Annotated in this window: 37 protein-coding genes and 1 pseudogene (1 of these 38 running past the window's edge); 25 read left to right on the top strand and 13 right to left on the bottom strand. The window is 73.4% G+C overall.

Features of this window, described 5'->3' with window-relative positions:
• Together ACF09K_RS27345 and ACF09K_RS27340 are read left to right on the top strand one after the other, a co-directional pair.
• A protein-coding gene (locus tag ACF09K_RS27345) for a type I polyketide synthase (protein ID WP_392247625.1) crosses the window boundary here: on the top strand, positions 1–798 show its 3' portion. It extends 5,841 nt beyond the left edge of the window; 798 of the gene's 6,639 nt are visible here — the last part of the coding sequence; its start codon lies off the left edge, out of view; it ends in the stop codon at positions 796–798.
• 93 nt (positions 799–891) lie between these two features.
• Complete coding sequence (locus ACF09K_RS27340) at positions 892–1,665, top strand: thioesterase II family protein (RefSeq protein ID WP_392247623.1); 774 nt, start codon at positions 892–894, stop codon at positions 1,663–1,665.
• A gap of 69 nt (positions 1,666–1,734) precedes the next feature.
• On the opposite strand, the gene ACF09K_RS27335 is transcribed toward ACF09K_RS27340, so the two are convergent.
• The 5 genes from ACF09K_RS27335 to ACF09K_RS27315 all read right to left on the bottom strand — a co-directional run bounded on the left by ACF09K_RS27335 (position 1,735) and on the right by ACF09K_RS27315 (position 6,133).
• Entirely contained in the window at positions 1,735–1,926 is a 192-nt protein-coding gene (locus ACF09K_RS27335) for a DUF397 domain-containing protein (RefSeq protein ID WP_392247621.1), read from the bottom strand.
• Positions 1,923–2,801, bottom strand: coding sequence for a helix-turn-helix domain-containing protein (locus tag ACF09K_RS27330; RefSeq protein WP_392247619.1), 879 nt, complete (start codon positions 2,799–2,801; stop codon positions 1,923–1,925). Before ACF09K_RS27330 ends, ACF09K_RS27335 begins: the two co-directional genes overlap by 4 nt.
• Before the next feature lie 294 nt (positions 2,802–3,095).
• Positions 3,096–4,613, bottom strand: coding sequence for a carboxylesterase/lipase family protein (locus ACF09K_RS27325; RefSeq protein ID WP_392247617.1), 1,518 nt, complete (start codon positions 4,611–4,613; stop codon positions 3,096–3,098).
• Positions 4,614–4,628: 15 nt separating this feature from the next.
• The gene (locus ACF09K_RS27320) at positions 4,629–5,543 is read right to left on the bottom strand and encodes an MBL fold metallo-hydrolase (protein WP_392247615.1); all 915 of its coding nucleotides are present in this window, start codon (positions 5,541–5,543) and stop codon (positions 4,629–4,631) included.
• Between the two features lie 74 nt (positions 5,544–5,617).
• A complete protein-coding gene (locus tag ACF09K_RS27315) occupies positions 5,618–6,133 on the bottom strand; it encodes an SRPBCC family protein (protein WP_392247613.1) in 516 nt (171 codons plus the stop codon).
• Positions 6,134–6,349: 216 nt separating this feature from the next.
• On the opposite strand from ACF09K_RS27315, the gene ACF09K_RS27310 reads away from it, so the two are divergent.
• A complete protein-coding gene (locus ACF09K_RS27310; protein WP_392247611.1) occupies positions 6,350–7,258 on the top strand; it encodes a helix-turn-helix domain-containing protein in 909 nt (302 codons plus the stop codon).
• A 39-nt stretch (positions 7,259–7,297) separates the two neighbouring features.
• On the opposite strand, the gene ACF09K_RS27305 is transcribed toward ACF09K_RS27310, so the two are convergent.
• Positions 7,298–8,098: a class I SAM-dependent methyltransferase gene (locus ACF09K_RS27305; protein WP_392247609.1), complete on the bottom strand. Its 801-nt coding sequence runs from the start codon at positions 8,096–8,098 to the stop codon at positions 7,298–7,300.
• A gap of 206 nt (positions 8,099–8,304) precedes the next feature.
• Positions 8,305–8,856 carry an NIPSNAP family protein gene (locus ACF09K_RS27300; protein WP_392247607.1) on the bottom strand — a complete coding sequence of 184 codons (552 nt, stop codon included), beginning with the start codon at positions 8,854–8,856 and terminating at the stop codon, positions 8,305–8,307.
• A 117-nt stretch (positions 8,857–8,973) separates the two neighbouring features.
• Here ACF09K_RS27300 and ACF09K_RS27295 point away from each other — a divergent pair, with 117 nt between their 5' ends.
• Positions 8,974–9,972, top strand: coding sequence for a helix-turn-helix transcriptional regulator (locus ACF09K_RS27295; protein WP_392247605.1), 999 nt, complete (start codon positions 8,974–8,976; stop codon positions 9,970–9,972).
• A 137-nt stretch (positions 9,973–10,109) separates the two neighbouring features.
• On the opposite strand, the gene ACF09K_RS27290 is transcribed toward ACF09K_RS27295, so the two are convergent.
• The 6 genes and pseudogenes from ACF09K_RS27290 to ACF09K_RS27265 all read right to left on the bottom strand — a co-directional run bounded on the left by ACF09K_RS27290 (position 10,110) and on the right by ACF09K_RS27265 (position 27,305).
• Complete coding sequence (locus ACF09K_RS27290; RefSeq protein WP_392247603.1) at positions 10,110–14,354, bottom strand: trypsin-like peptidase domain-containing protein; 4,245 nt, start codon at positions 14,352–14,354, stop codon at positions 10,110–10,112.
• A gap of 47 nt (positions 14,355–14,401) precedes the next feature.
• Positions 14,402–14,773: a CU044_2847 family protein gene (locus tag ACF09K_RS27285; protein WP_392247601.1), complete on the bottom strand. Its 372-nt coding sequence runs from the start codon at positions 14,771–14,773 to the stop codon at positions 14,402–14,404.
• A gap of 314 nt (positions 14,774–15,087) precedes the next feature.
• On the bottom strand, positions 15,088–15,555 hold the full coding sequence (locus ACF09K_RS27280) for a hypothetical protein (protein WP_392247600.1): 468 nt from the start codon (positions 15,553–15,555) through the stop codon (positions 15,088–15,090).
• The gene (locus ACF09K_RS27275) at positions 15,549–22,415 is read right to left on the bottom strand and encodes a polymorphic toxin-type HINT domain-containing protein (protein ID WP_392247598.1); all 6,867 of its coding nucleotides are present in this window, start codon (positions 22,413–22,415) and stop codon (positions 15,549–15,551) included. Before ACF09K_RS27275 ends, ACF09K_RS27280 begins: the two co-directional genes overlap by 7 nt.
• Positions 22,416–22,577: 162 nt before the next feature.
• Positions 22,578–26,903 carry a LamG-like jellyroll fold domain-containing protein gene (locus ACF09K_RS27270; protein ID WP_392247597.1) on the bottom strand — a complete coding sequence of 1,442 codons (4,326 nt, stop codon included), beginning with the start codon at positions 26,901–26,903 and terminating at the stop codon, positions 22,578–22,580.
• A gap of 208 nt (positions 26,904–27,111) precedes the next feature.
• Positions 27,112–27,305: pseudogene (locus ACF09K_RS27265) on the bottom strand (hypothetical protein).
• A 1,795-nt stretch (positions 27,306–29,100) separates the two neighbouring features.
• On the opposite strand from ACF09K_RS27265, the gene ACF09K_RS27260 reads away from it, so the two are divergent.
• The 21 genes from ACF09K_RS27260 to ACF09K_RS27160 all read left to right on the top strand — a co-directional run.
• Positions 29,101–29,889 (top strand): LuxR family transcriptional regulator, encoded by a 789-nt coding sequence (locus tag ACF09K_RS27260; protein WP_392247596.1) that lies wholly within the window; start codon positions 29,101–29,103, stop codon positions 29,887–29,889.
• The gene (locus ACF09K_RS27255) at positions 29,882–30,925 is read left to right on the top strand and encodes a transcriptional regulator (protein ID WP_392247594.1); all 1,044 of its coding nucleotides are present in this window, start codon (positions 29,882–29,884) and stop codon (positions 30,923–30,925) included. The genes ACF09K_RS27260 and ACF09K_RS27255 overlap by 8 nt, the downstream gene beginning before the upstream one ends.
• A 324-nt stretch (positions 30,926–31,249) precedes the next feature.
• Entirely contained in the window at positions 31,250–32,128 is an 879-nt protein-coding gene (locus ACF09K_RS27250; RefSeq protein ID WP_392247593.1) for an ACP S-malonyltransferase, read from the top strand.
• A gap of 220 nt (positions 32,129–32,348) precedes the next feature.
• Entirely contained in the window at positions 32,349–33,116 is a 768-nt protein-coding gene (locus ACF09K_RS27245) for a thioesterase II family protein (RefSeq protein ID WP_392247591.1), read from the top strand.
• A gap of 288 nt (positions 33,117–33,404) precedes the next feature.
• Positions 33,405–33,659 (top strand): acyl carrier protein, encoded by a 255-nt coding sequence (locus tag ACF09K_RS27240; protein WP_392247589.1) that lies wholly within the window; start codon positions 33,405–33,407, stop codon positions 33,657–33,659.
• A gap of 60 nt (positions 33,660–33,719) precedes the next feature.
• Entirely contained in the window at positions 33,720–34,991 is a 1,272-nt protein-coding gene (locus ACF09K_RS27235) for a beta-ketoacyl-[acyl-carrier-protein] synthase family protein (RefSeq protein ID WP_392247587.1), read from the top strand.
• Positions 34,985–36,130, top strand: coding sequence for a beta-ketoacyl synthase N-terminal-like domain-containing protein (locus ACF09K_RS27230; protein ID WP_392247586.1), 1,146 nt, complete (start codon positions 34,985–34,987; stop codon positions 36,128–36,130). Before ACF09K_RS27235 ends, ACF09K_RS27230 begins: the two co-directional genes overlap by 7 nt.
• Complete coding sequence (locus ACF09K_RS27225) at positions 36,127–37,080, top strand: beta-ketoacyl synthase N-terminal-like domain-containing protein (RefSeq protein WP_392247584.1); 954 nt, start codon at positions 36,127–36,129, stop codon at positions 37,078–37,080. The genes ACF09K_RS27230 and ACF09K_RS27225 overlap by 4 nt, the downstream gene beginning before the upstream one ends.
• The gene (locus tag ACF09K_RS27220; RefSeq protein WP_392247583.1) at positions 37,080–37,955 is read left to right on the top strand and encodes an alpha/beta fold hydrolase; all 876 of its coding nucleotides are present in this window, start codon (positions 37,080–37,082) and stop codon (positions 37,953–37,955) included. The genes ACF09K_RS27225 and ACF09K_RS27220 overlap by 1 nt, the downstream gene beginning before the upstream one ends.
• Entirely contained in the window at positions 37,952–38,926 is a 975-nt protein-coding gene (locus tag ACF09K_RS27215; RefSeq protein WP_392247581.1) for a hypothetical protein, read from the top strand. The genes ACF09K_RS27220 and ACF09K_RS27215 overlap by 4 nt, the downstream gene beginning before the upstream one ends.
• Positions 38,923–39,279, top strand: a complete 357-nt coding sequence (locus ACF09K_RS27210; protein ID WP_392247580.1) for a hypothetical protein — start codon at positions 38,923–38,925, stop codon at positions 39,277–39,279. Before ACF09K_RS27215 ends, ACF09K_RS27210 begins: the two co-directional genes overlap by 4 nt.
• A 1-nt stretch (position 39,280) precedes the next feature.
• Positions 39,281–39,688, top strand: a complete 408-nt coding sequence (locus ACF09K_RS27205; protein WP_392247578.1) for a hypothetical protein — start codon at positions 39,281–39,283, stop codon at positions 39,686–39,688.
• Positions 39,685–40,107, top strand: coding sequence for a hypothetical protein (locus ACF09K_RS27200; protein ID WP_392247577.1), 423 nt, complete (start codon positions 39,685–39,687; stop codon positions 40,105–40,107). Before ACF09K_RS27205 ends, ACF09K_RS27200 begins: the two co-directional genes overlap by 4 nt.
• Positions 40,108–40,129: 22 nt before the next feature.
• Positions 40,130–41,230, top strand: coding sequence for a beta-ketoacyl synthase N-terminal-like domain-containing protein (locus ACF09K_RS27195; protein ID WP_392247576.1), 1,101 nt, complete (start codon positions 40,130–40,132; stop codon positions 41,228–41,230).
• Between the two features lie 128 nt (positions 41,231–41,358).
• A complete protein-coding gene (locus ACF09K_RS27190) occupies positions 41,359–41,598 on the top strand; it encodes an acyl carrier protein (protein WP_392247807.1) in 240 nt (79 codons plus the stop codon).
• Positions 41,598–42,044 carry a 3-hydroxyacyl-ACP dehydratase FabZ family protein gene (locus ACF09K_RS27185; protein WP_392247575.1) on the top strand — a complete coding sequence of 149 codons (447 nt, stop codon included), beginning with the start codon at positions 41,598–41,600 and terminating at the stop codon, positions 42,042–42,044. Before ACF09K_RS27190 ends, ACF09K_RS27185 begins: the two co-directional genes overlap by 1 nt.
• Positions 42,041–42,520 (top strand): 3-hydroxyacyl-ACP dehydratase FabZ family protein, encoded by a 480-nt coding sequence (locus ACF09K_RS27180; protein ID WP_392247573.1) that lies wholly within the window; start codon positions 42,041–42,043, stop codon positions 42,518–42,520. The genes ACF09K_RS27185 and ACF09K_RS27180 overlap by 4 nt, the downstream gene beginning before the upstream one ends.
• A gap of 9 nt (positions 42,521–42,529) precedes the next feature.
• Positions 42,530–43,276 carry a 3-oxoacyl-[acyl-carrier-protein] reductase gene (gene fabG, locus ACF09K_RS27175; RefSeq protein ID WP_392247571.1) on the top strand — a complete coding sequence of 249 codons (747 nt, stop codon included), beginning with the start codon at positions 42,530–42,532 and terminating at the stop codon, positions 43,274–43,276.
• A 147-nt stretch (positions 43,277–43,423) separates the two neighbouring features.
• Positions 43,424–44,044 (top strand): 2-hydroxychromene-2-carboxylate isomerase, encoded by a 621-nt coding sequence (locus ACF09K_RS27170; protein ID WP_392247569.1) that lies wholly within the window; start codon positions 43,424–43,426, stop codon positions 44,042–44,044.
• Positions 44,045–44,126: 82 nt separating this feature from the next.
• The gene (locus ACF09K_RS27165) at positions 44,127–44,339 is read left to right on the top strand and encodes an MbtH family protein (RefSeq protein ID WP_392247568.1); all 213 of its coding nucleotides are present in this window, start codon (positions 44,127–44,129) and stop codon (positions 44,337–44,339) included.
• 411 nt (positions 44,340–44,750) lie between these two features.
• A partial coding sequence (locus ACF09K_RS27160; RefSeq protein ID WP_392247566.1) for an amino acid adenylation domain-containing protein occupies positions 44,751–57,671 on the top strand: 12,921 nt, incomplete at its 3' end.

Raw genomic sequence — 57,671 nt, 5'->3', positions numbered from 1 at the left:
CTGAAGGCGGCCAACGTGGGCGGCACGCGGGAGGTCCTGCGGCTCGCGGCGCGGCACCGCACCGTCCCGGTCCACTACCTGTCCACCACCGGGGTCTTCGCGGGCCAGGAGACGGGGGGCCGTCCGCTGCGGGTGGACGACCCCACCGGGCCCGCCGAGGCGCTGCCCAGCGGCTACCTGCGCAGCAAGTGGGTCGCCGAGCAGGTCCTCGGCATCGCCCGCGACCGGGGTCTGCCGGTCTCCGTCTACCGCGTGGACGTCGTCTCGGGCGACCAGGTCAACGGCGCCTGCCAGACCCGCGACTTCGTCTGGCTGAGCCTGCGCGGGCTGATCCAGGCGGGCGCCGTCCCGGCCGGCCTGGACGTCGCGGTCCCGCTCACGCCCGTGGACTACGTCAGCTCCGCGATGGTCGCCCTGTCGCTGTCGGAGCGGGTCCGTCCGGGCACCTTCCACCTCTACAACCAGAGTCACATGACCTTCGCCGAGTTCGTCACCGAACTGAGGGCGCGGGGCCACCGCCTGGAGGAACTCGACCCGGCCTCCTGGAGCGCCCTGGTGCGGTCCGACCCCGACAACGTGATGCTCCCGCTGCTGGAGGCCTTCGAGATGATGGCGAGGGGCGACGGGACCTTCTACCCGCCGGTCGACACGAGCGTGGCCGAACGCGCGCTGGCGGACACCGGGATCGAGTGCCCGAAGATGACGGTCGACCTGTTCCGGCGGTACGTCGACTTCTTCACGGAGGCCGGTTTCCTCCCGCCGGCGGACGCGGCCGCGCACCTCTCCGCCCGCACCTGACCACTTCCCCCAGCCGTTCGCGACGACAAGCGGCCGCCGCGCCCCGCACCGCACCGCCGGGCGGGGCGCGGCGGCCGCTGGATTGGATCCGACATGTCCGTAGTGGAGAGCCGCTGGCTGCGCCGGTTCGCAGGCGCCGAGGGCGACGGGGACGGCGAGAGCGGCCGGCTCCAGCTCGTCTGTTTCCCGCACGCGGGCGGCGCGGCCAGCGCCTACCTGGGCCTGACCCGGGCCCTGGCGCCCGACATCGACGTGGTGGCCGTCCAGTACCCGGGACGCCAGGAGCGCCGCCGGGAGCCCGCGCTGACCTCCCTGACCCACCTGGCGCGGGCCGTCGCCGAGGAACTGGCCCGCGCCCCGCGGCGCCCGTACGCGTTCTTCGGGCACAGCATGGGCGCGGTCGTCGCCTACGAGACGGCCCGCGTGCTCGCCGAGTTCGACCTGGCCACCCCGCGGCGGCTGATCCTCTCCGGGCGCGGCGCGCCGAGCCTGGAGCCCCGGGCGAGCGACCGGCTGGAGGGCGACGCCGCCCTGATCGCCGAGATCCGCCGCCTGGGCGGCACGGGCGGCCGGGTCCTGGACGACCCCGAACTGCTGGAGATGGTGCTGCCCACCCTCCGCGCCGACTACGCGGCCCTCAGCCGCTACCGCTGGCTGCCGGGACCGCCCCTCGACGTCCCGCTGACCGTCATGGTCGGCACCGACGACCCGGTCGTCCCGGTCGACGACGCCCGCGGCTGGCTCGCCCACTCCACGCGTCCGGGCGAACTCCTCACCTTCGAGGGCGGCCACTTCTACCTCGACACCCGCCTCCCGGCGGTGGCGGAGGCGGTCCGCACGCTCCTGGGACAGCCCACGACCGTGTGAACGGCCCGCCCCGGCACGGGTCCGCCCCCGGCGAGCCGCCGGGGGCGGACCCGTTGCCCGCCGAGCCGCCTACCGGACGGCGAAGCCGAGGAACGCGGTCCATGCGGCGGCGGTGACGGGGACGGCCGGCCGGCCGACGTCCTTGGAGTCCCTCACACGGACGAGGTGAGGCAGCGCGGCCACCTCCACGCACTGGCCGCCCTCACCGCTGCTGTAGCTGCTCTTGCGCCACGTGACAACTTCCTCGACGTCGATGTTCATGTCTCTCCCAGCAGTTCCTCGATGAGGGTCAACGACTCGCGGGGCGTGAGGGCTTGTGCCCGCAGCAGACCGTACTGCTCTTCGAGCTCACGGACGGTGCCCCGGTCCGTGTAGAGGCGGCTGTCCTTGTACGCCTCCACGTACGCGATCCTCCGCGCATTCTGCGACTCGATCAAGGTGAAGGGTCCGGCCAGACCGGCATGCTCGTCACGCGCGTTCGGCATGACCTGGATCTCGACGTTGCGCCGTCGGCCGTGCAGCAGAAGCTGCTCCAGCTGTCCGCGCATCACACGGTCGCCGCCCAACGGCCGGGTCAGCACGGACTGCTCGATGACGAAGCTGAGGGTCGGCATCGGCAGGCGGTCGAAGAGTTTCCGCCTCGCAAGACGTGCGGTGACCCGCTCCTCGATCGTCTCCTCGCTGAGCAGCGGCCGCCGCATCATGAACACCGCCCGCGCGTACTCCTCCGTCTGCAGGAGCCCGTTGACGATGTGGGTGTCGTAGACGTGCAGCTCGACCGCTCCCGCCTCCAACTTGGCCGCGTCGCGGAAGAACGCCGGGTACTGGGCCCGGGCCACCTCCTCCTTCATCTCCTGGAGGACCCCGCCCGCGTCCAGCACCTGGTCCGCCTGGTCGATGAACCTCGGCGGCGGAACCCGGCGCCCCAGCTCGTACGAGGCGATGGTCGACGCCGAGTACCCCGTCCGCGCGCCCAACTCGGGCCGCTCGACGCCCGCCCGCACCCGGAACCGTTTCAACTGGCGCCCGAAGACGCGCAGGACACCGGAGCCGGGGTCCGTCCCGGCCTGCCCCTCGCCGCCACCGTCACCGCCGTTCCCGGACACCTCGTCCGCCGGCCCCGTCGGTCCACTCATCCCCGTACCACCTCACCCGGCCGACGCGGCCCCGCGCCGGCCGTCACGTTCCGTACCGCCCACACCCGCACGTCGGACACGTACGGCGACCTCACGCGCACGGGGCGTGTCCGGCCACGCTAGGGCGGCACCGGCGGTCCGGGCCACCTGAACAGCGGAATCCCCACCCCACGGGTGCACCGCCCCGGCGCGAGGCTGCATCGGGGTCGCCGGAAGCGCCCCGTTCCGTGACGCCGCCGCGGCGACCGCTCCCGTCCGCCACGAGCCCCGCCACGAGCCCTCGGCGGGCCGGCCTCACCCCCGCGTTCCGGGAGGGCGCTCCCACGCCCGCAGTTCCTCGCCGCGGGGGTCGTCGACCTGGGTCCAGTCGGCGTCGACACGCAGGGTGGCCCGGCGCACGGGGTCGTACGGGTCCCAGCCGGGGTCGCCGGTCGCGGCGAACCGGATCCACGCCCCGTGCACGCGGCGGGCGAGGTCGGCGGGCGGCCGGTCGGGGCCGAGCAGGGCGCGGGGTCCGTGCAGCCGGGGCAGCCGCGTGCGGTCGAAGACGAAGGGCAGCTCCACCGCGTGGGCGGCGCCGAGTTCTCCGTCCAGGGCGCGGGAGCGCCAGGCGAACTCGTAGCCGAACGTGGCGGCCCCGGACCGGCCGGCGTGCGCGTCGGCCAGGGCCCGGCTGCCCGCGCCGAACAGGGCGTCGCCCATGACGGCGGACCGCAGCTCGCCGGGGGCCGCCCCCGGACGGCTCCGGCGGTACGCGTCGACGAGCCGGGCCGGATCGGGGTGCGCCCGTGCGGCGAGGGCCTCGACGTCCGCGCCGGTCGAGCCGGCGTACCCGCCCACCGGGACCAGGTAGAGGTTCCCCTCCTGCGTGTTGGTGCCGACGAGCAGGTCGACGTCGGTACCACGGCCCGCGGCGACGGACGCGGCGGGCTGGGTGTCGAGGACCAGGCCGAAGGGGCTGAGCCCGAGCAGGGGGTCGTGGTGCGTCGCCGTCCGCAGGTCGGTGCCGGCCAGGGCGGCGGCCGCCTCGACCAGGCGGTCGTCCGGGATCTCCGCGAAGGCGTCGGCGTGCGGCTCGACACCCAGGAACCGGGCCGCCGCCCCGGTGACGCGGGCGGCCTGCTCGGTCGTGAACGCGCCCAGGCCGTTGCCGCTCTGGACGATCGCCCGGTGGAACAGACCCGCCGCACCGGGGTCGGCCAGGACGCCGCCGACGACGGTCGCGCCCGCCGACTGGCCGAAGAGCGTGACGTTGTGCGGGGCTCCTCCGAACGCGGCGATGTTGTCCCGCACCCAGCGCAGCGCGGCCACGACGTCGAGCAGGCCGCGGTTGGCGGGCGCTCCGGGAAGGTCGAGGAACCCCCCGATGCCGAGACGGTAGTTGAGGGTGACGAGGACGACGCCGTCGCGGGCGAAGGCGGAGCCGTCGTACAGCGCGGCCCGCGTCGACCCCGCGACGAATCCGCCGCCGTGGACGAACACCATGACGGGCAGGCCGCCGTCCGTGCCGGCGGGCGTCCAGACGTTGACCGTGAGGTGGTCCTCCCCGCGGCTCCAACCGGTTCCGAAGTAGGGGGACATGTCCAGGCTGCCGAGTGTGCGCGGGGACTGCGGGGCGGTGGGCCCCGGCGTCGTGGCGTCCCGTACGCCGTCCCACGGCGCGTGGGGTCGGGGCGGCGCGAACCGGGCGGCGCCGCGGGGCGGGGCGGCGTAGGGGATGTTCAGGAAAGCGGTGGTGGGGCCTTGGCGCAGACCGCGGACGGGTCCCTGCGCGGTGGTCACGACGGGGTCGGTGCGGGGGTTCACGGGCATGCCTCTCCGCAGGGCTCAGCCCTGCTCGGTGTACGGGGTGAAGGGGGCCCAGGCCTTGACGGCGAACCTGCTGCCGTCGCGCACCACCTGCGCGGCGCCGTGGCCGCCCAGGTGCGCGGGAACGACGAGGGCGTTGTCGTCCGCCGCCCGGCCCAGCACCTCGCGGCGGGTGGCGCGCGCCTGCGCGGGGTCCTCGCAGAAGCAGCTGTTGCAGTCCGGTTCGAAGAACTGCACCGGGCTGTGCAGCAGGTCGCCGACGAAGACCGCGCGGTCCGTCCCGGAGGCGAGGGTCAGGACGGACGAGCCGGGGGTGTGCCCCGGGGCGGCTTCCAGCCGTAGGGCACCGTCGATCCGGTGGGCGCCCTCCCACAGCAGGGCCTGACCGGCCCGGTGCACCGGGGCGACGCTGTCCTCGAACACGTTCTGGTTGCCGCGGCCGAGCACGCTGCGGTGGCCGTTCTCCGGGTTCCAGAACGTGAAGTCGTCCTTCGGCATCAGGTAAGTGGCGTTGGGGAAGGTGGGGACCCAGGTGCGCCCGTCGAGACGCGTGTTCCAGCCGACGTGGTCGATGTGCAGGTGGGTGTTGATCACGAGGTCCACGTCCTCGGGGCGGACTCCGGCGCGGGCGAGGCCGTCGAGGAACCCGGTGTCCATCCGGCTCCACACGGGGACGTACGGGCGTTCCTTGTGGTTGCCCACGCCGGTGTCGACGAGGATGGTCCGGCCCTCGCTGCGCAATACCCAGCTCTGGACGGCCGAGTTGACGGTCCGGGTGTCGTCGGCGAGGAAGTCCGGGACCAGCATGGTGCGGTGTTCCTCCCACGCCTTCGCGGGGCTGTCCGGGAAGAACGTCTCGGGAGTCATGTCCACGGGCCCGAAGTACTCCCGGACGCGGGTGATCGTGATGTCGCCCAGGGTGATGGTGTCCACGGCGGTTCCCTCCTGTGTTCTCTCGTCGGGTCCGTCCGGAGGGACGGCCACGGCTGTCAGTGGTGGGGCCGGCATCAGGTGCCGGCGGTGCCGGCGGTGCCGCCCCGCTCGGCGATCCAGCGGGCCAGGGCGAGGAGGGTGTCCTCGACGTCGGCGGCCATGTGGTCGCGCAGCGCGTCGATCTCCTGGCGCGTGCCGCCGAGCACCGGGTCCAGGCGCAGGAGCTGCCAGGACTGCTCCACGACGGTTCCGGTGCCGTCGGCGCGGAGGGTCCAGCGCCACCGGACGACGACGTCGACGACGAAGGCGAAGACGCTGCCGGGCAGGCTCTCGACGACCCGAGAGCGGCTGCCCCACTCGCGTTCGCCCCTGCGGTTGCGTCCCCGGAAGCGGGCACCCGGCCAGGGCCCGTCGCCGTCGTCGTAGGTGACGTCGTGGGCGCCGGGGCTCCAGGTGCTGATCATCGAGACGTCACTGATCAGGTCGAACAGGGCCGCCGGGGCGGCGGGGACCCAGGTACGGCGGGTGAACGCGTACGCGGCCGCGTCGGGCGGGGCCGTGAGGTCGGCGGGGCCGAGTGCGTGGGGCAAGGGGGACTCCAGAACGGGACGGCGGGGCCGGGCGCCTCGGTCGTGCGGTCGTTCGTCCTCACGGGAGGCGCGCGGCGACGGGACGTGTCCCCCGCCGCGGCGGGGGAACGGTGCGGGACCCATGTCACCGGCGTCGCGGCGGCCGAGCCAGACCGGGCCGTGCCTATCCCCGGCCGGGTCAGGTTCCCGGCGTGCGGGGCCCGGATACTGGGGCCCGTGAGCGGACAGCGAGAACTCGGGAACTTCCTGCAGACCCGGCGGGCCCAGCTGCGTCCGCAGGACGTCGGGCTGCCGGACTACGGGGACCGGCGCCGGGTGCCCGGCCTGCGACGCGAGGAACTGGCGCTGCTGGCCGGCGTGAGTTCCTCGTACTACACGCGTCTGGAGCAGGGCCAGTCGCTGGGCGCCTCACCGGAGGTCCTCGACGCCATCGCGCGGGCTCTGCACCTGGACGAGGCCGAGCGGCGTCACCTCCACGACCTGGCGGACAGCTCGAAGCGGCGCACGGTCGTCCACCGTCCGCCGACCGAGCACGTCGACGCGTCGCTCCTCGGCCTGCTGGAGGCCCTCGGTGAGGTTCCCGCCCTCGTCAGCGGGCGGCGCGGTGACGTACTGGCCTGGAACCGGATGGGTCACGCGCTGTTCGCCTCCCACATCGATCCGGCCGGCCCGGCGGACCCCGCCCGCCGTCCCAACCTCACCCGGCTGGTCTTCCTCGACCCGCACGTCCGCGCGCTCTACGCCGACTGGCCGGCCAAGGCGAGGGCCGTCGTGGAGAACCTCCGCATGACGGCCGGCCGGCACCCCGACGACGCGCTGCTCGTCTCACTCGTCGGTGAACTGGCCGTGCGGAGCGAGGAGTTCGCCGCCATGTGGGCCGACCACGGGGTCAGCCCGTGCGACTCCGCGGTGTACGAGATGCGCCACCCGCTGGTCGGCTCCCTCACCGTGCGGCAGCAGAGCCTGCGTCCCCCGCAGGACGAGGAACGGCACGTCGTGCTCGCCGTCGCCGAACCCGGCTCCCCCTCGCAGGCCGCCCTCGGCCTGCTCGCCCGGGCGACCGCCCCGCCGACCCGGGCGACCTGGCCGCCGGCCCGCCGGGAGCGCCCCGCGGACCACGCCTGACGCCGCGGGCGGACGTCGGCCGTCCCGGCCGATGGAGGGTCAGTGACCGGCGCCGGCCTTGACCGCCTTCGTGGCGAAGTAGCCGGAGAGCCAGCCGGCGGTGGCCTCCGAGTGGTGCGGCGCCTCGGCGAAACCGGTGATGGCGAAGCCCGCCGCGATCTGCCCGCCGATCTGGTCGGTGAGCGTGTGGCTGTACTCCACCGGCGCGTCGAGGCCCCACAGCCGTTCCCGCTCGGCGGGCTCCAGGTGGGTGAGGTCGCTGTAGGGCAGACGGTGACGCACCGTCAGCTCGCCGCGCGCCTCCAAGGACTCGGCGTCGAAGAGGTAGACGTCCGGGTTGAGGAAGCCGGACAGCAGCGTCCCGCCGGGGCGCAGCACGCGGTGGCACTCGCGCCAGACCGGCGCCAGGTCCGGGATGAACAGGTTGGAGACCGGGTGGACGACAAGGTCGAACGAAGCGTCCGGGAACGGACTCAGGTCGCGCGCGTCGCCGAGCACGGTGCGCAGGTGGAGCCCCTCCCGCGCCGCGACCGCCTCGTCCTGCGCCAGCTGGCGGGGCGAGTTGTCGAAGACGGTCACCCGCGCGCCCGCCGCGGCCAGCACCGGGCCCTGCTGCCCGCCGCCGGAGGCGAGGCAGAGCACGTCGCGGCCGGCGATCTCCGGCGGGAACCAGGCCGGGTCGACCGGCTCGTACCCGATCAGGACGATGGACCACTGGCCGGCCCGCGCCTTCGCGATCACCTCGGGGCCGACCGGGCGTGACCACTCGCTGCCCTTCTCCACCTCGCGGTCCCAGGCGAGGCGGTTGTGCGCGACGGGGTCGACGGGAGTCCGGCTCATGCGCCGCACTCTAGTAGGGCTTGGCCGGCTTCACTCGTGGATGGCGTGCCTGCTTGCTCGTCGGTGCCGTCGGGCCGGTGTGACACCTGCGGAGACGGCCGCTCCGGGATGCCCCTGGCCACGTTCGTGCGCCTGGCCGAACTCCGCCGGCGCCTGCCCCACCCGCCACCGCGGCATACCCGCATCCCTATCGACCTGACCAAGCCCTACCAGGGCCTCACGGGTTCCAGCCGCAGCCGCCGGGCCGGCCAGGGTGGCGGCTCGGCCGGGCCGAACCAGACGCGGACGTCCTCCCCGGTGCGGACGGGCAGGCGGGGGAAGTCGTTCTCGGCGTGCTCGGTGCGGTGCAGTGCGTGGCCCGGGCCCAGGTGCCGGGCCGCGTACGCGTCGAAGCCGGCCGCGTCGGCCGGGTGGCAGACGGTCGCACGCACCTCACGCGTGTCCGGCTCCGGTGTGAAGCCCGGGCCGCGCAGCAGCAGGACGTCGTCGCTGTCGATCATGGTGGCGTTGGCCGCGTCGCGGTGCTCCCGCCAGACCGGGCCGGTGTAGAACGCCTCCAGCGCGCGCCGGCGGTGCGCCATGTCGGGGAACGCGCGCAGCCAGACGAAGCGGTCCGGGTCGTCCAGGTCGCGGAACCGGCCGCCGACGGTGATGCCGACCGCCTGCTGACCGGTCACGAACTCGCGCTCGAACAGCTCGATCAGCGTCTCCCGGGCGCCGGGACGCAGGGTGTACTGCCGGAGTTCGACGATGCTCATGCGGTGGCCCGCCCGGGGCGCGTGCGGTCCGTGGTCAGGTGGTCGTCCATGTGCCGCAGGTTAGGGCCGGTCCGCTGACACCTGCTGTCAGTGGACCGTCGGTGGACAATGGGCGGCATGCGTGCGAGCCGGCTGGTCACCCTGCTCCTGCTGCTCCAGAACCGGGGCCGGATGACGGCCCGGCAGCTCGCCGACGAACTGGAGGTCTCCGTCCGGACGGTCTACCGGGACGTCGAGGCGCTCGGTGCGGCCGGCATCCCGCTGTACGGCACCGCCGGGCACGCCGGCGGCTACCGGCTGGTCGACGGCTACCGGACCCGGCTCACCGGCCTGACGGCGGACGAGGCGCAGGCCGCGTTCCTCGCCGCGCTTCCCGGCGCCGCCGCCGAACTCGGCCTCGGCGAGGCGCTCGCCACCGCCCGGCTCAAGCTGCTGGCCGCCCTTCCGGCGGAACCGCGCGAGCACGCCGAACGGATCCGGGAACGCTTCCTGCTCGACGCCCCCGGCTGGTACGACGACACCCACCGGGTGCCCCACCTGGCCGCGGTCGCCGCCGCGGTGTGGGCGCGGCGGGCGGTGGTCCTGCGGTACCGGCGCTGGCGGGCACCGGAGGAGATCGAGCGGCGGGTGGAGCCGTACGGGCTCGTCCTCAAGGCCGGCCGCTGGTACCTGGTCGCCGGCGGGCCGTCCGGGACCCGCACCTACCGGATCGACCGGATCCTCGACGTCCGGCCGCTGGAAGAAGGGTTCGCCGTTCCGGACGGGTTCGACCTGACGGGGTACTGGACCGGCCACCTGGCCGGCTTCCGGGCGCGGCTGCACACCGGGGAGGCGTGGGTGCGGCTCACCCCGGAGGGTGCCCGCCGCCTCGGCGTGACACCCACGGGCGACGGGTGGACGGAGGCCCGCGTACCCATCGAGTCGGTCGACCACGCCCACCGGGAGTTCCTGCGGCTGGGCACCGACGTCGAGGTCCTGGCGCCGGCCGAACTGCGCGCCCGCATCGCCGAGACGGCACGGGCCCTGGCCACCCGCTACGAAGGGCAGCCCCCGGGAGGGAGGTACCGCGGGCCCGGGCACCGGCCGCCCGCGCCGGACACCCGCGCACGCGGGTAGGACCCCGAGGGGCCCTTCGCCCGGGGAGCGCGGCGTTCCCGACCGCACCGGGACTCCGGGGGCTCAGGGGCCTCGGGGAATCCGGACGAGTCCCCCCGCGCCGGGTCGGCGGCCTCCCCGCGCCCCGGACGCCGCCGTCAGGACGCGCAGAGGTCGGCGGGCACGTCGTGGGTGAGGCCGCGGCGCTCGTCCTCGGTGAGTTCCCGGCCGAGGATCTCGCAGATGCGGCGCTTCCAGAGGGCGGGGTCGAGACGGATCAGGTCCGGGGGTTCCAGGTTCTCGGGGTCGCGGAGCACCGCGCCGCCGTCGCCGGTCGCCGCCGGGAAGGACTGCTCCTCGCCGAAGGTGTAGGTGTCCCGGTGACCGGGTTCGTCCGCCTTCAGGAAGTGGACGTAACCCTTGTAGGCGAGGACGAACCCGGTTCCCCGGGTGGGGCGCAGCGACCAGTTCTGCGACCACTCGATGTCGGTGAGCGGCCCGAACGGGCCCATCACCTTCCTCGCCGGCCGCCCGGGACGGACCGACCAGACCTCGGCCGTCTGGGCCGTGGTCAGTACGGTCACGTATTCCGGGTCGTCCAGGAAGGAGGCCGACCGGAGGTCGTCGGCGAGGCGCACCCGGAGTCCCTCCTCGGCCTCTCCCGTGCGCAGGTCGACGGCGTGCAGGTAAGGCTCACCGGCCACCGTCACGCTCACGTGACCCGGTTCGGGGTGGCTCCCCACGGTGAAGGCGGGCTGCTTCTTCCCGGTCAGGCGTACGTCCCGCAGATCGACGGGACGCGAGAGGCGCCGTCCGCTGCGGGCCTCCCAGCTCTCGACGACCGTGCCGGACGTCGTCACGATCCGGTCGTCGCCGTGGAAGCCGAGAGCCACGGCGTGCTGCCCGCTCTCCTCCTCGACGGGAGGCATCACGATGCGGAACTCCGCCACCCGGCGCAACGAGGGGAGCGCGCGGACCACGACCCGGTGCCTTTCCCGGACGTCCGCCACCAGCGTCCCGGACCGGTTGACCTCGAGCGCCACGTACGCTTCGTCGCCGGAGCCGGCCACGACCTCGGAGAGGATCCTCCCGCCGCCTTCCGTCTCCACGACCCGCAGCAGGTCGTCGCCTCCCCTCCTCGCCCTGGTCACCATCAGGCCGCCGTCGCCCAGCAGTCGCGGCTCGGGGTCCGTGCTGTCGTCGTACAGCCTGCGCGCCCACCCCTTGAGCGCGTTCTCCTCACCGGTCACCAAGGTCGGCGCGTCAGGGTCCCCCACCAGGAAGAGGGGGGTGTCGGAGATCGAGGAGAGCGAGGAACGCCTGGAATAGCTTCCCGGATCGGGACCGAGGTGGTACGTCCGCGGCGCCGCGGTGGAGCGCGTGCCGACCAGGCTCCACTCGTTGGAGGAGTTGACCACCGCGAAATGCTCACCGGTACCGTCGACGGTGATACCGGAAGTGGTGCAGTCGAATGTGTGCGGGGCCATCCTGATGTCTCTCAGCACCCGCCCGTCCGACACCCGGACGGCGCGAAAACGCGACTCGTCGGTACAGGAGACCGCCACTGAGGCGTTCCCGGCGACCGCGAACCTTCCGCCACGGACCAACTCGCTCGTCCCGCCCGTGGAGACGTCGACCTTCAGCAGCGCGGGATCGTCGTACCGTTCGGCCACCACCGTGTTCTCGTCGGGCCCGAACCACACGCTTCCCAGTTCGTCGAACTCACCGGGAAAGGTCTGGACTTTCCCGGTCCCCAGGTCCCACAGCCGCATGGACCGGTCGAGTGTGGCCGCACCGACCAGAAGCCGGGAACCCGGTGAGAAGTTCAGGATTTCACGGCGCTCGCTGTCGATCAGCCATTCGGGGTCGAAGAACGTGCCCCGGAGGGTGTGGGCCGCTCCCGCCAGTCGTTCTCCCGAGGGGGTCACGTCGTGCCAGACCACCACGCCGTCCTCACCGCGGACGTAGGCGATCCGGCGGCCGTCCCCGCTGACCACGGGGGACACGAGGTCGTCGGCGAAGCCGAGCTGTTCGTGCCGGACCCTGCCGGAGGACGTGCGGACGAACAGGGTCGCGCGGCCCGTCGTGCCGGTCACGAGGGCCGTTCTCCCGTCGTGGCTGACGTCCGCGTCCTTGACCTTCCCCTGCGTGCCCGCCAGCACCCACGCCGCGCCCTTCAGCTCCGCGTACCGCCGCATCAGCGCGCTGCGGGCCTCCTGCGTGGGGGCGATGTCGTAGGCCGCGAGCGCGGCCAGGCCCGCCTGGGTGGGGTTGCTCTCCACCAGCTCGTCCGACTGGATCGCGAGGGACCGGGACCGGCCCTCCGCGGTCCGTGTCGCGCTGGTCCGGGACTCCTGCACGAGGAACGTGCCGAGCGCCGCGACGAGCGCGAGGACCAGGCCGGCCGAGATCCACCCCGCGCGCGCACGGGCGTTCCGTGCCCGCCGGCGCCGTAGGGCCAGCGCGAGGAACTCCCGCTGCTCCTCGGTCAGGTCCGCCTCGCGGCCGCGCAGCCGCACCCGCAGGGCGTCGAGCTGGAGGGCGCCGGGCAGCAGGTCCGCCGAGCGGTCCGCCTTGTGCCACCGCTCCAGGTCGTGCTGCACCTCCGCCCGGGAGGCGAGGAAGTCCGCGTCGGCACGGACCCGTTCGGACAGCGTCGGCCACGCGGTGATCAGTGCCTCGTGTGCCAGCTCGACGCTCTCCGGGCCGCCGTCCTCCCCGTGCAGCACCAACAGGCGCCGCTCGGCCAGCGCTTGGGCGAGGCGCCAGCGTCCCTCTCCGGCCTCGCCGCGGGTCAGGCGGCGCCGCAGGGGGGCTCCGTCGCCTCCCGGCAGCACCCGTACCAGCCCGGTCAGCAGCGCGAGCGCCTCCGTCTCGTCCCCGGACGGGACGCACTGTCTCCACGCCGTCTCCGCGTGGCGGCGCAGCGCGCCGGACACCCCGCCGATCTCCTCGTACGTCGTGGCCAGGAGGCGGCCCGCCACCTGGTGGTCCCACAACTGCTGCAGGACGAAGCCGAGCAGCGGGAGGACGCCCGGTTCGCTGCCCGTGTCGTCCAGGACGCGCCCGGCGAGTCCCGGGTCGTACTCCACCGCCGGTACGGTCTCGACCGGCTTGACGATCACCTCCCGGAGCTGGTCGCGGGACATCGGGGTCAGCGGGAGTGTCGTGCCGCCGGACAGGACGGGCCCCAGGCGCGGGTGCTGGAGCGCGGCGTTCATGTGGTCGGCGCGGAGCGTGAGCAGCACCCGCACCGGACGCGCGGGCGGACGGTCGGGGAAGAGCAGTTCCACGAGGTGGCCGAGTTCGTCGTCCGGGCGGTCCAGGAGCGCCTCGGCCTGGTCGAGGACGACCAGCACCTCCCCGGCGGCGGTGCCGCGGAGCCGGTGGAGCGTGTCGGTGAGCCCCTTGTCCGTCAGCCAGGCCTCCACCTGGTCCACGCCGTCCGCCCGCACCGGGCCGAACCGGCCGCCGCGGGCGGCCTCGTGGAGTTCCACGGCCAGCGCGGAGCGCGGGGACGAGACCTGCCCGGCGTTCACCACGAACACCTCGTGACCGGCCTGCCGCAGCCGCGGCGTCACCCCGGCCAGCGCCAGCGACGACTTCCCGCAGCCCGACGGCCCGTACAGGGTGACCGGGACGTCGGCGGTCCGCAGCGCGGTGACCACGCGTTCGACGTCCTCGTCGCGGCCGAAGTAGACGTCCGCGTCGTGTTCCTGGAAAGGCGCCAGGCCGCGGAAGGGCGTGGGCGGACTCACCACGCCGGCGAGCGAGGGAACCTCGCGCAGCACGGCCCTGGTGCGCAGCACGTACGCCTGCTGCGCGTCCTGCTGCGGCTGCGCGGCCACGACCAGGCCGACCACCGCCCCGAGTTCGTTGTCCCAGACGGGGCTGCCGCTGAATCCGCGCCGGACGTACGCGCTCTGCCCGTCGGCCCGGGAGAGCTGGAGCCAGCCCTCGCTGGTGGCACCGGTCAACTTCCCGCGGAGCCAGGTCTCCTGGGGCTCGCCGCCCGTGAACCCCACGGCACGCGCCCCGTGTTCCCACACGCTCGCGGCGTCGGCCATCGGCAGGGGACGGGCGGAGGGGATCGCCTCGCGGAGCCGCAGGACCGCGACGTCGCCCCCGTGGCCGGCTCTGGCCGGCACCCACCGCTCGACCTCGGCCGGCCACGCCCCGGGCCCGCCGGTCTCCAGGGGATCGGCCAGCGGCAGGTCGACCTCGACCACCTCACCGGTCGGCACCGTCTCGTGACGGGGCCGGCCCAGGGCGTCCGACACCACGTGGGCGCAGGTCAGCACCAGGTCCGGAGCGACGAGGAAACCCGCGCCGCTCAACGCCCCGTCCTGCCCCGTGACCCGGACGACCGAGGAGGCCAGGAGCTCGTCCGGACTCGACGACATTCCGTGCGCGGTCCCCGACATCCCGTCTCCAGTCCGACGTTCCCCGGTCAACTGCCCTGGGGATCATCCCCGTTCGGTCCCGTGGAGTCACGGCGGCTCCAGCTCAGGCTGACCGTGAAGTTCGCCGCGGTCGCCGTGCTGGCGATGACGACGTCCGCCCCGGCGGACAGCGAGATGCCGAACTCCAGGGTCATCTCGTCAGGTGGCGTGGCGAGGTCCTGGAACCTCTCGACGAAGTTCTCCGCCACCGGCTTGACGGTGTCCAGCATCTGACCGAGCGTCCGCCCGGCACGGGTGACCGCGCCACCGCGGCCCACCCGGACCAGGGAGTCGTCCACTTCGCGGATCTGGACCCGGACGACGTCGTCGCCTCCCTCGTCCAACTGCATTTCGACCGTGTGCACCAGACGGTCAGTCACAGCAACCTCCTCGGGGGGCCGGGACATCACCCGGACCCGGGGGCACATCGTAGCCGCCGGTCGTGAGGCGGAGCAGCGGCGATCCGGAAGAACCGGCCGGGCGAGCGGGCCGGGTGAGCGGGCCGGGATCCGGCGCCCCGCCGAACGCTGCTGACCCTGACGGGGCGAGCGGGTGCTGGGGGGCGGAGCGGCGGCTGACCTGTCCGGCGGAGGCGACGGACGCTGCGGACGCCGCGCCGCGGACGGTCCGAGGAAGCCGTACGGCCCCCGGCGTCTCCCTTGAACCCAAGGAGCCGGGGGCCGTACGCGTGCTGTCAGACCTGGTGCCACCGCGCGGTCAGATCAGCCGCGACGACGAGGACCGAGCCGTTGGTGAAGGCGATCTCGTGGGCGACGCCCGCCGGGTGGGGAAGCGCCTCGTCGAGCTGGAGGCTGCCGAGCCGGGGCTCGGTGCCGTCGCCCTCGTCCGTGTCGACCCGCAGGTTCCGGACGTCCGAGTACCGCAGCAGCAGGCCCTCGTCGTGCTTCCACTCGTTGGGCCGCAGGTCGATCTCCACGACGAGCCGAGGGCCTTCGTCCACCAGCCCGATCCGGCCGACGGTCAGGTCCTTGACGCACCGGACGGAGGAGAAGTCGTAGTGGGCCGGGTCCGCGGCCCACTCCCGGGCCCCCGGAGGAAGGTCCTCCGCGAGCCCGGCCAGAGCCTCGAGATACGGCTGCGGATCAAGCGCGAAGCCGTAGTGGTCGGTGAGCGGTTCCACCCGCGCGTAACGCATCAGCATCCACCCGTGATCCTGGGGCGCTTCCAGTTGTCGCCCTTGATGTTCTCGGTTCCCTTGGGTCCGATGCGGTGCTGGCGTCGCATCTCCTCCACCGCAAGTCCCTTCAGGTTGTTGTACACGTCCTTGGGCAGCTCCACGTCGACGCCCTTGCCGTGCTTCGCGAACCAGCCGTTGCTGCCGAAGAGACCGACCTCCTTGCCCCGGTGGTACACGTGGACCTCGAAGTCGGCCTGCCCGCCGATGTTGATACGGTCCAGGCGCCCGGTGTACCCGCTGCCGAAGTTCAGCGGATCCTTGCCACCGGCATTGTGCACCAGCAGTGGTGTGTGCCCCGCGAGCACGTAATAGGTGTGCAGGTGGGCGACGGTGAGGTTGTGGACCGTCGCCGGGCGCTGGCCGCGGCTCACCGCCGTGATGCGCACGGTCCCGCCTGTGCTGGTGCGCAGTTCCTGGCCCGCCGTCAGTTCGCCCGCCTCCATCCACCGGTCCACACCGGGGATCCAGAACGGGTGACCTTCGGTCGCGGTGACGAGTACCGTCTCACCGTCCACGGTGAGGGTCAGGGTGATCAGGTTCTTCAGACCCTCGCCGGTGATCTCCGCGGTCACCGTCCGGGCCACGGTCTCGCCGGTGGCCGGGTCCGTCGCCAGCACCTCGTCACCGATGCGGACGTCCTCGATGGGCTTGGTGGTGCCGTCCGCCATCAGCACCAGGGTGCCGGGGACGAAGCTGTTGCAGGCCTTGAGGACCTTGGCGCCCTTGAGCACCCGGGCCCAGGGCAGGTCGAGCGCCGCCGAGCCGCAGGCCTTGAGGCTGTCCCCGCTCAGGCACTTCTTCCAGGCTCCGATGTCCGGGGCGACGAGTGCCACGACGATCCTGTCGAACGTGGTCACTTCGTCCTCGATGATGCCGAGCGCCTCGGCGGCACCGCAGAACGACCTGGTGTTGGCGTCCAGCGCGAAGCACTTGTGCTCCGCCCACGCCTCGACCCGGTCGCTCTCGTCGTACTGCGGGTACATCGCCTCCAGTTCACGCGCGGAGGGCACCCGGATGTTCTCGATCCAGATCTCGCCCTTCTTCTCCGTGACGTTGATCGTCGTGCCGGGCGAGGTGGAGGACTTCTTGGCGGTGCCCTGGTCGTTGCTCTTGACGCCGCCGGTGTAGTAGAGGATGTCCTGTCCGTCGTCGCTGTAGCAGGCGTACGTGGTGCAGCCCGGTCCGTGGCCGTTGCCGGGCGCCCACACCGAATCCGGGTTGTCGGCGCTGCATCCGTCGCAGTACAGGCCGGACGGGTCGGAGAAGGTCAGCGGGTTGTGGTTGCCGTAGGTGTAGCCGTTGATCTGCTGGGGGTCGGTCAGGTCCATGATCGGGTCGACCGAGAGGAAGCGGCCCGTCGCCGGGTCGTACTCGCGGGCGCCGAGGTGGGTCAGCCCGGTGGCGACGTCCTGTGTACCGCCGACGAAGCCCTTGGTGCCCGGCCAGTCGGCCGGTTGCTCTCCGCGGCTGCCGCCGAACGGTGTGACGCGGCGCTGGGTGAGCTGCTGGGTCGCGGCGTCGATGGCGAGCAGGGCGGTGCCGTGGTGGTCGGCGGTGGTGAAGGTGACCTTGCCGTCGTCCTCCTGGACGGCGAGGTGGCCGCCGCCGAGGTCGAGGTACCGGGTCGCCTTCGGCGTGGCGGTGCCCTTGGCGACGGTGATCTCGGTGGCCCCGAGGTAGAGGGTGGTCCCGGTCGGGGTCCGGGCGATGAGTCGGGCGCCGTCGGCGTCGTACAGGTACTCGGTGATCTGCGGGGAGCCGCCCTCGACGGGTTCGGTGACCTTGGCGAGGCGACCCTCGGCGTCGTAGTCGAGGTCCTGGGTGGTGCCGTCGCCGAGGGTGCGCGTGTCGGTGTTGCCGGCGGCGTCGTAGGTGTAGGAGTCGCCGGCGGTGACGCCGTTGCCGGAGCGGGTGACGGTCTTCAGGCCGTGCGGGCGGACCGCGGTGGCGCCGGGCGTGGGGTAGCCGTAAGTGCTGGTGACGTCCTTGGTGGTGTCACCGGTGACGTCGTGCTCGACCTCGGTGCTGCGGTTGCCGGTCTTGTCGTAGCCGTACGACGTCCAGTACGGGGCCGGGCCGCCGAGCACCGGGGCGCTGGGCGTGCTCGCGCAGGCGGTGGTCGGCTGGGTCCACGCCTCGGTCAGGCGGCGCAGGTGGTCGTAGGTGAAGCACTGGGTGTCGGTGCCGGAGCGGGAGGTGTCGGAGACGGCGAGGACGTTGCCGGCCTCGTCGTAGCGGAAGGTGGAGGCCTGGTCGACCCCCGCCACGTCCTGGCGGTCGACGCGGGTGTACGCCAGGCGCTGGGTACCGGGCTCGTACTCGTTGGTGACCCAGGCCTTCTTGCCGCCCGCGTTGGACAGTTCGTACTGCAGGGGCTTGCCGGTCAGGTCGTGGGACGCCGTCGCCTTGATGCCCTCGCGGCCGTTCACGGCGACGGGCCACAGGGTGTCGTCCTGGTAGGTGTAGGCCACGGAGGAGGCGGCCAGCGCGCCCGCCTTGGGCAGTCCCTCGCTGCCGATCAGACCGGACTCCTTGTAGTCGGCCGTCGACAGGTAGGTCCCGGAGAGACCCTGGTTGGCGGTGGTGGCCGGGATGGTCACCGAGGTCCGCAGCGGCCGGTAGAGCCGGTCGTAGCCGAGCACCTTGGAGGTGTAGGCCTGGCCGTCGGCGTCGTAGCGGGTTGCCTCGGCGAGGTGTCCCTTGGCGCCGCTGACCGTGTCGTACGTCCACTTGGCGCGCAGGGGGCCGGTCGCGGAGCCCGTGCGCAGCTCGGTCTTGCGGCCCATGCCGTCGTAGCCGTGGGCGAGCGTGGTTCCCCGGGCGTCCACGGTGGAGCTGAGCTGGCCGCGGTCGTCGTAGAAGTACTCGAGCTTGCCCTTGTCGGGGTCCTTGCTGAGCTTGAGCTGGCCGAGCAGGTCGTATGCGAAGGCCCACTCGTTGCCCGCCGGGTCGGTCACTTTCGACACGGAGGACGCGGGGGTGAAGGAGTAGGTCGTGGTGTCGTAGGTGGACTCGGCGGAGCGCTGGTGGTGCCGGCGCACCTCGGTGGTGCGGCCGTGGGCGTCGGTGAGGGTGGTGAGGGCGGTGCCGCCGACGGGCGGGATCACCGTGGTGCGGTCGCCGCCGTACAGGGTGCGGGTGATGCCCAGCACCTTGCCGCCGTCGCCGTTGCCGAAGATCTGGCGGTGCTCGGTCTGCCGGCCGAGGCCGTCGTAGGTGTAGCGGTCCTGGGTCTCCACACCGAGGGCGTCCTGCGGCTTGACCAGGGTCGTGGAGGGTTTGGTGGTGGCGTAGTAGGGGGCGAACTCCTTGGCCGTGAGGCCGCGTTCGTCGTAGAAGGTGTCGGCGAGCAGCCGCCCGCCGTCGGGGCCGGGGTCCTGGCTCTGGCGGGGGCGCAGGAGGCCGTCGTAGAGGACGTAGGAGGTGACCTGGGTGCCGTTGTTGCCGATGGTCCTGGTGCCGACGGCGACCGGCTGCCCCTCGGCGACCGTGTACGTGTACTCGTAGGTGGGGACGTCGGAGGTGGTGCGGTCGGCGAGCCAGATCTTCGCCTTGCGGCCCAGCGCGTCGTAGGCGAACTGGGTGACCTTGCCGTTGGTGTCGGTCTGGGTCAGCGGCACGCCGCGCGCCGGATCGTTCGCCGTGGTCGTGGACTGCGAGGTGGTGCTGTCGCCCGGCGTCACCGGTGGTGTGGTGACCTTCGCGGAGGTGGGGAAGCCGGTGGTCGGGGTGTAGGCGGTCGTGGTGGTGCGGCCGTCGGTGCGGGGGGTGCGCGTCAGCACGCCGGCCTTGACGGTGACGGTGGCGCTGAGGTCCTTGCTGGTGAGCTTGCGGCCGTAGCCGTCGTAGGTGGCGGCGCTCTCGGTGTACGTGGCGGTGGTGCCGTCGTGGGACTTGAGCATCGCCGTCGCCGTGGGGTCGCCCTTGGTGGGCGCCGCGTCATGGGCGAGGCCGTCGTAGGCGGTGCGCACGTCGGAGATGACGTCCTTGGCGCGGTCCGGGGTGGTGGTGCAGGGCTTGGCGACCGTCTCCACCCGGGCGGGCAGCGTCATGATCGCCCCGGCCGCCGGATAGAAGGTGCGGGTGCACGTGTCGTCGGTGGTGACGGCGTCGTCACCGCGGTCGTCGGTCTGGGTGATGCGGCCGGTGGCCGTGTCGAAAGCGGTCTCCGTGGTGGTCGTGCGCCACTTCGTGCCCGCCCCGCCGTCCAGGGACGTCCAGGTCCGGGTCTGCGCGGTGCCGGTGAGGTCGGCGGTGATGGTGCCCCAGTCGCGGACGCGCTCGGCGGTCCGGTGGTGCCAGGGCCGGTTCACGGTCTTGGTGAGGACCTGGCCGCCGGGGGCGGAGTAGCCGACGGTCCTGTACGCGAACCCTGCCGCCGAGTCATGGTCGGTGATCGGGTCGCCCTCGCCGGTGCCCAGCGTGACGCTGACGTCTTTGGTGCCGCCCGCGGGCTCCTTGCGGTCGCCGTCCATGCCGCGCAGGTAGTAGGTGTCGTTCTGGGTCCGCATCGCGGTGGCGCCGCCCTGGCCGCCGGTCTTCACCCGGACGTGGCCGTAGCCGCGCCACTGCGACCAGGTCTTGGACTTCTCCTTGGTCAGGCCGTCGTCGTCGTCGTAGTGCCAGGCGGCGCCGTCCAGGTACTCGTAGGCGGTGACCTGGTCCGGGGCGCCGCCGGTGCGGTCGGTCAGGGTCACCGTGGAGGTGACGTACTTGTTGAACCAGTGCAGGTCCGGGTCGTCGGTGCTGCTGCCGCCGATGTACTGGGGGAAGCAGCGGGTGGTGTTGGTCTGCGGGGTCGGCAGTGCGTCCGCGGCGCAGGCGGGCGCCGAGTAGGCGACGTCGATCTGGCCGCCGGCCTCGTCGGCAACGGTGGCCAGGCGCTCCTTGATGAACGGGGCGAACCCGTCGCCGGTGCGGTCGAGCCGGTTGGCGAGCTGGGCGTAGGTGAACGTGGTCTTCGGCAGGGTGACGGCCGGGGTGCCGGTGTGCCCGGTGCGCTGCACGGACTCCAGCAGCAGCTGGTAGTCGGTGTCGGCCATGCCCCAGCGGTGGCCGAGCTTCCAGGAGTCGACCGCGGTGTAGGCGCCGGCCTTCAGTACCTGCGTGTCGACCTGGGTGAGCCGCTTGCGGGTGAAGAACACCGGGGCGAGCCGGCCCTGGTCGCAGGTGGCCGCCGCCTCGCAGTTCATGTCCCACGGGGTGTCGTACCAGTAAGCGGCGTCCTTGCCGATGTCCGCGCAGGTGGTGTTCGTGTCGGGCAGGCATCGCTCGCCGCTGGTGAAGTCGACCTTGGCCAGGGCCTGCGCCGAGTACATGGAGGTGGACTTCAGGCCGTACTCGATCCGGTCGAGGAAGCCGCCGCGCACGTAGCGGGTGTTGGCGTTCTCGTCGAGGTTGCGGCCGTAGGAGTTCCACTCCTTGTCGTAGTAGTAGGCGATGGCGTTGCCGTGCGGGTCGACGACGTAGTCCAGGTTCCAGCGCCAGCCCTGCTGGCACCAGGAGTCGGCGAACGCGGCGGCGTGGCAGGGCTCGTTCGCGTCGTCGCCGAAGACCGGGGTGGTCCAGGTGGAGTCGGTGGTCTCCGTGCCGGTCGCCCAGCCGGGCAGTCGGTTGTAGCCGAAGTGGTACTGCACTCCGTCGGGCGTGGTGACCTTCCAGTATTCGTCGTCGCGGGCGCCGTTGTCGCGCACGTCCGTGGCGGAGCCGCGCAGGCGCTGAATCTTCGTGCCGTCGTCGTCGCGCAGCCGGAAGGTGTCGGTGCCGGTGGGCACCAGCTCGCCGCCCTTGCCGTTGAACGAGATGAAGGCGTTGTCGTAGGCCCAGCACTGGTCGGCCGGCTTGCCGCCGTCGGGCCGCTCGACCCCGTCGTCGGCGCAGGACTTGTAGCGCCGCTCGATGGAGCCGGGCCACAGGTCGAAACCGTCGCCCGCCCAGGAGCCCTGGTTGTTGGAGTTGCCGGTGCGGCCGTCGATCGCCCCCGACGAGTACGACAGGCCGACGCTCGGCGTCAGCTCGCCGGGCACCTCGGGCACGGACATCTCGTACGACCAGGCGAAGTCGCCGGTGTTCAGGCTTGTGCTCCACTGCGCGGACGGCGCGAGCGGGGTCGCCTTGTAGTCGCCGCCCATGCTCGCGTCCTCGGCGACGGCCGCGAGGACGGTGACGCCGGTGCCTTCAAGGGGGACGCGCTCGGCGGTGAGGGTCTGCCGTTCGGTGTCGTTGACGGTCTCGACGGGCGTCGCCGTACGGCAGGCCGTCTTCGCGGGCGTGGTGAGCGCGCAGGCCGGCAGCCGGACCAGCTTCAGCCGGTCGGCGTATCCGCCGCCGAAGGACCCGGCGAAGGTGGAGTAGTCGAGGCGGGCGCGCACCGTGGAGGCCTGCGCGTCGGCCGGGGCGGCGGACTGGAGGGTGAACACCGGGCCGTCCGCACCGGCCCGCCGGGCCGTCGCGCGGTCCAGGAGCCGGGCGCGCACCGCGTCGGGGGCCCGGGTGCCGCCCACCGCGAGGGGCAGGCCCTTCGCGGGGACGACCGAGGAGGAGCCGGACAGGTCGACGGTGGCCGCTGCGGTCTTCGGCCACGTGGCGCGGGGTGCCCGCGCGGGGGTGCGGGGCCCCTTCATGGCCGCGCGCGGGGTGACGGCGACCGGTTCGACCGCCACCGGTTTCGCGGAGGCGGGCAGGTCGGGGCGGCCGGTGCCGCGGTCGGCGGCCGTCGCGGGCTGGGCCACGGCCTGAAGCAGGGTGCCGATCAGAACCGTGGCCGAAGCCAGAGCGACGCGGCGGCGCAGGGCACGGACTCGCGTCCGCGGTCTACCATTCATCCTCGTCCTTCATCCCTCGCAGGAGGCAACCCGGGTGGGGTGCGTGTCCGGTGTCGTGCGGGTCGGTCGGAGCGGACAGGCGGGTGGGGCAGGCGGGCACGGCCGGGAGAGCGGGCGCGGCCCCGCCGCCGCGGCGGCGGCGGGGCCTGGGGAAGGGAGCGGTCAGCCGTTGCCCGGGACGGTCGTGGCCGTGCCCGGCTGACCGGTCGCCAGGTGCTGGATCTGCGTGTCGTCCAGGGTGCCCTGGAAGGTCCACACGTCCGAGACGGCTCCGGGGAAGTGCGCGCCGCTCCGGTCGCGGCCGAGCTGGAGCGACTGCACGGCCTTGAAGGTGACGACGTTCTCGGAGTACGAGACCCGGTTGGCGCAGTCGGCCACGTCGGGAGCGCCGTCCTCGTCGGCGTCCTGGCAGGCGACCTCCTCCAGCTCGCCGTTGACGTAGAGCCTCAGCTCCCGGGCGAAGCCGTCGTAGACCAGTGCCAGGTGCGTCCAGTCCTCCGGGCCGTAGAACCGCCCGTTCTCCACCTGCGTGGACTCGGCGGTGGCGGTGTCCGCGCTGCTGGTGCCGATACGCCAGCGTCCGCCGTCGCTGTCCGGGGTGTCGGAGGGCACGTACCGCAGGGAGAAGGCGTCCTTCACGGCGCCGGGCGCGCTGAGCAGCGCGGCCTCACGGGTGGGTACGCCCGCGGTATGGGCGAACGCGCTGACCGTGAAGCTGGCGCCGGTGTCGACGGGCACCACACCGGTCGCGGTGGCGGCGTAGTCGTCGATGCCGTCGAGCGTGAGGCCGCCGTCGACCCAGGGATCGCCGAGCGCGGCGCCCTTGTTGAGGGTCAGGCCCGCGCCGGCGGGTCCGGCGTCCGGCGTGACCGGCGGCGTGGCCGTGGACGCGGTCTCGAACTTCCAGCGGCTCTTGACCACCGGGTGCTGCCGGAACAACTGGCGCACCTCGTCGTCGGAGACGGCCCGGTCGTAGAGGCGTACGTCGTCCATGGCGCCCTTGAGCGGGCTGATCAGCTTGCCCTCGTGGTAGGTGCCGCCGAGGGAGACCTCGCCGACGGCCAGCCAGGGCGTGGTGAAGGCCGCGGTGGCCGCGAGGGTGCCGTTGACGTAGAGCCGGATCTGCGCGGCGTCGAGGTCGTAGACGCCGACGACGTGGTTCCACTCGCCGTGCCGGGCGGCGGCGCAGGAGGTGTTGGCCGGGCACGCGGTCTGGATGGCACGGACCACCGTGGACTCGGTCTCGTTGCTCTGCTCCCGCATGAACACCCAGCCGCCCAGCGCCGTCGAGTGGTACAGCTCGAAGCCCGGGTTGACGGTGCTCGACTGGGCGATCGCGGACATCGCCCGCGCCTCCTTGTCCTTGGGCAGCTTCACCCAGGCGGAGACCGCGAAGCTCTGGTAGGTGTCCATGATCGGCCGGCCGGTGGTCGCGTAGTCGTCGACCCCGTCGAACTCCAGGGCCTTGCCGTCGACCCCGGCGGCGCCGCTGACGGTGCCGCCCTTCAGCTCGGCGGGCGCCTCCTGGGCGCGGCCGGTCAGCGCGACGGCCTCGATGGTCTCGTCCAGCGGGAACACCAGTTTGGCGGGCCGCGCCGAGGTGACCGGGCGGCGTTCGAAGAGTTGGGTGACCTGCCCGTCGTTGACCTGGTAGTCGAAGAACTGCACCTCGTCCACGGAGCCCTTGAAGAAGTTGGACACAGTCCCGTGGTGCGAGGCGGCGCCGATCAGGGTGCGGCCGCGAGCGTCCCACGCGGCGGTGGTGGCCGGGGTGGTGGCGACGAGCGCGCCGTCCACGTACAGCTTCATGGTCTGGGCGGGGACGTTGTACGCGGCTACGAGGTGGGTCCACCGGTTGACACGGTCGGCCTGGCAGGCGGTGTCACCGCCGGCGCAGGCGGGCTGACCCGCCCGCAGCGTGGTGGCCTCGGCCCCGTCCAGGGTGTGCTTGAGGAACTGCCAGCCGCCGAGCGCCACCGAGTAGTACACCTCGTAGCCGCTGGTGCTGGAGCCCGCCTGGGCGACGGCGACCGGTGCGCCGGACGGTTCGGCGGGCAGCTTCGCCCACAGCGACACCGAGAAGCTCTTGGCGGTGTTGAGCACGGGTGAGTCGCTGGCCGCGTGGTCGTCGGTGCCGTCCAGCTCCAGGCCGTTGCCGGTCACGCCCGCGGTGCCGGGCCGCAGGCCGCCGTACAGCGCGGCGGGCCAGGCGCCGCCCGAGCCCGTGACGTGGGTCGCGCCGGCGTTCTCGTCGAGCGTCCAGGACAGCCGGTCGGGCTGGCCGGAACGGACCCGGAAGTAGTAGGTGCGGGTCTCGGAGCCGTTGCCCGCGGCGTCGAAGGCCTTCGCGGTGATGAAGTTGACGCCGGGCTTGGTCGGCATGAACTTCATCGTCTTGGCGCCGCCGCCCGAGGTGGTCAGCGAGCGGGCGCTGGTGGGCGAGCCGTTGACGCCGAACCAGTACTTGGTGACGTCCGTGGAGGAGGAGTCGATGGTGAAGGTGCCGTACCGGCCGACACCGTCCCACCAGGGGTCCTCCGGGTCGGCGTCGTCGGAGCGCGGGTACTGCGTCGAGCTGATCGAGGGACCGGCGGGTACGGAGGTGTCGTAGACGAAGTAGCATCCGTGCGCCTTGTCCGCGCTCCACGGCGACCACTGGCCGCCGTCCCAGGCCCGCGCCTCCCAGGAGACCGTCTTGTTCTGCGGGACGGACGTGGGCAGCTGGACGGAGAAGTCCGACCCGGAGGCCTTGGCTGTGCTCTTCGCCGAGAGCCAGCGCTGTTTGAAGCCGTCACCGCTGTCCCACAGCGCACGGAACTGCACCTGGACACGGTCGCCGTCCGGGTCGGTCACGTCGCCGGCCCGCACGGTCGCCCGGGAGCGCACCCGCACCGCGCCGGAGCTGGTCGCGCAAGGGCCGCCCGGGTCCATCGTGAGCTTGGCGGTGCTGATCCTCGGCGGCGGGCGGTTGTACTGGACCCGCAGGTAGGCGTCGTCGGAGAAGCGCTTCCAGGTGTAGCGGTCGTCCTCGCTGGTGGCGCGCAGGCCGAAGGTGAGGGACGACCACTTGCCGGCCGCCGCCTGGGCCACGGCGCCCTTCACGTCGAACTCGGCGTCCGCCGCGGCGCAGCCGTCGTAGCCGTGGGCGAAGCTGCGGGTCTGCAGGTGGTCGACCCAGAAGCCGGAGGCGTTCTGGCTGTTCCAGGTGGTGCCGGAGTTGATGCCCTTGGTGCGCCAGAGCTGCACCTCGCGGGCCTGGCAGGAGGCGGCGTGCGTCTCACGGACGACGAACTCGGCGGACAGGATGCTGCGGCCCGCGAACTTGGTCGTCGGGATCTGGTAGAAGAGCCGCTTCGTGTCGTAGGGCTGGCAGTAGTTCCAGCCGCAGTAGCCGAGGCCCGCGTCCGGGTCGCCGTTGAACTTCCACTGCGGCGAGGAGGCCCAGTACTTGGAGGCCATCGTCCAGGCGGTGCCGCGCGGTGAGTACCACTGGGGGTCGATGAAGACCGGGTACACGGTCTCGGAACCGGCGAGCAGGTCCTGGTCCGGGGTGAGCACCAGCTCGTCACCGCCGGACGACACCTCGACGCCGACCGGGGCCAGCCGGCCCGAGTCGGCGGCCGTGGGCTCCACCTCCGCAGTGCCGGCGTCGGTGCCGGCGGCCTCGACGGTTCCGGCGGTCACTGCCGACACGGGGTCCGCGGCCGACACGGGATCCGCGGAACCGGCTTCCTGCGGCGCGTCCGGTTCGGCTCCGGTGCTGGAGTCCCACATCATCGGGCGCGGCGCCTCGAACACGACGCCGCCCGCGCCCTCGTCGACCGCTTCGAGACCACCGTCCGCGGTCTCCCGCGTCGTGAGCCCGTCCGCCCCGAGCCGCAGCCGGAGCCGGTCGAGTTCCTCGCTGCGCGCCGCCTCCGCCGTCTTGACGACCAGGAGCTGGGTGAAGCCCTCGGGCCGCGCGGCGAGGCGCAGGTCGACGTCGGGGAGGATGTCGGGGTAGATCGCCGTGTCAGCGTCCAGGACCGGTGCGGGTACGTCACCGGGCCACGTCAGCTCCAGCGTCCGGCCACCCCGCTCCAGGCGCACCAGCGGCCCGTCGCCGCCGCCCGAGAACGCCAGCCCGACCGTGGCCGCGGCGGGCGCGACCATGCCCTGGTCCGGGCCGGCGCCGAGCGGGGCGAGCCGGGTGTCGACCGCCCGCCACTCGCCGTTGATCCGGGTGCGCACCGGCCGCAGGTGCTCACGGGCCTCCAGGGTGCCCTCCGGGGTGGCGTACACCTCGGAGGTCTCGCCGCGCAGGGCGAGCACCTCGATGTCGCGGCCCGTGCGCCGGGCCTCGGCGAGCGCCTCCGCCTCGGTCGCGGCACCGGCGCTCTGCCCCGCCCCGGCGGAGGCCTGCCGCGCTGTCGGGCTCACCGCACCGGCGGGGAGCGCTCCCAGCGGCAGCAGGCCGACCGTCACTCCGACCGCCACACCGACCGCCACCGCCCCGACCGATCTTCCTGAACTCCCGTGCGTGCGCGCACGACGAAACATCCCGGCCCCCGTCCAGCCATCCCCGAGTGTGATCTTGCTGTGACCTCGTCAAGTTAGGAGTCGGTGGGGCTGGAACCGTGAATTCCTGCTGGCGGAACGGTGAAGCCGATCAAGACGGACGTGAAGGAAGGGAAAAGGAGGGGCGAACAGGGCCAGGTCAGGCGCCATCCACTGTTTCGAACCGCCACCGGTGCACCGCGCGGGTCCTGACCCTCCCTCAGATTCGGGCAGATCGGCGTCGCACTCCGCGTCCCACCACGCGATGACCAGGACGCGGTCCCGGGGGGCGCGCAGGAGCTCGCGGCACAGCGGCCGGGCGGGCAACTCCTGGGCGCGGGCCCAGTCGAGCAGGTCCTGGCTCCTCGCACCTCCGGAGTCCTTCCACCTCCGGCTCCTCGCACCTCCGGGGTTTCTTGTTCGGACCGGGCCGGACGGCGTCCGGCGCGTCACGAGCACCGCGCCCGGTCGTGGACGACTGAACGGACAGCTGGACGGACGGCCGAGGGAAGACGCGGGCGCGGCTCACGCGGGTGGCCGCGGCGAACGTGCCGGCGCGTCGCGGCCGTGCCGGACAAAGTACGAACCTCCCCGTATGGGCCGACCGGTCCGCATCAATCCCCTCAATTCCATCGATCCGCACCAGCCGGCGTCGGCCCGTCCGACCGGCACCGGTGGTCGATGTGGAGATCCGGTGGTTCTTGTGCGCGCCCTCCGCCGCTCCCACCGGATCCCGCCGACGCCGCGAAATCCGGGCGCCGCCCTTCGCCGCGGCTCGGCCCGAGGCGGGAGAGAACCCGCTCGGCGCCTCTCGCCCGCGCCGGTGGGCGAGAGCACCGCGCCCTCCCGGGGAGGCGAAGCGCGCCCCCGGGAGGGGCTCGGGGAGACCCCCGCCCCGGACCAAAGGAAGGGCGGAAATGCTACTCGCGAGTTCAGGTGGGTGATCCGGAAAAATAATCAAGTTTTCAACATGAATTGCGTCGCGAAAAGGCGAAGGGAGAACTCGACCAACGCTCACCTTTTCTTCCGGACATCGAAGGCGAATTCACCGGGCATGTCCGGTTTTCGACGCCGGGTGCGGCCGGGCGGGCCCGGCCGTCCCGGTGGAGGAGGCCGGAGAGCCGTTCAAACCTGTCGGCACCGGCAGGTCGGTGACAGACCGCGCACCGGGCCCGCCGGGCGCCGCGGCGGCACCCACGACCGTGCCGGCGATGGCCGGATGCATTCCCACCGGATCCGGGGCGACCGCGCCGCCGGCACCGGCCGCCTCCCCCGACGCGGCCTCCCCGCGGGTCCGGCGGCACGGGAACGTCCGCGGCGGCACGCTCCGCCGGGGAGACCGGCGACGCCCTGCGGCGACGGACACGCACGTCGGACCCTGCGGACCGGACACGGCCCGCGATCCGGACGGACCGACTCCGGTGCCGCGCCCGGCAGAGCGGGCGGGCCGGGGCGCCCGGACGCCGGGGAGCACCTGGCCGATTCGGCACCGATTCGGCACCGATCCGGGGTGCGGTCGAGCACCGGAACGCCGGGCCGGCCGCCCGGCGGGCCGACGGCGACTGACAGCAAGTGGACAGGGACACGCCGTGTCAATAACTGGACGTCACCGTCCGGATGCGATCCGTGCCCGACCCGGGGCCGGTTCCGCGCCACCCGCCGGAAGTGCTGCAACTTGGTGACAGTCCGGCCGGAAGTTTTGGGTGCAACGATCCATGACACCCCTCGGGGGCAGCCACTTTACCTGGACTATGCCTACGTCCCGACGTTGACTGGCTCGCAGCCAGCCCATAATGTCTGAGCTTCGGAGCCGGGCAGGCCTGGTCCGCCCCGAGCCTCGCCCGCGGCGTCGTCAATCGATTTGCCTCGGCAGCTAGATTGACGATGAATGGATGATTGTTCAGCCAAAATTAACAATCAGGAGTCTCTGTATATTTTTCATCAGGAATACAATTCCTGGCATCGGATTTACCAACTTCATCCTTCGGGATGAGGATTCTATCGCTGAGCATCACGGGGAATGATCGGTGTAATGAAGAGTTCCATGTTGAAAACCGATGGTAAAGACCTGATTTCTACCCTGATCGGGATACCTTCACCAGACGGGCCGGCCGCGGGCATCACCGAAACGGCCGACGGCATCAACAGGATGGAAAGCGCGCTGCTTCAGGCACGCGCGCTGATCGAATCGACGATGTCGCTGCACCGGACCAGGCCGGTGCGTGAATCCCTCGTCCTGCGCGCGGACGACGGCGACATCGGCGGCACAGTCACCCGGCTCGTCGGACTGGCGCGCCACTCCGTCTCCGTGTCGCTGTCCGCCGGCGAGAACGCGTCCGCCGTGTTCGACGCGCTCGCCGCCCACGCGACCCCCTCCAAGGGACGGGCGGCGGGCGGCAGGCCGGGCGGCCCGGTCGTCCGGCTGCTGTGCACGCCGCAGGCGGTGAACAACTGCCGGCCCAACGCCGAGGACTTCCGGGACCCGCGGTACGAGATCCGGGTCGACAAGGGGGAGTTGCGCGGCATGCTGATCGTCGACAGCCGGGTCGCCCTCGTGCCGGACTCCCACGGAAAGGCGTACGACGCCGCGATCATCAAGGACACGGCGTCGGCGCGCGCCCTGGACCTGCTGTTCGCCGGGTCCTGGGCCAACGCCCGGTCGCTCGCCGAGTACCAGCGCACGAGCGAGCGCATGCGGACGGAGTCGGTACGACGCGTCCTGGAACAGCTGCGCATGGGCCGCACCGACGAGGTGGCGGCACGCGAACTCCGGGTGTCCCTGCGCACGTACCGCCGCCACGTCGCGGAGATCATGCAGGAGCTGGGAGCCAACTCCCGCTTCCAGGCCGGGGTGCGGGCCGTGGAGATGGCGCTGCTGCCGCAGCGCGACGACGCCCGCCGCAGAGAGCCCGTCGGGGGATCGCACCGTCATGGCTGACCCCTTTCCCGATCCCTCTCCCGACCCCTCCCACGATCCCGTCGAACGGCCGCGGCACACCACCGCGCAGGGCCCCCGCGGCCACGGCGAGGACACCGGGCAGCTCGGTGAACAGCCCGCGGACGACCTGGAGCAGACGCTCATGGAGGTCCGCCGGCTGATCGAGGCCACCGTCGCCAAGCACCGCGACCGTGTCGTGCGGGACTCGCTGATCACCAACGTGCCCGCCTGCAGCGGTGAGGTGGCGGCGGCGGCCCTCGGGCTCGTCGCCGAGGCCGAACGGACCATCGACATCGTGCTGGCCGACTCGGAGCACGTCGAGGCGATCAACTCCGTGTACTGGGAGCTGGAGAACAGCCGGAAGAACATCGGGCTGCGGCTCCTGTGCACCCAGGCGATGCTCGACAGCGGGGTGGTCAGGCCCCACATGCTCAAGAACCTCCGGTACGAGGTGCGGGTGGCCCGGGTGCCCATGCTCCAGGTGATGATGGTCGACGGGGCGGCCGCCCTGGTGACCTCGCAGGCGGTCATCGGGCGACAGGCCTCGGTGATCCGCGCCGCCACCGTGATCGGCACGCTGGGCACCCTCTTCGAAGGGCTCTGGCGCCAGGCGGTCCGGGTCGAGGAACGGATCGACTTCGGTGACCGCGACCGTGCCGACGTGGCCCGGCAGATCCTGAGCTGCCTCCAGGTCGGCATCACCGACGAGGTCGCCGCGCGCGAGCTCTCCGTCTCGGTGCGCACCTACCGCCGCTACGTCGCGGAGATCATGGCGCTCCTCGGGGCGAGTTCACGCTTCCAGGCGGGGGTCCGGGCGGCCGAGCTGGGGCTGCTGCCCAAGAACCGGAAGAACCCCGCCCAGTCGCCGGCGGGTCCGGCCGGACCGGCGGGACCGGTCGAGGGCGCTTCCGGGACACCGGTCCGACGGGGCGCACGGCGGCAGGACGGGCCGGCCCGGGAGGCGGCGCCGGACGCGGGCGACGCGGGCGGCGCGCCTTCGGGCGACGGCCGGCCCGGCCCTGGCAGCTTCCTGTAGCCGTCGTTGCACCCTGACGACGGGGCCGGTTAGACAGGGACGACACGGACGGCGTCCGCCCCCGGGCGGACGACCGGACACCCCCTGACCCGAGAGCTCCGGCGGCCCGCGCGTTTCCCGTGCCGCCGGCGATCCGGTGCGCCGTGGGACCCCCTGGACCCTCACTCCTCGGCCCGCGGCACACCGGTGGCGGGCCCGTCACCCGGGACGAACAGCCGGGTGCGGGCCCCCGTCTCGGCCCCTGTGCCGCCTGGAAGGTGTGGAAAGTTGACCCCGACGCCGATCGGTCTGGTGTTCCCCGGACAAGGGACGCAACGTCAAGGCATGGGTGAGCCCTGGCGGGACACCGCCGCGTGGAGCCTGGCCGCCGAGGTCTCCCGGTACTGCGGCGAGGACCTCGAGGAACTGCTCCTGCGGACCCCGACCGACGTGCTGCGCCGCACCGACCTCGCCCAGCTCTCGGTGTTCACGGTGACCCTGATGGCCTACGCCGAGGCGGCGCGGTCCGGGGCGCTGGACGACGCGGTGGCGTGTGCCGGACACAGCCTGGGAGAGTACGCGGCGCTGACGGCGGCCGAAGTGCTCACGCTGCCGGACGCGGTCGCCCTGGTGGCGGAGCGGGGGCAGGCCATGCGGGAGGCCGAGCGGCTGCGTCCGGGCACCATGGGCGTGCTGGTCGGGACCGGGCTCCGGGAGGCCGAGGCGCTGGCCGCCGAGGTGCGGTTCGAAGGGCTCGACGTGTGGGTGGCCAACGTCAACGCCCCCGGGCAGACCGGGCTCTCCGGCTCCGCCGAGGGCGTCGAACGGGCCGCGGAACTGGCTCCGGGCGTGGGGGCCAAACTCATCCGCCTCTCCGTGGGGGGCGCCTTCCACAGCCCCTTCATGGCGCCCGCGGCCGAGCGGCTGGGCCGGGCCCTGCGGACCGTGCGGTTCGCCCCGGGGGACCTCCCGGTGGTCGCCAACGTGGACGCCGAGCCGTACGCCGGCGACGGGGGCTGGGCCGGACTGGCCGTGCGTCAGCTCTCCTCCCCGGTGCTCTGGGAGAAGAGCGTGCGGACCCTGACCGGACGGCTCGGCTGCCGGCGGCTCGTCGAGCTGGGCCCGGGGCGGGTGCTGACGAACCTGATCCGCCGGATCGATCCCGACGTCGAGGTGATCCCCGTGGACGGCCCCGGCGCCCTCAAGGACCTCGCCACCGTGTGACTCCCGCACCGCCGTGCGGCTCCCCCCGCGGCCCCGCGGCTCCCGCCCCGCGGTGTGGCTCCCCGCGGCCTTGCGGCTCCCGCCCCGCCGTACGACTCCCCCGCCGCCCCGTGACTCCCGCACCGCCGTGTGACCCCCCGCGGCCTTGCGTCTCCCCCCCCGGCCCTGCGACTCCCCCGCCGCTCCGTACCGAACTCCCCGCTACCAGAAGCCCGGTGCCATGAACACCCTGAAGCACACCCCCGGAAGCGACGCGACCTGGTTCCGGCGCTACCCCCCGTCCGCCCCCGTCCGCATGCGGCTGCTCTGCCTGCCGCACGCCGGTGGTTCGGCGAGTTTCTACCACTCCTGGGGAAACGCCCTCGGCGACGACGTCGAGGTCCTCGCCACCCGCTACCCGGGGCGCCAGGAGCGGATCGTCGAGCCCTGCCTGGAGACCATGGAGGAGCTGGCGGACGCGGTGACGGCGGCCGTACTGCCGCTCCTCGACAAGCCGTTGGCACTTTTCGGCCACAGCATGGGGGCCTCGCTCGCCTACGAGGTGGCGGTCCGTCTGGAACGCAGGCACGGCTTCGGCCCGAGCCTGCTCGTCGTCTCCGGCCAGCGGCCTCCCCACGGGCAGCGGCCGCGCACCGCGCACCTGGACGGCGCCGAGTCGGTCCTCGCCGAGGTCCGCAAGCTGGGCGGCACCGACGCCGCCCTGCTGGAGGACCCCGACCTTCAGGAACTCGTGATGCCCGCGCTCCTGGCCGACTTCTCCGTCGTGGGGCGGTACGCCGAGAAGGGCCCCCGGCCGGCCCTGCCCGTGCGCTGCCCGGTGGTCGGACACGTCGGGGACCGCGATCCCAACGTCACGGTGGCGGACGTCGCCGCCTGGGCGGACGTCGCCCCGAAGGGCTTCGAGCTCAAGGTGTGGGAGGGCGACCACTTCTACCTCGCGCCACGCAGGGACGAGCTCGTCGCCGACCTCGCGTCCCGACTGCGCTGACACCGGGCCGGACCACGGGCCGGAGCACCTCCCGGACCACGGCTCCGACCACAGCCCGGGCACGGCCCGACCACGGACCGACCACGGCCCGGACCACGGCCCGGACCACGGCCCGACCACGGCCGGAGCCTGCCGAAACCCGCCCCTGCCCGCTGCCCGCGGAAAAACGCCTGGCGGTGCTTGGCAGCTTTGTGCAATGCGGCTTGCCGGAGCGGACGGCCGTGGCTTAGAAATCGTCAGGAACTTACGGGAATTGCCTGTCCGGCAATTCATGAGAGAGGTATCGGCATGGCTGCTGCAACGCGTGAAGAGCGTCTCGTCGTCATCAAGGAAATCGTCTGCGACATCCTTGAGATCGAGGAGGACGAGGTTTCGGAAACGAGCCTCTTCAAGGAGGACCACAACGCCGACTCGCTCCGCGCGATCGAAATTCTCGCGGCCCTGGAGAAGGAGTTCGGCGTGGTCATCAACCAGGCCGAACTGCCCCGCATGGTCAACCTCAAGGGCGTGTACGAGGTCGTCGGCGAGCCGGCCGGCTGGTAATCCGTCCGCGACGCCTTCGGGTGGCGCACGCGCAGGTCGGACGTGGACAAGGAGGTAGGCATGTCGGCAGTGCACGACACCGGCCCGGAGGCGACGGGACGGCACCGGGTGGTCCTGACGGGACTCGGAGTGGTCTCCAGCATCGGGCTGGGGGTGAAGGAGTTTCTCGGCGGGCTGCAGGAGGGCCGCAGCGGGGCCCGGCCCATCACCGTGTTCGACACCGAGGGTTTCGCCCACGCCAACGGCTGCGAGATCGTCGACTTCGAACCGATGGACTGGATCCGCACCCTGGACGCGGAACAGCTCGGCAGGGCCGCGCAGTTCTCGGCCGCCGCGGCCCGGATGGCCCTGGAGGACGCCGGTCTCGACGCCGCCGACCTGCGCGGCCGGCGGGGACTGATCTCCATCGGCACCACCGATGGCGAGTCCTACGACCTCGATCAGCTGGTCGAGGCCGAACTCGAGGGCGGACCGGAGACGTTCGACCCGATGGCGGCCGGGAGGATCCCCGCCGGGCGGCTCTCCGTCGCCATCGCCCAGGAGCTCGAACTGTCCGACGTCGAGGCCGTCACGGTTCCCACCGCCTGCGCCGCCGGGAACTACGCCATCGGCTACGGCTTCGACGCGGTGCGCTCCGGCGAGGCGGACTACGCGTTCTGCGGCGGCGCGGACGCCATGTGCCGCAAGACGTTCACCGGCTTCTACCGGCTGGGGACCATCGCGCCGGAGCACTGCCGGCCCTTCGACGCCGACCGCAAGGGGATCCTGACCGGCGAGGGCGCCGGGGTGCTCGTCCTGGAGCGGCTGGAGTCGGCCCTGGAGCGCGGCGCCACCATCTACGCCGAGGTGCTCGGATACGGCCTCAACTGCGACGCCCACCACCAGGTGGCGCCCAACCGGGCCAGCGTCGCCCGCTGCATGGAACTCGCCCTGGACAACGCGGGCGTGAAACCGTCCGAGGTGGACCTGATCTCCGCCCACGGGACGGGGACCAAGGCCAACGACATCACCGAGGCGGGCGCGATCCGCGAGGTGTTCGGCACCCCGCCGCGCACCGTCTCCATGAAGTCGATGCTCGGTCACAGCATGGGCGCGGCCAGCGCCCTGGGCGCCATCGGCTGCGCACTGGCCATCGCCCACCGGTTCATCCCCCCGACGATCAACCACGTCACCACGGACCCCGAGTGCGACGTGGACTGCGTGCCGAACCAGGCCGTCGAGGCCGACCTCAGGGTCGTCCAGAACAACGGGCTGGCCTTCGGCGGCAACAACGCCGTGGTCCTCCTGGGCCGCTACGACCGGCCCGTGGAGCCCGAGGAGGAGACATGCTGAGCCGTCCGATCATCGGCATGGGTGCCGTGGCCAGCACCGGCAGAGGTGTCGGCCCGCTCTTCGAGAACCTGTGCCGGGGAGTCACCGGCCGCGCCGAGCTGCGCGGGTTCGACCGCACCCGTTTCCGGGCGCAGCACGCCTACGAGGTGGACGACCGCCCCGCGGAGGGCGAGGACGTGCCCGCCCGCGCCACCGCGCTGCTCGTCGACGCGATCGCCCAGGCGGCGGCCGACGCGGGCCTGGGCGAGGACCTCTCCGGCATCCCGGTCCTCATCGGGACGGGACTGCGCGAGCTGCGCTCCCTGGAGCTGTGGTGGCGCGAGGGCGCCACCCTGGACGACACCGGCCTGCACTTCGGGACCGCGCTGCGCGAGCGGTTCGGCGCCGACGTGACGCACACCTTCTCCAACGCCTGTTCCGCCTCCCTGTACGCGCTGGCGCTCGGCTCGGACCTGCTGGCGGAGGAGGGCGACGACGCCCCCGACACGGTGATCGTCGCGGGTGTGGACGTGCTCACCGAGAGCATGTACGGCCTGCTGGAGCGGGTGCACCCGACGCCGCCGGACCGGGTGCGGCCCTTCGACCGGAACCGCACCGGCGTCCTCATGGGCGACGGCGCCGCCGCCGTCGTCCTCGGCCGGGAGGCCGGCCGCCGGCGGACGCACGCGCTGCTGCGCAGCGTCGCCGTCAACTGCGACGCCTTCCACGTCACCGCGCCCTCCCCGGAGGGCATCGCGAAGGCGATGCGCGGCGCGTACGACATGGCCGGCGTCAAGCCGGAGGACGTCGACCTGGTGATGCTGCACGGCACCGGGACGCTGCTCAACGACGAGGCCGAGGCGACGGCGCTGGCCGACGCGCTGGGCGACGCGGCGAGCGGTCCGCTGATGACGGCGATCAAGTCGATGACCGGCCACACCTCCGGCGCGTCCGGACTGATGGGCCTGGTCATGGGCGTCACCGCCCTCAAGGAGGGGCGGGTGCCGCCCACCGTCGGTCTGGAGCAGCCGGTCGAGGAGGCCTCGCGGTTCCGCTTCGTGACCGGTGAGGCCGCGTCCGCGTCGATGAACGTGGCGCAGCTCAACGCGTTCGGATTCGGCGGCATCAACGCCGTCGCCCTTGTGGAGGCCACCCCGTGAGTGTCGTCGTCAGCGGAGTCTCCGTCCTGCTCCCCGGGGCCGACAGCGCCAAGGCGCTGGCGGCCGGCCCCGAGCCCGGCGCCGGGCCGGTCGAACCGGCCGCCCTGGTGGGCAAGAAGGGCCTGCGCTACAAGGACCGGGCCACCCAGCTCGGCTACTGCCTGACCTCCGCGGCCCTGACCGACGCCGGCCTCCTCGGCGAGGACGGCACGGTGTCCGGCGGGGACGTCGGCGTGGTCGTCAGCTCCAACTACGGCAACCTGGACACGGTCGTCCGCGCGCTGGACACCCTGCGGGAGGGCACCGTCTCGGCGACCAGCCCGATGGACCTGCCGAACGCGTCGAGCAACGTCGTCGCCTCCTCGGCGGCCATCCGCTACGGCCTGCGCGGCCCCAACCTGATGGTGTGCAACGGCGCGACCTCCGGCCTGGACGCGGTCAACTGGGCCGCGACCATGATCACGGCGGGCCGCGTGGACCGGGTCCTCGTCATCGGCGTCGAGCCGGACAACGACGTCGTGCGCCGCCTCCTCGGCGGCGGGCACGCCGTCGACGGGGGCGCCGCCGTCGTCCTGGAGGACGCGGCGGCGGCCCGGGCCCGGGGCGCGAGGGTGCGCGCCGTGCTCGGCCGGTACGTCCGCGCGGCCGGTGTCGGGGCGGTCCTGGACCGGCTGGCCGCCTCCGGCGTGCCGGAGCCGGCCTGGTGGCACCTTCCCGACGCGGCTCCCGGGGGGATCGACGCCGGCCTGCTGCCCGGGGTGGAGCGGACCGCGCTGCCCGGGCACTGCGGCCGCGCTTCCGGCGCGCTCGGCGTGCTCCAGTGCGCGACGGCCGTCGGCCTGTTCGACGAGTGCGGCGAGGGGCCGGTGTTCGCGGTCTGCGGCACCGACGCCGACGACGCCTCGGCCGGCCTCGTGCTGCTGGAACCCCCGGCCCCGGAGACCCTCTGATGTCCGCGTCCGCGTCCGCGTCCGCGTCCATGTCCGACGGCCCCGGCACCGGGTCGGTGCGCCGGCGCACCGCCGCCACCGGCGGCCCCCGGCTGCTGCTGGTCCACGGACTGGCGGAGAACGACAGCGTCTGGGAGGCCTGCGCCGCGCTGCTGCCCCCCGAGTACGAGGTGTGGACGGCCCGGCTCCCCTGGAGCGCCGAGGGCGTGCCCGACTGGGGGACCGACGGTGATCTCGTCGGTCCCCTGGACCGGGCGCTGGCCGCGGTGCCCGGCGGCCCGCAGGTCGTGGTGGCGCACTCCATGTCGGCGGACGTCCTGCTGGACCTCGTCGACCGGGAGAGCCGGCGGGGCGGCGACGCCCTCGCCCGGCTCGGGATCCGCGGCCTGGTCCTGGTCTCGCCGTTCTACCGGCGCACCGCCGGGGAGTTCGACTGGGACACCATCAGCTACTACCTCAACGACTTCCACCTGATCATGGAGGAGGGCCTGCGGGTCCACTCCGGCGACCGGCTTCCCGCCGAACTGCGGGCGGCCATGGGGGAGCGGGTACGGGACCGGGTGGGCCCGTACGGCTGGCTGCGCTTCTTCGAGCTCTACCTGCGTACTCCGCAGCTCCAGACGGGCCGGGTCACCGTGCCCTGTCTGGTGCTGGGGGGCGAGAAGGACTTCGCGGCACCGCCCGGCGAGAGCGTGGCGCTGGCCGCCGCGCTGCCGGACGCGCGAGCACTCGTCCTCCCCGGCTGCGGGCACTTCCCGATGATCGAGGAAGCGGAACGCTTCGCCTCCGAGACCGTCGCGTTCGTCAACTCCCTCGGGACCGGCGCTCCGCAGCGTTTGCCCGTCCCCCACACAGCTCTGGAGCACCGTCCATGACCATCGTCACGGAGACCGCCGTCAAGGCGCTCCTCACCGAGACGACCTCCGTCCAGGTCCGCCCCCGCTACGAGGGCTCCAACATCTGCACCTGGATCGGTTTCAAGCACGTCAACTACATGGTCGAGGAAGCGGTCCTCGACCACTTCCGGCAGACCGCCCTCCCGGCCCGCGGCCTGTACGAGGAGCACGGCCTCGGCCTCGACATCGTCGGGATCGACACCCGCATCCTGCACGCCTTCCACATGGACGACGTCGCCACCGCCGAGGTCGTCCCGTCCACCAAGGACGCGGACGGCACGCTGGGCTTCAAGGTGACCGTGCACGTGGAGCGCGGCGGGGAGGTCGTGAAGGCCGTCACCTCCAAGGTGCGCGTGTCCCTGCGGATCGACACCTACCTCGACTCCGCGGGCGAGGTGCCCGGGCCGCTCGCCCGTTTCGCCGTCGACCGGCTCGGAGCCGGCCTGGAGGCCGCGCCGCTCACCCCGTTCACCTCCGAGGAGACGATCCTGGAGGAGCTGCTGGCGGGCAAGAACGCCTACGGCTGGAAGTGGAACATCCCGTACCCGTACTGCCACTTCACCGAGCGCCTCCAGATGTCCGGCTACCTGAGGCTGATGGAGGAGGGCAAGGACCGGTTCGTCGCGGACCGGGGCATCTCCATCAAGACGCTGCTGGACGACCGCCGGTGGATCCCCGTGGTGCCGCGGTCCGAGATCCGCATCCTCGACGAGGCGATGATGGAGGAGGACCTCTACACCACGTACGAGGTGGAGGAGGTCTTCAAGGACTTCACCTACACCACCCGGATGAACTGGTACGTCGTCCGCGACGGCGGCCTCCTCAAGACCGCCACGGGCACCATCGTGCACGGCTACGCGGTCATCAGGAACCGCCGCGACTGGAGCCTGGAGAACTTCGACCGGCACGTGCTGGACGCGCTCAACGGCACCGCACCGCAGCAGCCGTGAACGACGCCTGGGGCGGGAGCGGCACGAGGACGCCGCGGATCCTGCTGATCGAGAGCCACGGGCCGTGCGCCCCGGTGGACGCCGGCCTGCGGCGCGACGCCACGGCGCAGGCCCGGGCCGGCCACCCGGTGCTGATGTACCTGGTGGAGGACGGGTGCCTCCTCGCCCGGCCCGGGACCGACGAGGACCTGGACCGCTTCGAGGAGGCGGGCGGCCGCCTGGCCGTCGACCGCTTCTCCCTCGTGCAGCGGGGGATCGAACACCTCCCGCTGCGCCCCCGGGCGACGGTCTCCGGCATGGACGAACTGGCCGGCTGGATCACCGGCCCCGACGTACAGGCGGTGTGGCACTGACATGGCGCGCGGCATCCCCCCCACCGACGTACTGATCACCCTCATGGGCTCGCCGCACGAGTCCGAGCGTCTCACCACCGCGTTGCGCCTGGTCCAGGCACTGCTGGAACAGGACCGCGCCGTGCAGGTGTGGGCGTGCGGCTACGCCACCCTCCTCACCCAGAACCCGCTGGGCGAGGACAAACCACGCAACCTGGCGGACTGGAACGGCGTGTACCCGTCCACGGCCGCCCTGGTGAAGGACATGCTGGAGACGTTCCCGGGCCGGCTGTACTGGTACGGCTGCCGGTTCTGCAGCGACGACCGGGGCGCGGTGGACCACATGCCGCAGGTCGTCATGCGGCCCCCGTCCGGCTACGGCGCCAACGTGGCCGCGGCCGGCCGCACCCTCCAGGTGGGGGTCCTGTGACGGCCGGCGGGCGGACCGGGGAGGGGACCGCCGCGACGCGGCGCACCCTGGCCGTCGTGGAGAAGGGCTACCGCGGGGCCCTGGAGAAGCAGTTCTTCGACGCCCTGTACCTGGCGGTGGAGCTGAACCGTCAGCTCGGCGGGCTCGACGTGCTGCTGCGCGGACGGGCCGTCACCTACGGCGTGCGGGCCGAACCGGTCCCCGCGCTGCGGATCGGCAGCCGCACCGTGGACACCCTCACCGACCCCCGGCGGGACCTGCGCACCCTCATGGACGCCGGGGTCCGGGTCCACGCCGAGGAGTCCGGCCTGGCGGCCCACGGTCTGTCCGCGGACCGGCTGCTGGACGGGGTGCTGCCGGTCCCCGACGGGAGCATGGCCCTGCGCTGGCCCGAGTACCGAATGGTCTGTTACCTGTGAACCGAAGGGAAGCGTGGCGGACATGACCACCACCGCAACGGGCGCCGGGCGCCCTGTCATCACCGCGTGGTCCGCGGTGTCGCCGTTCGGCATCGGCCGGACCGCGTTCGCCGAGGGGGTGCGCGAGCGGCGCCCCACCGTCTCCGTGCTCCCCGGCTCCGGGCCCGCCGGGCCCCGGGACGACGCCTGCGTGGTCCCGGACTTCGAGGTCCGCGCGGTGCTCGGCAAGAAGGGCACCCGGTCCATGGACCGGGTCACCGGACTGGCCGTCACCGCCGTCGGGGCGCTGCTCGACGACACCGAACGCAGCCGGGCCGTCGGCACCGGCGAGGGCGCCGCACTGGCCCTGGGCACCACCACCGGCAGCGCCCAGAGCATGATGGACTTCACGCGGGACTCCCTCACCGGTGAGCAGCCGTTCTTCGTCGACCCGGCGCGCTTCCCCAACACCGTGATGAACTGCGCGGCCGGCCAGAGCGCCATCTGGTACCAGCTGAAAGGCCCCAACACGACGATCGCGGGCGGCCGGGCGGCGGGGCTGCACGCCCTGAACTACTCCCGCCGGCTGCTGGCCGCGGGCCGCGCCCAGACCGTGCTGTGCGGCGCGGCCGAGGAGTACTCCACCGCCCGCGCCTGGCTCGAGCACCACTCGGGTGACGGTGCGCCGGGCGCGCCGCTCGGCGAGGGCTGTGCCGTGCTCCTCGTCGAACCCGCGGCCGGCGAGGACGCCGGGCAGCCGGTGCTGGCCGAGATCCTGGCCGTCGAACTGGGCGTCGTGCTCCGCGACGACGTGGCCGGCAGCCTCACGGCCTGCCTGCGCGGCGCCCTGCGCCGGTCCGGCGTCGACCTCGCGGAGATCGCCGTCTTCGCCCGCTCCGGCGCGCCCGGGGCGGAGGGCGACGCCGAGACCGCGGTCGTCGGCGAGCTGCTGGCCGGCGTGGACGCGGCCGACCTCACCCAGGTCGCGCTGATCGGCGACACCGGCGCCGCCTCCGCCGCCTTCCAGACCGCCGCCCTGCTGGCCCACGCGGAGGACGACCGCGCCGTGGCCGGGAAGGTCGGCCTCGTCACCTCCGTCGACCGGACCGGGACCGTCGGCTGCGCCCTGCTCCGGCTGCGCTGACCGCCGTCCGCCCCGCCCGGGGAACCGCCGAGGGAACCGCCGGCGGAAGCGAAGGGCGAAACGCCCGCGGAACCGAAGAACGAAACGCCGAACGAAACGCCGAGAGAGGTACCACCGTGCTGGACACCGTGCTGGACAAGGAAGAACTGCGCTCGGTCATCGCGCAGGTGCTGGACGTCGACGCCGCCGAGATCACCGACGACGTCAGGTTCGTCGACGACCTGGAGGTCGACTCCCTCCTGGCCCTGGAGATCGTGGTCGTCCTGGAGAAGAAGTACGGCATCAAGCTGCCGGAGTCCGAGCTGCGGCGGATCGTCACCCTGCAGAGCGCCTACGACCTGCTGACCGGAAAGCTGCGGGCCGCCTGATGGACGTCCTCGCCGAGCCGCGTCCGGGCACCCCGGTGCCCGGCGCGCCCCGGTCCGCCGGAGCGCTCTCGGGGAGCGTCGGGGTCCTGCCCTCGGACGAGGACGGGCGCACCTCCACCCGGTTCACCGTGTCCGCCGACGAGACGGTGCTCCCGGGCCACTACCCGGGCTTCCCGATCTTCCCCGGCGTGTGCCTCGTCGAGTACGTGCACCTGAGCGTCCTCGCCACGGCACCCGCCGGGGAGCCCGGGCCCGAGCTGGTGGCCGTGGAGAGCACCCGGTTCACCGGGCCCGTGTACCCGGGCGACGAGCTGACCGCGGTCATCGACTGGAAGCCGGTGGACGGCGGGGCGTGGCAGTGCCGGGCGAAGGTCCGCTCCGGCCGGGGCGACGCCGCGTCGGTGCGCCTGCGCTACCGCCGTACGACGGAAGGAGCGCCGGCGTGAACGGGCAGACGGAGATCCGCGGCAGGCTGCCGCACCGCTACCCCATGCTGCTGGTGGACCGGGTCACCCGGGTGGAGCCCGGCCGCTCGCTGACCGCCCTCAAGGCGGTCACCTGCAACGAGCCCTGGTACGCGGACCTGGGCCCGGACACCCCCGAGGAGGGTTTCGGCTATCCGAGATCGCTGATGGTGGAGTCCTGGTGCCAGTCCGCGGGCCTGCTGGCCACCTGGGACGCGCCCAACCCCGACGTGCTGACCGGGCAGGTCATGCTGTTCGGCGGCATGACCGGGGTCGAGTTCCACCGCACCGTCCTGCCCGGCGACGTCATGGAGCACCGTGTGCTCGCCGGACGCCGGGTGGACGACACCGTGATGTTCGAGGGCGAGAGCCTGGTGGACGGCGAGACGGTGATGACCGTCGGCCGGATCGTCATGGCCTTCCGTCCGGCGGACGTCCTGAGACCCGAAGCGAGCTGAGCGAAGATCATGCAGGACAACACTTCCCGGGTGGCGCTCGTCACCGGTGGTTCACGTGGGATCGGACGGGCGTGCGTACTGGCCCTCGCCCGCGACGGCTTCGACGTCGCCTTCTGCTACCGCGCCGACGACGAGGCGGCCCGACGGGTGGAGAAGGAGGCCGCGGAGGCCGGCGTCCGGGTCATGTCGCGGCGGACGGACGTCGCCGACGGCCCGGCCGTGCGCGCCTTCGTCGAGGAGGCCGAGGCCACGCTCGGTCCCGTCGACGCGGCGGTCACCGCCGCCGGCATCACCCGCGACAACCCGCTGGTGCTGATGGACGACGACCAGTGGCACCAGGTCGTGGGCACCAACCTCGACGGCGTCTACCACCTGTGCCGCGCGGTCGTCTTCTCCATGATGAAGCGCCGCACCGGCGCGATCGTCAACATCTCCTCGGTGGCCGGGGTGTACGGCCACGCCAGCCAGAGCAACTACTCCGCCTCGAAGGCCGGCATCATCGGCTTCTCCCGGTCGCTGGCCAAGGAGGTCGGCCGCTCCGGGATCCGCGTCAACGCCGTCGCCCCCGGCTTCATCGACACCGACATGGTCGCCGCGATGAACGACAAGGCGCGCAAGGACATCACCCGCACGATCCCGCTGCGCCGCATGGGCCGTGCCGAGGAGGTGGGCGACCTCGTCGCGTACCTGGTGTCGGACCGGGCCGCGTACGTCACCGGTTCCGTCCTGCAGATCGACGGCGGCATCACCATCTGACCCCCCGTACCCCCTGCACCCCCTGCACCCCCTGCACCCCCCTGCACTCCCGCAGCACCTGATCACCGGACGGCCCGGAGGACCCGGCCGTCCGTCCCCCTGCCGGTCCGTGACCGGCGGCAGCACTCGGCAAGTTTGGAGACGGTGATGGCACGACGGAGGCCGCGCTGGTACTTCTCGTTCCGCAGCCCCTATTCGTGGATGGCGTACCGGGACCTGATGGCCCACCACCGGGACGTCGCGGAACGCATCGACTGGCTGCCCTTCTGGGAGCCGGACGAAGAGGCCGGCCGCCACCTGGAACAGGCCGGCATCAGTCTCCCGTACGTGGCGATGTCGCGGGAGAAGCACCTGTACATCCTCCAGGACGTGCGGCGGCTCGCCCGCGACCGCGGCCTGGAGATGGTGTGGCCGGTCGACCGCCGCCCCCGGTGGGAGGTGTCGCACCTGGCGTACCTGGTGGCCGAGGAACTCGGCCACGGACCGGAGTTCATCGAGGCGGTCTACCGCGCCCGGTGGGAGGAGGGCCAGGACATCTCCGACCCGGCCGTCATCGCACACGTCGCCGAGCGGCTCGGTCTGGACCCGGTGCGCCTGTCCACCGCGCACCGGGATCCCGCCGTCCGCGAGCACGGTCTCGGAGCCCTCAACTCGCTCTCGCGCGACGGCGTCTTCGGGGTCCCGTTCTTCATCGACGGCTACGAGAAGTTCTGGGGCGTGGACCGGCTGCCCGGCTTCGTCGCCTCGGTCCGCTCCCGCACCGCCTGAACCGGCCGCGCGGCCCCGTCCCCGTCCCCCGTCCCCGCTCACACCCCCGATCCGCCCACCCTCGGCACCGAAGGAGCCCGACATGGCGACCAACCCGTTCGAAGACGACAACGCGAGCTACTACGTCCTGGTCAACGAGGAGAACCAGCACTCGCTGTGGCCCGCGTTCGCCGAAGTGCCCGCCGGCTGGACCGTGGTGTTCGGCGAGGACGGCCGGCAGGCGTGCCTCGACCACATCACCGAGAACTGGACCGACATGCGGCCCAAGAGCCTTGCGATGGCCATGGACGCCTGACGAGGGCATCGCAAGGGGGGCGCGGCCGGTATCCCCGGCCGGACGCGCCCCCGCGCAGGGGGCCCGGTGGGCTGGTGCGAAGCCCACCGGGCCCCCTCCCCTGTCCGGGGACACCCGCTCCCCTTCCCGGGGACACCCGCTCGGCCCGTGCGGGACACCGGCTCCGCTGTCCGGGACACCCGCTCAGCCCGTGCGGGACACCCGCTCAGCCCGTCACCGCCGTGCGGCAAAGGGCTTTCCGGTGGCAGCTTGATGCAGCCGCCATTGTCCGTCTTCCGGAGCCGATGCCACAGTGCTCGGAATTGACCAACATCGGCCATGTCCGGTCGCGGAATTCAACCGCCGGGATACCTGCCGCACACACACTGCGCAATCCCTGCCCAGGCGATCCGCTAGAGGTGGAAGAGAATCATGCTCGCTGGTGACGGAGTACCGCTTACGTCCGCGCAGTCGGGAATCTGGTTCGCCCAGCAACTCGACGCGTCGAATCCGATCTACAACGCCGGTGAATACCTGGAAATTCACGGCTCCGTGGATGTCGCGGTATTCGAGGCCGCCCTGCGGCAGGTTGTGGCCGAGGCGGAGAACCTGCGCGTCACCTTCGCCGAGACCGCCGACGGACCCCGCCAGTACGTCGACCCGGATCCCGAGTGGCGGCTGCGGGTCGTCGACGTGAGCGGCGAGGCCGACCCGCGGGAGGCCGCCGAGGCGTGGATGCGCGCGGACCTGGCTCGGCCCCAGGACCCCTCGACCGGGCCGCTGTTCCTCTTCGTCCTCTTCCGGGCCGCGGACGACCGCTGGTTCTGGCTGCACCGCTACCACCACCTGCTCGTCGACGGGTTCACCGTGGCACTCGTCGCCCGGCGCGTCGCCGAGGTCTACACCGCCCTGCTGGACGGCGCGACGAGCGAGAACCCCTTCGGTTCCCTGGACGACCTCGTGGCCCTGGACGCCGCCTACCGCGCCTCGGACACCTTCGACGCCGACCGCGCCTGGTGGGCGGAGAGACTGGCCGGCCGGCCCGAGCCCGTCAGCCTCTCCCCCAAGGAGCCCACGGCCGCCCGCGGCCTGCTGCGCCGCACCGCGTACCTGGACGCCGGGGCGACCGGGCGGCTCCGGGACGCGGCCCGCGACGCGGGAGTGCCGTGGCCCTGCATGATGACCGCCGCCGTCTCCGTCTACCTGCACCGGCTCACCGGTGCGCCGGAGGTCGTGCTCGGCCTCCCCGTCACCACCCGGCTGGGCGGGGCCGCCCGCGGCCTGCCCGGCATGGTCTCCAACGTCCTGCCGCTGCGGGTCGAGGTGAGCGCGGCCGACACGCTCCCCCGGCTGCTGGAGCGGGTCTCCCGCGAGATGCGCGGCGTGATGAGGCACCAGCGCTACCGCTACGAGGACCTGCGCCGCGATCTCCACCTGCTGGGCGGCGCCGAGCGCCTGACCGGCCCCCAGGTCAACATCATGATGTTCGACTACGCCCTCACCTTCGGCGGGCACCGGGCGACGGTCCACAACCTCTGCATCGGCCCCGCCGACGACCTGTCGGTCATCGTCTACGACCGCACCGACGGCCAGGGCCTGCAGATCGACTTCGACGCGAACCCGGAGCTCTACACCGCGCGCGAACTCGCCTCCCACCTGGAGCGCTTCACCGGGTTCCTGGCCGGACTGGCCGAGACCCCGGCCGACCGGCCCCTCGGCGCCCTCGACGTGGCCACCCCGGCGGAGCGCGACGCCGTCCTGACCGCCGGTGCCGGTGCCGGTGCGGGTGCGGTGGCGGACGGGGCCGGCACGGACGGGCCGTCGCTGGCGGAGCTGTTCGAGGCGCGCGCCGCGGACACACCGGACGCCACCGCCGTGGTGTGCGGCGACCGGACGGTCTCCTACCGCGAGCTGAACGCCTCGGCGAACCGGCTGGCCCGCCGGCTGGTCGCGGACGGCGCCGGACCCGGCCGGTTCGTCGGGCTCGCCCTGCCCCGGTCCGTCGAACTCGTCACCGCCCTGCTGGCCGTCGTCAAGTCCGGCGCCGCCTACGTGCCCATGGACCCGGACTACCCCACCGACCGCCTGGCGCACATGGTCGCCGACTCCTCCCCCGCCCTCGTCGTCACCACCACCGGCACGGACCTCGCGGGCGTCGGCACCGCCGGCGCCGGCGTCCTCCTCCTCGACGCCCCCCGCACCCTGTCGGACCTGGCCGCCCTGCCCGGCGGCGACCTCACCGACGCCGAGCGCGGCGGCCCGCTCCACGCCGGCTCCGCCGCCTACGTCATCTACACCTCCGGCTCCACCGGCCGCCCCAAGGGCGTCGTCGTCCCCCACCGCAACGTCGTGCGCCTCTTCACCGCGACCGACCACTGGTTCGGCTTCGGACCCGACGACGTGTGGACCCTCTTCCACAGCTACGCCTTCGACTTCTCCGTGTGGGAGATCTGGGGGCCGCTGCTGCACGGCGGGCGCCTCGTGGTCGTGCCCTTCGAGGTGTCCCGCTCCCCGGAGGACTTCCTGGCCCTGCTGGCCGCCGAGAAGGTGACGGTCCTCAACCAGACGCCGTCCGCCTTCTACCAGCTGATGCGGGTCGAGGGCGAACACCCGGACCTGGGCGCGCGGTTGTCCCTGCGCTACGTCGTCTTCGGCGGCGAGGCGCTCGACCTGTGGCGGCTGGACGAGTGGTACGACCGCCACCCCGACACCGCCCCCCGCCTGGTCAACATGTACGGCATCACCGAGACCACCGTCCACGTCACCCACCGCGCCCTGGACCGGCTGACCGCCAAGTCCGCCGCGGGCAGCCTCATCGGCCGGGGCATCCCCGACCTCGGGGTGCGGGTGCTGGACTCCGCCCTGCGGCCCGCCGCGCCGGGTGTCACCGGTGAGATGTACGTGGCGGGCGCGGGCCTGGCCGACGGCTACCTCGGCCGGCACGCCCTGACCGCCGAGCGCTTCGTCGCCGACCCCTACGGCCCGCCCGGGACCCGCATGTACCGCACCGGCGACCTGGCGCGCTGGGACCACGACGGTGAGCTGGAGTACCTCGGCCGCGCCGACCACCAGGTCAAGATCCGCGGCTTCCGCATCGAACTCGGCGAGATCGAGGCCTGCCTCGAGTCCCACCGGGACGTCGCCCGGGCGGCCGTCGTCGTGCGCGAGGACCGGCCCGGCGACCGCAGGCTGGTGGGCTACGCCGTCCCGGCCGACGGCCGGGACGGCGACCAGGCCGCGCTCCGGGACCACCTGGCCGCGCTGCTGCCCGACTACATGGTGCCGTCGGCGTTCGTCACGCTCGACGCCCTGCCGCTGACCGCCAACGGCAAGCTCGACCGCAAGGCGCTGCCCGCCCCCGTGGCGGCCGCCCCCACCGCCGGCCGTGCTCCGGCCACCCCGGCGGAGGAGACGCTCTGCGCCGTCTTCGCCGAGGCGCTGGGGGTCCCCGCCGTCGGCCCGGACGACAACTTCTTCGACCTGGGCGGCGACTCGATCGTCTCCCTCCGGATGATCGCCCTCGCCCGCCGTGCCGGACTGCGGCTGACCACCCGCGACGTCTTCACGCACCGCACCCCGGCCGCCCTGGCGGCGGTCGCGGCCGTCGCGGCGACCGGTCCGGCGGCCGCCGGACCGGTACGGGACGAGCCCGTCGGTCCGCTCGACGCCACCCCGGTCGTCCGCTGGCTCGCCGGCCGCGGCGGCAGCATGGACCGCTACCACCAGTCCACCCTCGTCCAGGTCCCCGCCGGTCTGCGGCAGGAGCACCTCACCGCGGCCCTGGGGGCGCTGCTGGAGCGCCACGACGCCCTGCGGACGCGTGCCGTGGCCACCGGCGACGGCGGCTGGACCCTCGAGGTGGCCCCGGCGGGCCCGGTCGGGGCCCGGGAGGCCCTGCGGCGCGTCGGCGTCCCCGACCCGGCCGCCGGTCCCTCGCCGGAGCTGCTCGACGAGGAGGCCGGCACGGCCGTCGCCGAACTCGCCCCGTACGACGGCGTGATGCTGCGGGCGGTGTGGTTCGACGCCGGGGACCAGGCGCCCGGCCGGCTGCTGCTGGTCGCCCACCACCTCGTGGTCGACGGCGTCTCCTGGCACATCCTGCTGTCCGACCTCGCGGAGGCGTGGCAGGCCGCCGCCGCCGGACACGCCCCCGTCCTCCCCCCGTACGGCACCTCGTTCCGGACCTGGGCCCGCGAGCTGCGGCAGCTGGCCCACCGCCCCGAGCGGGTGGCCGAGGCCGAGCTGTGGCAGCACCTCGCCTCCGGGCCGGACCCGCTGCTGGGCGGCCGCGCCGTGGACCCGGCGCGGGACACGGCGGCGACGGTCCGCTCGCTGACGGTGTCGCTGCCGGCCGCGGAGACGTCGGCGCTGCTGGGCGAGGTGGCGCGGGTGTTCCGCGCCCGTGCGCACGAGGTGCTGCTGACGGGGCTCGCGCTGGCGCTGCCCAGGTGGCGCCGGGCGCGCGGCGTGGACACCGCCGAGGTGCTCCTGGACGTGGAGGGGCACGGCCGGGAGGACGTGCTCGACGGCGTGGACGTGTCGCGGACGGTGGGCTGGTTCACCAGCCTGTTCCCGGTCCGGCTGAACGCCGGCGGCGAGGACGCCGGGGACGCGCTGCGGCGCGTCAAGGAGCAGCTGCGGGCGGTGCCGGACAACGGCATCGGCTTCGGCCTGCTGCGTCATCTGCACCCGGTGGCGGGGGCCGCGCTCGCCGGCCTGCCGACCCCGCAGATCGGCTTCAACTACCTCGGCCGCGTCGGGAACGCGACGGGCGGCGACTGGAGCCCGGTGGCCGGGGAGCGCGCGCTGACCGGCGCCGACGACCCGTCGATGTCGGTGGCCCACACCGTCGACCTCAACGCGTACACCCAGGAGACCGCCCAGGGGCCGGTGCTCACAGCCGTGTGGAACTGGGCCGGCGGCCTGCTCGCCGAGGCCGAGGTGGGCGCCCTGGCCGACCTGTGGTTCCAGGCGCTGCGGGAGCTCGTGGATGCTTCCTCGCACCCCGGCGCGGGCGGTTTCACCCCCTCCGACGTGCCGCTGGTGCGGCTCACCCAGGAGCAGATCCTCGGCATCGAGGCCGCGCACCCGGCGACCGCGGACATCCTCCCGGTGACGCCGCTCCAGCAGGGGCTGCTCTTCCACACCCTGTTCGACGAGGGCGGTCCGGACGTCTACACCGTCCAGTTCCTCTACGACCTGGAGGGCCGGCTGGACGCCGCGGCCCTGCGGGGCGCGGCCGAGGAGATGCTGCGCCGCCACCCCGGTCTGCGCGCGGCCTTCCGGCTGGACGGGCTGGACCACGCCGTCCAGGTGATCCCCGAGTCGGTGGAACTGCCCTGGGCGGAGCGGGACCTGCGGCACCTGGACGCGACCGAGCGGCAGACCGTCCTGGACCGGATGCTGCAGGAGGACCGCGCCGGCCGCTTCGACCTGGCGGCCCCTCCGCTGATGCGCTTCCTGCTGGTCACGCTCGCCGACGACCGGCACCGGCTGGTCTTCACCCACCACCACGTCCTGCTCGACGGCTGGTCCATGCCGCTGTTCGTCCGGGAGCTCCTCGACCTCTACGCGGGCCGCACCCCGGACCGCACCCCGCCCTACCGGGACTACCTCGGCTGGCTGACCGGGCAGGACGCGTCCGCCACGGCGAGCGTGTGGCGCGAAGCGCTCCGGGGGCTCGAGGAGCCCACCCTCCTCGCCCCCGCGGTCCCCGACCGCCGGCCGGTCATGCCCGACCAGTTGCTGACCGACCTGCCCGCCGAGCTGACCGCCCGGCTCCTGGAGACCTCGCGCGAGCACGGCCTGACCCTCAACACCCTGCTCCAGGGCGCCTGGTCCGTGGTGCTGAGCCGGCTGACCGGGCGCGACGACGTCGTCTTCGGCGGCACGGTCTCCGGCCGGCCGCCGCAGGTCCCCGGTGTGGAGTCGATGGTCGGCCTGTTCATCAACACCCTGCCGGTGCGGGTGCGGATCGTGCCCGGGGAGAGCGCCGTGGCGTTCCTGACCCGGCTGCAGGACGAGCAGACCCGGCTGATGGAGCACCAGCACCTCGGTCTCGCCGACGTCCAGCGGATCGTGGGGATCGGCGAGCTCTTCGACACCATCACCGTGCTGGAGAACTACCCGCTGGACCCGGCACTGCTGCGGGTGCCCGGCCTCGCCGTCACCGGCATCGACGGCCGGGACGCCACGCACTACCCGCTGAGCCTCGCCGTGATGCCCGGCGAGCGGCTGCACCTGCGGATCAACTACCGGCCCGACCTGTTCGACGCCGACGCCGTCCGGCACCTGGCGGGCCGCTTCCAGGCGGTCCTGGAGTTCTGGGCGGACCGTCCGCTGGAGCCGGTGGGCCGGATCGACGTCCTGCCCGCGGCCGAGTACGAGCACCTGGTCCGCGGTGTCAACGCCACCGCGCGCGACGTCCCGTACGCCACCTTCCCGCAGCTGTTCGCCGAGCAGGTCGCCGCCGCCCCCGACGCCCCGGCCGTGCGCTTCGGCGACCGGGTGATGACGTACGGGGAGCTGGACGAACGCACCGACCGGCTCGCGGCCGTGCTGGCCGGACGCGGCGTCGGCCCCGAGCAGATCGTGGCCGTCGCGGTGCCGCGCTCGGCGGAGCTCGTCGTGTGCGTGCTCGCCGTCCTCAAGGCGGGCGCCGCCTACCTGCCGGTCGACCTCGCCTATCCGGCCGACCGCGTCGCCTACATGCTGGAGGACTCCCGGCCCACGCTGGTCGTGACCACGTCGGCGGTGGCGGACGCGGTCCCCGGTGACGTGCCGCGGCTCCTCGTGGACCGCGCGGACGACCTCGCCGGTCCCGTCGCGCCCGTCGTCCCGGCGGACGTCGCGAGCCCCGCGTACGTGATCTACACCTCCGGTTCCACCGGCCGCCCGAAGGGCGTGGTGGTCTCCCACTCCGGCGTGTCGAGCCTGGTCGCCGCCCACGTCGAGCGCTTCGAGGTCGGACGGGGCTGCCGGGTGCTGCAGTTCGCCTCGCCGTCGTTCGACGCCGCGTTCTGGGAGCTGACGATGGCGCTGCTGTCCGGGGCCGCCCTGGTCGTGGGCACCGCGGAGGAACTCACCCCCGGCCCGGCCCTGGCGGAGTTCACCGCCCGGCACCGGGTCACCCACGCGACGCTGCCGCCGGTGGTCCTCGGGGCCGCCTCCCCCGGCGACCTCTCCTCGGTCTCGACGCTGGTCGTCGCGGGCGAGGCCACCGCCGGCGAGACCGTCGAACGCTGGTCGGCCGGCCGCCGGATGGTCAACGCCTACGGCCCGACCGAGGCCACGGTCTGCGCGACGATGAGCGCCCCCCTCGCCGGCGGCGGACTGCCGCCCATCGGCGGTCCCGTCGTCAACGCCCGGGTGTACGTCCTGGACTCCCACCTGCGTCCGGTGCCGTCCGGCGTCGCGGGCGAGCTGTACATCGCCGGGGCCGGTCTGGCCCGCGGGTACCTGGGCCGCCCGGACCTGACGGCCGACCGCTTCGTGGCCGACCCGTTCGGCGCGCCGGGCACCCGGATGTACCGCTCGGGCGACGTCGTGCGCTGGAACCACGACGACCAGCTCGAGTTCCTCGGCCGGGTCGACCACCAGGTGAAGGTGCGCGGTTTCCGGATCGAGCTGGGCGAGATCGAGTCCGTGCTCACCGCCCTGCCGCAGGTCGCCCAGGCCGTCGTCGTGGTGCGCGAGGAGCCCGGCGGCCCCCGCAGGCTGGTGGGCTACGCGGTGCCGGCCGAGGGTGCGGCGGCCGACCCCGCGGAGCTGCGCTCCGCGGTCGCCCACGAGCTCCCCGACCACATGGTGCCCTCCGCCGTCGTCGTGCTGGACGCGCTGCCGCTGACCCCGAACGGCAAGCTGGACCGTGCGGCGCTGCCCGTCCCCGGGACGGCCGCCGACACCGGCCGCGCCGCCGCCACGGAGCGGGAGCGGATCCTGTGCGAGCTGTTCGCCCAGGTGCTCGGCCTGCCCGCGGTGGGAGCCGAGAAGAGCTTCTTCGACCTGGGCGGCGACTCCATCGTCTCCATCCAGCTCGTCTCCCGGGCCCGGGCCCGCGGCCTCGTCATCACGCCGCGCGAGGTCTTCGTCCACCGCACCGCCGCCGCCCTGGCGGTCGTCGCCCGTGCCACCGGGGGCGACGCCCCGGAGGAGGACGCCCCGGAGAACGCGGACGACGGCATCGGCCCGCTGCCGCTCACCCCGATCATGCACTGGCTGCGCACCAGGCCCGGCGGCACCGACGCCTTCAGCCAGTCCGTCCTGGTGCGGACCCCGGCGGGCGCGACGGAGCAGGACCTCGCCGCCGCCCTCCAGGCCGTGCTGGACCGGCACGACATGCTGCGGGTGCGGCTGACCCGCCGCGGACCGCTCTGGGCGCTGGCCGTGGGCGACCGCGGCAGCGTCACGGCCGCGTCCGTGCTCTCCCGCGTCCCCGCGGACGGTGCGGACGGTACGAGCGGTGCCGACGACGACGGCACGGCGGGCGAGGTGTTCCGGAAGCTCGTCGCCGAGCACGCGGCGCGCAGCCGCGCCGCGCTGGCGCCCGAGGACGGCGCCGTGGTCCGGGCCGTCTGGTTCGACGCCGGTCCGGACACGGCGGGCCGGCTGCTGCTGACCGTGCACCACCTGGCCGTCGACGGGGTGTCCTGGCGGATCCTGCTGCCCGACCTGTCGGCCGCCTGGGACGCCGTCCGCGCGCGGCGCGCCCCGCGTCTCCCGGCCGTCGGCACCTCCTACCGCCGCTGGGCCGAGCAGCTCACCGCCCTCGCCCAGGAACCGGAGCGGCTCGACGAGCTCGGGTTCTGGACCGACATGCTCGCCGTACCCGACGCGCCGCTCGGCGACCGGCCGCTCGACGCCCGCCGGGACACCGTCGCCACCGCCCGCAGCCTCTCGCTGACCCTCCCCCCGCAGGCCACGGCGCCGCTGCTCACCAGCGTGCCCGCCGACTTCCGCACCGGTGTCGGCGAGGTCCTGCTGGCCGGTCTCACCCTCGCCGTCACCGAGTGGCGCCGCCGCCGCGGCCACGACACGGCCGCGGGAGTCCTGATCGACCTGGAGGGCCACGGCCGCGACGAGTCGCTGACCGGCGCGGACCTCTCCCGCACCGTCGGCTGGTTCACCGGTCTGCATCCCGTGCGCCTGGAGGCGGACGGCCGGCAGGACCCCGCGGAGACCGTCAAGCGGGTCAAGGAGCGGCTGCTGGCCGTCCCCGGCAGCGGTGTCGGTCACGGGCTGCTGAGCCACCTCAACCCGCAGACGGCGATGCTGCTGCACGGCCTGGCGGCTCCGCAGATCGGCTTCAACTACCTGGGCCGCTTCGGCGCCCTGGGCGACGGGGACTGGGCCCCGGCGGGCGACGCCGGGGTGATCGGCGGCGGCGCCGACGACGACATGGCCATGCCCCACGCCCTGGAGATCAACGCCGTCTCCCAGGACGGCCCCGAGGGGCCGCGCCTGGTGGCCACCTGGACCTGGGCCGGCGAGGTCCTGGAGGAGGCCGCGGTCCGCGAGCTGGCCGAGCTGTGGTTCGAGAAGCTGCGGCTCCTCGCCGCCCCGGCGGGCCCGGCCGGACCGGCCGGTGGCCTCACCCCCTCCGACCTGCCGCTCGTCTCCCTGGAACAGCACCACATCGACCTGCTGGAGGCCGGCCGGCCCGGCCTCGTGGACGTCCTGCCGCTGGCCCCGCTCCAGGAGGGCCTGCTCTTCCACAGCCTGCTGGACGACCGGTCCCCGGACGTGTACAACGTCCAGCTCCACCTGGACCTCGCCGGTCCCCTGGACGTCGCGGCGCTGCGCTCCGCGGCCGCCGGGCTCCTGGTCCGGCACCCGAACCTGCGGGTCTGCTTCCGCGAGGACGGGCTGCCGCACGCCGTGCAGCTCGTGCCGGACTCGGTGGAACTGCCCTGGAACGACGTCGACCTCGGCCACCTCGACGAGGCGCGGCGCGCCGGCGAGCTGAGCCGGGTGATGGAGGCGGACCGGACCGCACGGTTCGACGTGACCACCGCGCCGCTGGTCCGCTTCACCCTCGTCCGGCTCGGCGCCGAGCGCCACCGGCTCCTCCTCACCAACCACCACATCCTGCTCGACGGCTGGTCCATGCCGATCCTGCTCGAGGAGCTGTTCGCGCTCTACGAGACCCGCGGGGACGCCTCGGCGCTGCCCCCGGCCCCGGCCTTCTCCGACTACCTGGCGTGGCGGGCCGGACTGGACGACGGGCCGGCGACCCGCGCCTGGCACACCGCGCTGGACGGCCTGGAGGGTCCCACCCTGCTGGCGCCCGGGTCCGCCGACGCCACCGTGACGCCCGGCCGGGTCTCCCGGCGGCTCTCCGAGGAGTCGACGGCCGCGCTGGCGGCCTTCGCCCGCGGGCACGGCTTCACCCTCAACACCCTGGTCCAGGGCGTGTGGGCGCTGACGCTCGCCGGGCTCACCGGCCGGCAGGACGTGGTGTTCGGCGCCACGGTCTCCGGTCGTCCCCCGGAGGTCCCCGGCATCGAGTCGATGGCCGGTCTGTTCATCAACACCCTGCCCGTCCGGGTCCGGCTGCGTCACGACGAGACCGTCGCGGAGCTGCTCACCCGTCTGCAGGCGGAGCAGCTGGAGCTGATGGACCACCAGTACCTCGGCCTGTCCGAGATCCAGCGCCTCTCCGGTCACGGCGAACTCTTCGACACGCTGGCGGTGCTGGAGAACTACCCCCTGGACCCGGAGCGGCTGCGGGCCCCCGGGGCGCTGGACGTCACCCACATCGACGGCCGCGACGCCACCCACTACCCGGTGACGTTCGTCGTCCTGCCGGGTGACCGGCTGGAGTTCCGCCTCAACCACCGGCCGGAGCTGCTGCCGGCGGACCGGGCCGAGGCCATGGCCGACCGGCTGGCGGACCTGCTGGCCCGGGTCACCGCCGAACCGGACCTCCCGGTCGGCCGGCTGGAGCACACCACCGAGGCCGAGCGGGAGCGCGTCCTGCGCACCTGGAACGGAGCACGCCGCGCGATCGAGCCGCGGACGTTCCCGGCGCTGTTCGAGGCGCGGGCCGCCCGCACCCCGGACGCCCCGGCGGTCGTCTCCGACGAGGGCTCGCTGTCGTACGCGGAGCTGAACGAGCGGGCCAACCGGCTCGCCCACCACCTCGTCGGACACGGCGTCGGCCCGGAGAAGATCGTCGCCCTGCTGCTGCCGCGCTCGGTGGACATCGTCGTCGCGCAGCTCGCGGTGACGAAGGCGGGCGCCGCCTATCTGCCGGTCGACCCGGACTACCCGGCCGACCGGATCGCCTACATGATCGACGACGCCCGGCCGTCCCTGCTGCTCACCGTCCACGCGCACGCCGACCGCGTACCGGACGCGGCGGCCGCCGGCCGGGTCGTCCCGGACCGGCTGGTCCTGGACCGGCTGGACCTGAGCGCCGAGCCGGCGACGGACCTCGTGGACGCGGACCGGCGGTCCGCGCTGACCGTGGCCCACCCGGCCTACGTCATCTACACCTCCGGCTCCACGGGCCGTCCGAAGGGCGTGGTGGTCTCCCACCAGGGCCTCGCGGCCTTCGCCACGGTGGAGGCGGAACGGTTCGCGGTCGGCCCGGACAGCCGGGTGCTGCAGTTCTCCTCGCCCAGCTTCGACGCCTCCGTGCTCGAACTGTGCATGAGCCTGCCCTGGGGCGCGGCGCTGGTGATTCCGCCGCCGGGCCCGCTCGCCGACGAGGCGCTCGGCCGGGTCCTCGCGGAGCGCGCCGTCACCCACGCGCTGATCCCGCCGGCCGCCTTGGCCACGGTTCCGGTGACGGACCTGCCGGACTTCCGGACCCTGGTCGTGGGCGGCGACGCCACCGACGCCGCCCTCGTGGACCGCTGGGCCCCCGGCCGCCGCATGGTCAACGCCTACGGACCCACCGAATCCACCGTCGTCGCCACCCTCAGCGAACCCCTCACCGCCGGCACCGGCACGGCACCGCCCATCGGCGCCCCGATCGACAACACGCGGGTGTACGTGCTGGACGCGGCGTTGCGCCCGGTCGCCCCGGGTGTGGCGGGAGAGCTCTACCTCGCGGGCGAGCAGCTGGCCCGCGGCTACCTGAACCGCCCGGCACTGACCGCCGAACGCTTCACCGCCTGCCCCTACGGCGACGCGGGCGGCCGCATGTACCGCACCGGCGACCTGGTGCGCTGGAACCCCGACGGAGCCCTGGAGTACCTCGGCCGCGCCGACGACCAGGTCAAGCTCCGCGGCTTCCGCATCGAGCTCGGCGAGATCGAGACCGCGCTCACGGCCTGCGAGGGTGTCGCCCAGGCGGCCGTCGTGGTCCGCGAGGACCGCCCCGGCGACAAGCGCCTCGTCGCCTACACCGTCCCCGGCATCGGACGCGACAGCGCTCCCGCCGCCGCCCCCGCACCGGACGCCGGTGCGCTGCGTGCGGCGCTCTCCGCCGCACTGCCCGCCCACATGGTGCCGTCGGCCTTCGTCACGCTCGACGCCCTGCCGCTCACCCCCAACGGCAAGCTCGACCGCAAGGCCCTGCCCGCGCCCGAGGAGGCGGTCGGCGGCGCCGGCCGCGCCCCGCGCACCCCGCGCGAGGAGATCCTCTGCGCGCTGTTCGCCGACGCCCTCGGCGTGCCGGAGGTCGGTCCCGACGACAGCTTCTTCGAACTGGGCGGGCATTCGCTACTCGCCACCCGTCTCACCGGCCGCATCCGGGTGGCGCTGGGCGCCGAACTCCAGGTGCGCGCCCTCTTCGAGGCTCCGACCCCGGCCGGTCTCGCCGCCCTCCTGGACGGCGGGACCGTGACCCGGCGGCCGCTCGGGCTCATGCACCGGCCCGAGGAGCTCCCGCTCTCGTACGCGCAGCAGCGGCTGTGGTTCCTGGGCCGTTTCGAGGGCCCGGGGGCGACCTACAACATCCCGCTGGCGCTGCGGCTCACCGGCCCGGTGGACGCCGCCGCGCTGGACGCGGCCCTGCACGACGTGGTCGGCCGCCACGAGGTGCTGCGCACCGTCTTCCCCGACGTCGACGGCGTACCGCACCAGCGCGTCCTCGACGCGGACGGCACGCGGGTCGAGTGGACGGTCGTCGAGGTGGACGCGGACGGGCCCGGACCGGACGCGCTCCTGGCCGAGCGGGTACGGCGCAGCTTCGACCTCGCACGGGACCTGCCGCTGCGGGCGACGCTGCTGCGGACCGGTGAGCAGGAGCACGTGCTGCTGCTGGTGCTGCACCACATCGCCGCCGACGGCTCCTCCCTGGCCCCGTTGACGCGTGACCTGTCGGCGGCCTATGCGGCGCGGTGCCGGGGCGAGGAACCGGCCTGGCACGAACTCCCCGTCCAGTACGCCGACTACGCCCTGTGG

This window comes from Streptomyces sp. NPDC014882, from assembly GCF_043081325.1.
Taxonomy (GTDB): domain Bacteria; phylum Actinomycetota; class Actinomycetes; order Streptomycetales; family Streptomycetaceae; genus Streptomyces.
The sequence above is the reverse complement of the archived record's forward strand: the minus strand, read 5'-3'. Positions and strand labels throughout refer to the sequence as shown.

Excerpts from the sequence above, each read along its gene's own strand:
- ACF09K_RS27340 (WP_392247623.1), top strand. The coding sequence starts at position 892 with ATGTCCGTAGTGGAGAGCCGCTGGCTGCGCCGGTTCGCAGGCGCCGAG.
- ACF09K_RS27165 (WP_392247568.1), top strand. The coding sequence starts at position 44,127 with ATGGCGACCAACCCGTTCGAAGACGACAACGCGAGCTACTACGTCCTG.
- ACF09K_RS27300 (WP_392247607.1), bottom strand. The coding sequence starts at position 8,856 with ATGAGCATCGTCGAACTCCGGCAGTACACCCTGCGTCCCGGCGCCCGG.
- ACF09K_RS27305 (WP_392247609.1), bottom strand. The coding sequence starts at position 8,098 with ATGAGCCGGACTCCCGTCGACCCCGTCGCGCACAACCGCCTCGCCTGG.
- ACF09K_RS27170 (WP_392247569.1), top strand. The coding sequence starts at position 43,424 with ATGGCACGACGGAGGCCGCGCTGGTACTTCTCGTTCCGCAGCCCCTAT.
- ACF09K_RS27220 (WP_392247583.1), top strand. The coding sequence starts at position 37,080 with ATGTCCGCGTCCGCGTCCGCGTCCGCGTCCATGTCCGACGGCCCCGGC.
- ACF09K_RS27290 (WP_392247603.1), bottom strand. The coding sequence starts at position 14,354 with ATGTCGTCGAGTCCGGACGAGCTCCTGGCCTCCTCGGTCGTCCGGGTC.
- ACF09K_RS27245 (WP_392247591.1), top strand. The coding sequence starts at position 32,349 with ATGAACACCCTGAAGCACACCCCCGGAAGCGACGCGACCTGGTTCCGG.
- ACF09K_RS27295 (WP_392247605.1), top strand. The coding sequence starts at position 8,974 with ATGCGTGCGAGCCGGCTGGTCACCCTGCTCCTGCTGCTCCAGAACCGG.
- ACF09K_RS27250 (WP_392247593.1), top strand. The coding sequence starts at position 31,250 with ATGGGTGAGCCCTGGCGGGACACCGCCGCGTGGAGCCTGGCCGCCGAG.
- ACF09K_RS27325 (WP_392247617.1), bottom strand. The coding sequence starts at position 4,613 with ATGCCCGTGAACCCCCGCACCGACCCCGTCGTGACCACCGCGCAGGGA.
- ACF09K_RS27205 (WP_392247578.1), top strand. The coding sequence starts at position 39,281 with ATGGCGCGCGGCATCCCCCCCACCGACGTACTGATCACCCTCATGGGC.
- ACF09K_RS27235 (WP_392247587.1), top strand. The coding sequence starts at position 33,720 with ATGTCGGCAGTGCACGACACCGGCCCGGAGGCGACGGGACGGCACCGG.
- ACF09K_RS27240 (WP_392247589.1), top strand. The coding sequence starts at position 33,405 with ATGGCTGCTGCAACGCGTGAAGAGCGTCTCGTCGTCATCAAGGAAATC.
- fabG (WP_392247571.1), top strand. The coding sequence starts at position 42,530 with ATGCAGGACAACACTTCCCGGGTGGCGCTCGTCACCGGTGGTTCACGT.
- ACF09K_RS27215 (WP_392247581.1), top strand. The coding sequence starts at position 37,952 with ATGACCATCGTCACGGAGACCGCCGTCAAGGCGCTCCTCACCGAGACG.
- ACF09K_RS27280 (WP_392247600.1), bottom strand. The coding sequence starts at position 15,555 with ATGCTGATGCGTTACGCGCGGGTGGAACCGCTCACCGACCACTACGGC.
- ACF09K_RS27330 (WP_392247619.1), bottom strand. The coding sequence starts at position 2,801 with ATGAGTGGACCGACGGGGCCGGCGGACGAGGTGTCCGGGAACGGCGGT.
- ACF09K_RS27230 (WP_392247586.1), top strand. The coding sequence starts at position 34,985 with ATGCTGAGCCGTCCGATCATCGGCATGGGTGCCGTGGCCAGCACCGGC.
- ACF09K_RS27255 (WP_392247594.1), top strand. The coding sequence starts at position 29,882 with ATGGCTGACCCCTTTCCCGATCCCTCTCCCGACCCCTCCCACGATCCC.
- ACF09K_RS27195 (WP_392247576.1), top strand. The coding sequence starts at position 40,130 with ATGACCACCACCGCAACGGGCGCCGGGCGCCCTGTCATCACCGCGTGG.
- ACF09K_RS27335 (WP_392247621.1), bottom strand. The coding sequence starts at position 1,926 with ATGAACATCGACGTCGAGGAAGTTGTCACGTGGCGCAAGAGCAGCTAC.
- ACF09K_RS27275 (WP_392247598.1), bottom strand. The coding sequence starts at position 22,415 with ATGAATGGTAGACCGCGGACGCGAGTCCGTGCCCTGCGCCGCCGCGTC.
- ACF09K_RS27185 (WP_392247575.1), top strand. The coding sequence starts at position 41,598 with ATGGACGTCCTCGCCGAGCCGCGTCCGGGCACCCCGGTGCCCGGCGCG.
- ACF09K_RS27260 (WP_392247596.1), top strand. The coding sequence starts at position 29,101 with ATGGAAAGCGCGCTGCTTCAGGCACGCGCGCTGATCGAATCGACGATG.